Source organism: Pseudomonas sp. E45-MNA-CIBAN-0222 (genome assembly GCF_040310405.1).
Taxonomy (GTDB): domain Bacteria; phylum Pseudomonadota; class Gammaproteobacteria; order Pseudomonadales; family Pseudomonadaceae; genus Stutzerimonas; species Stutzerimonas stutzeri_AC.
In genome coordinates, this window is record NZ_JBEOPU010000010.1 from 112,785 (window position 1) to 170,325 (window position 57,541).

General features: G+C 59.7%; 55 protein-coding genes (1 of these 55 running past the window's edge). 12 read left to right on the plus strand and 43 right to left on the minus strand.

From position 1 onward, the window contains the following. Positions 1-616, minus strand: the 5' portion of a protein-coding gene (locus tag AAEZ08_RS15980; RefSeq protein WP_102819525.1) for an electron transfer flavoprotein subunit beta/FixA family protein. Its footprint begins 134 nt before the window's first position; 616 of the gene's 750 nt are visible here — the first part of the coding sequence; its start codon is at positions 614-616; the stop codon falls past the left edge of the window. A gap of 330 nt (positions 617-946) precedes the next feature. Here AAEZ08_RS15980 and AAEZ08_RS15985 point away from each other — a divergent pair, with 330 nt between their 5' ends. Further along, the gene (locus AAEZ08_RS15985; protein ID WP_102819524.1) at positions 947-2,602 is read left to right on the plus strand and encodes an electron transfer flavoprotein-ubiquinone oxidoreductase; all 1,656 of its coding nucleotides are present in this window, start codon (positions 947-949) and stop codon (positions 2,600-2,602) included. 63 nt (positions 2,603-2,665) lie between these two features. Here the strand turns inward: AAEZ08_RS15985 and AAEZ08_RS15990 are convergent, their stop codons facing one another. The 4 genes from AAEZ08_RS15990 to AAEZ08_RS16005 all read right to left on the minus strand — a co-directional run bounded on the left by AAEZ08_RS15990 (position 2,666) and on the right by AAEZ08_RS16005 (position 5,564). After that, positions 2,666-3,235: a DUF1285 domain-containing protein gene (locus AAEZ08_RS15990; protein WP_003283646.1), complete on the minus strand. Its 570-nt coding sequence runs from the start codon at positions 3,233-3,235 to the stop codon at positions 2,666-2,668. Positions 3,236-3,289: 54 nt separating this feature from the next. Further along, positions 3,290-3,901 carry a DUF4823 domain-containing protein gene (locus tag AAEZ08_RS15995; protein ID WP_003283647.1) on the minus strand — a complete coding sequence of 204 codons (612 nt, stop codon included), beginning with the start codon at positions 3,899-3,901 and terminating at the stop codon, positions 3,290-3,292. Between the two features lie 106 nt (positions 3,902-4,007). After that, a complete protein-coding gene (locus tag AAEZ08_RS16000; protein ID WP_003283648.1) occupies positions 4,008-4,904 on the minus strand; it encodes a radical SAM protein in 897 nt (298 codons plus the stop codon). A gap of 39 nt (positions 4,905-4,943) precedes the next feature. Next, positions 4,944-5,564: a TetR/AcrR family transcriptional regulator gene (locus AAEZ08_RS16005; RefSeq protein WP_003283650.1), complete on the minus strand. Its 621-nt coding sequence runs from the start codon at positions 5,562-5,564 to the stop codon at positions 4,944-4,946. Between the two features lie 74 nt (positions 5,565-5,638). Between AAEZ08_RS16005 and AAEZ08_RS16010 the strand changes: the two genes are divergently transcribed. Then, a complete protein-coding gene (locus AAEZ08_RS16010) occupies positions 5,639-6,772 on the plus strand; it encodes an aminotransferase class V-fold PLP-dependent enzyme (RefSeq protein ID WP_003283652.1) in 1,134 nt (377 codons plus the stop codon). 220 nt (positions 6,773-6,992) lie between these two features. Here the strand turns inward: AAEZ08_RS16010 and AAEZ08_RS16015 are convergent, their stop codons facing one another. The 14 genes from AAEZ08_RS16015 to AAEZ08_RS16080 form a co-directional block, all read right to left on the minus strand. Continuing rightward, positions 6,993-8,384, minus strand: coding sequence for an amino acid permease (locus tag AAEZ08_RS16015; protein ID WP_500124686.1), 1,392 nt, complete (start codon positions 8,382-8,384; stop codon positions 6,993-6,995). Positions 8,385-8,504: 120 nt separating this feature from the next. After that, entirely contained in the window at positions 8,505-9,290 is a 786-nt protein-coding gene (locus tag AAEZ08_RS16020; RefSeq protein ID WP_003283655.1) for a TatD family hydrolase, read from the minus strand. Positions 9,291-9,415: 125 nt separating this feature from the next. Further along, positions 9,416-9,772 (minus strand): PilZ domain-containing protein, encoded by a 357-nt coding sequence (locus AAEZ08_RS16025; RefSeq protein WP_003283656.1) that lies wholly within the window; start codon positions 9,770-9,772, stop codon positions 9,416-9,418. Between the two features lie 31 nt (positions 9,773-9,803). Then, the gene (locus AAEZ08_RS16030; RefSeq protein WP_003283658.1) at positions 9,804-10,790 is read right to left on the minus strand and encodes a DNA polymerase III subunit delta'; all 987 of its coding nucleotides are present in this window, start codon (positions 10,788-10,790) and stop codon (positions 9,804-9,806) included. Continuing rightward, positions 10,783-11,415 carry a dTMP kinase gene (gene tmk, locus AAEZ08_RS16035; RefSeq protein WP_500124687.1) on the minus strand — a complete coding sequence of 211 codons (633 nt, stop codon included), beginning with the start codon at positions 11,413-11,415 and terminating at the stop codon, positions 10,783-10,785. Before tmk ends, AAEZ08_RS16030 begins: the two co-directional genes overlap by 8 nt. Next, positions 11,412-12,482, minus strand: coding sequence for an endolytic transglycosylase MltG (gene mltG / locus AAEZ08_RS16040; RefSeq protein WP_058064800.1), 1,071 nt, complete (start codon positions 12,480-12,482; stop codon positions 11,412-11,414). Before mltG ends, tmk begins: the two co-directional genes overlap by 4 nt. After that, on the minus strand, positions 12,479-13,294 hold the full coding sequence (gene pabC / locus AAEZ08_RS16045; protein WP_102819521.1) for an aminodeoxychorismate lyase: 816 nt from the start codon (positions 13,292-13,294) through the stop codon (positions 12,479-12,481). Before pabC ends, mltG begins: the two co-directional genes overlap by 4 nt. Positions 13,295-13,296: 2 nt before the next feature. Next, the gene (fabF, locus tag AAEZ08_RS16050; RefSeq protein ID WP_003283664.1) at positions 13,297-14,541 is read right to left on the minus strand and encodes a beta-ketoacyl-ACP synthase II; all 1,245 of its coding nucleotides are present in this window, start codon (positions 14,539-14,541) and stop codon (positions 13,297-13,299) included. A gap of 172 nt (positions 14,542-14,713) precedes the next feature. Then, positions 14,714-14,950 carry an acyl carrier protein gene (gene acpP / locus AAEZ08_RS16055; RefSeq protein ID WP_003283670.1) on the minus strand — a complete coding sequence of 79 codons (237 nt, stop codon included), beginning with the start codon at positions 14,948-14,950 and terminating at the stop codon, positions 14,714-14,716. Positions 14,951-15,143: 193 nt separating this feature from the next. Further along, a complete protein-coding gene (gene fabG / locus AAEZ08_RS16060) occupies positions 15,144-15,887 on the minus strand; it encodes a 3-oxoacyl-ACP reductase FabG (protein ID WP_003283671.1) in 744 nt (247 codons plus the stop codon). A gap of 14 nt (positions 15,888-15,901) precedes the next feature. Then, positions 15,902-16,840, minus strand: a complete 939-nt coding sequence (gene fabD, locus AAEZ08_RS16065) for an ACP S-malonyltransferase (protein WP_036991684.1) — start codon at positions 16,838-16,840, stop codon at positions 15,902-15,904. 62 nt (positions 16,841-16,902) lie between these two features. Beyond that, positions 16,903-17,973, minus strand: a complete 1,071-nt coding sequence (plsX, locus tag AAEZ08_RS16070; RefSeq protein WP_003283673.1) for a phosphate acyltransferase PlsX — start codon at positions 17,971-17,973, stop codon at positions 16,903-16,905. Positions 17,974-17,976: 3 nt separating this feature from the next. Then, a complete protein-coding gene (rpmF, locus tag AAEZ08_RS16075) occupies positions 17,977-18,159 on the minus strand; it encodes a 50S ribosomal protein L32 (RefSeq protein WP_003283674.1) in 183 nt (60 codons plus the stop codon). Between the two features lie 12 nt (positions 18,160-18,171). Beyond that, complete coding sequence (locus tag AAEZ08_RS16080; RefSeq protein ID WP_003283675.1) at positions 18,172-18,699, minus strand: YceD family protein; 528 nt, start codon at positions 18,697-18,699, stop codon at positions 18,172-18,174. A 104-nt stretch (positions 18,700-18,803) separates the two neighbouring features. On the opposite strand from AAEZ08_RS16080, the gene AAEZ08_RS16085 reads away from it, so the two are divergent. After that, entirely contained in the window at positions 18,804-19,382 is a 579-nt protein-coding gene (locus AAEZ08_RS16085) for a Maf family protein (protein WP_500124688.1), read from the plus strand. Positions 19,383-19,406: 24 nt separating this feature from the next. On the opposite strand, the gene sppA is transcribed toward AAEZ08_RS16085, so the two are convergent. From sppA to rluC, 3 genes are read right to left on the minus strand one after another with little or no spacing between them, the layout of a single operon-like run. Beyond that, on the minus strand, positions 19,407-20,390 hold the full coding sequence (gene sppA, locus AAEZ08_RS16090) for a signal peptide peptidase SppA (RefSeq protein ID WP_500124689.1): 984 nt from the start codon (positions 20,388-20,390) through the stop codon (positions 19,407-19,409). Then, complete coding sequence (locus AAEZ08_RS16095; RefSeq protein WP_102819519.1) at positions 20,380-21,066, minus strand: HAD-IA family hydrolase; 687 nt, start codon at positions 21,064-21,066, stop codon at positions 20,380-20,382. Before AAEZ08_RS16095 ends, sppA begins: the two co-directional genes overlap by 11 nt. Further along, positions 21,059-22,012 carry a 23S rRNA pseudouridine(955/2504/2580) synthase RluC gene (gene rluC / locus AAEZ08_RS16100; protein WP_500124690.1) on the minus strand — a complete coding sequence of 318 codons (954 nt, stop codon included), beginning with the start codon at positions 22,010-22,012 and terminating at the stop codon, positions 21,059-21,061. The genes AAEZ08_RS16095 and rluC overlap by 8 nt, the downstream gene beginning before the upstream one ends. Positions 22,013-22,567: 555 nt before the next feature. On the opposite strand from rluC, the gene rne reads away from it, so the two are divergent. Continuing rightward, positions 22,568-25,702, plus strand: coding sequence for a ribonuclease E (rne, locus tag AAEZ08_RS16105; RefSeq protein ID WP_500124691.1), 3,135 nt, complete (start codon positions 22,568-22,570; stop codon positions 25,700-25,702). A gap of 334 nt (positions 25,703-26,036) precedes the next feature. On the opposite strand, the gene murB is transcribed toward rne, so the two are convergent. The 8 genes from murB to AAEZ08_RS16145 all read right to left on the minus strand — a co-directional run bounded on the left by murB (position 26,037) and on the right by AAEZ08_RS16145 (position 32,869). Next, positions 26,037-27,056 carry a UDP-N-acetylmuramate dehydrogenase gene (murB, locus tag AAEZ08_RS16110; RefSeq protein ID WP_500124692.1) on the minus strand — a complete coding sequence of 340 codons (1,020 nt, stop codon included), beginning with the start codon at positions 27,054-27,056 and terminating at the stop codon, positions 26,037-26,039. Beyond that, on the minus strand, positions 27,053-27,517 hold the full coding sequence (locus AAEZ08_RS16115; RefSeq protein ID WP_500124693.1) for a low molecular weight protein-tyrosine-phosphatase: 465 nt from the start codon (positions 27,515-27,517) through the stop codon (positions 27,053-27,055). The genes murB and AAEZ08_RS16115 overlap by 4 nt, the downstream gene beginning before the upstream one ends. A gap of 1 nt (position 27,518) precedes the next feature. After that, on the minus strand, positions 27,519-28,283 hold the full coding sequence (gene kdsB, locus AAEZ08_RS16120; protein WP_003283687.1) for a 3-deoxy-manno-octulosonate cytidylyltransferase: 765 nt from the start codon (positions 28,281-28,283) through the stop codon (positions 27,519-27,521). Further along, the gene (locus tag AAEZ08_RS16125) at positions 28,280-28,465 is read right to left on the minus strand and encodes a Trm112 family protein (RefSeq protein WP_003283689.1); all 186 of its coding nucleotides are present in this window, start codon (positions 28,463-28,465) and stop codon (positions 28,280-28,282) included. Before AAEZ08_RS16125 ends, kdsB begins: the two co-directional genes overlap by 4 nt. Positions 28,466-28,510: 45 nt before the next feature. Beyond that, positions 28,511-29,515, minus strand: coding sequence for a tetraacyldisaccharide 4'-kinase (gene lpxK / locus AAEZ08_RS16130; RefSeq protein WP_003283690.1), 1,005 nt, complete (start codon positions 29,513-29,515; stop codon positions 28,511-28,513). Continuing rightward, positions 29,515-29,943, minus strand: coding sequence for a flagellar polar localization protein PocB (gene pocB, locus AAEZ08_RS16135; RefSeq protein WP_058064809.1), 429 nt, complete (start codon positions 29,941-29,943; stop codon positions 29,515-29,517). Before pocB ends, lpxK begins: the two co-directional genes overlap by 1 nt. Further along, a complete protein-coding gene (gene pocA, locus AAEZ08_RS16140; protein WP_500124694.1) occupies positions 29,940-30,572 on the minus strand; it encodes a flagellar polar localization protein PocA in 633 nt (210 codons plus the stop codon). The genes pocB and pocA overlap by 4 nt, the downstream gene beginning before the upstream one ends. A gap of 71 nt (positions 30,573-30,643) precedes the next feature. Further along, a complete protein-coding gene (locus AAEZ08_RS16145) occupies positions 30,644-32,869 on the minus strand; it encodes a DNA internalization-related competence protein ComEC/Rec2 (RefSeq protein ID WP_500124695.1) in 2,226 nt (741 codons plus the stop codon). A 149-nt stretch (positions 32,870-33,018) separates the two neighbouring features. On the opposite strand from AAEZ08_RS16145, the gene AAEZ08_RS16150 reads away from it, so the two are divergent. Then, entirely contained in the window at positions 33,019-33,534 is a 516-nt protein-coding gene (locus tag AAEZ08_RS16150; RefSeq protein ID WP_003283695.1) for a DUF2062 domain-containing protein, read from the plus strand. A gap of 7 nt (positions 33,535-33,541) precedes the next feature. On the opposite strand, the gene AAEZ08_RS16155 is transcribed toward AAEZ08_RS16150, so the two are convergent. Genes AAEZ08_RS16155 through AAEZ08_RS16165 form a run of 3 tightly spaced genes read right to left on the minus strand, consistent with a single transcriptional unit; the run spans position 33,542 to position 36,739 of the window. Next, positions 33,542-34,786 (minus strand): lipoprotein-releasing ABC transporter permease subunit, encoded by a 1,245-nt coding sequence (locus AAEZ08_RS16155; protein ID WP_500124696.1) that lies wholly within the window; start codon positions 34,784-34,786, stop codon positions 33,542-33,544. Then, positions 34,786-35,484, minus strand: coding sequence for a lipoprotein-releasing ABC transporter ATP-binding protein LolD (gene lolD / locus AAEZ08_RS16160; RefSeq protein WP_003283698.1), 699 nt, complete (start codon positions 35,482-35,484; stop codon positions 34,786-34,788). Before lolD ends, AAEZ08_RS16155 begins: the two co-directional genes overlap by 1 nt. A gap of 7 nt (positions 35,485-35,491) precedes the next feature. Further along, on the minus strand, positions 35,492-36,739 hold the full coding sequence (locus AAEZ08_RS16165; RefSeq protein ID WP_058064810.1) for a lipoprotein-releasing ABC transporter permease subunit: 1,248 nt from the start codon (positions 36,737-36,739) through the stop codon (positions 35,492-35,494). Positions 36,740-36,836: 97 nt separating this feature from the next. On the opposite strand from AAEZ08_RS16165, the gene AAEZ08_RS16170 reads away from it, so the two are divergent. From AAEZ08_RS16170 to AAEZ08_RS16180, 3 genes are read left to right on the plus strand one after another with little or no spacing between them, the layout of a single operon-like run. After that, complete coding sequence (locus tag AAEZ08_RS16170; RefSeq protein WP_058064811.1) at positions 36,837-37,409, plus strand: PilZ domain-containing protein; 573 nt, start codon at positions 36,837-36,839, stop codon at positions 37,407-37,409. A 3-nt stretch (positions 37,410-37,412) separates the two neighbouring features. Beyond that, entirely contained in the window at positions 37,413-37,721 is a 309-nt protein-coding gene (locus tag AAEZ08_RS16175) for a hypothetical protein (protein WP_003283702.1), read from the plus strand. Beyond that, positions 37,718-38,443, plus strand: coding sequence for a glycerophosphodiester phosphodiesterase (locus tag AAEZ08_RS16180; protein ID WP_003283703.1), 726 nt, complete (start codon positions 37,718-37,720; stop codon positions 38,441-38,443). The genes AAEZ08_RS16175 and AAEZ08_RS16180 overlap by 4 nt, the downstream gene beginning before the upstream one ends. 147 nt (positions 38,444-38,590) lie before the next feature. Here the strand turns inward: AAEZ08_RS16180 and sthA are convergent, their stop codons facing one another. The 10 genes from sthA to AAEZ08_RS16230 all read right to left on the minus strand — a co-directional run bounded on the left by sthA (position 38,591) and on the right by AAEZ08_RS16230 (position 49,076). Then, positions 38,591-39,985, minus strand: coding sequence for a Si-specific NAD(P)(+) transhydrogenase (gene sthA, locus AAEZ08_RS16185; RefSeq protein WP_058064813.1), 1,395 nt, complete (start codon positions 39,983-39,985; stop codon positions 38,591-38,593). Positions 39,986-40,142: 157 nt separating this feature from the next. Next, positions 40,143-40,370 (minus strand): (Na+)-NQR maturation NqrM, encoded by a 228-nt coding sequence (gene nqrM / locus AAEZ08_RS16190; protein ID WP_003283705.1) that lies wholly within the window; start codon positions 40,368-40,370, stop codon positions 40,143-40,145. After that, positions 40,367-41,290 carry an FAD:protein FMN transferase gene (locus tag AAEZ08_RS16195; RefSeq protein ID WP_427702672.1) on the minus strand — a complete coding sequence of 308 codons (924 nt, stop codon included), beginning with the start codon at positions 41,288-41,290 and terminating at the stop codon, positions 40,367-40,369. The genes nqrM and AAEZ08_RS16195 overlap by 4 nt, the downstream gene beginning before the upstream one ends. Before the next feature lie 130 nt (positions 41,291-41,420). Further along, on the minus strand, positions 41,421-42,647 hold the full coding sequence (gene nqrF, locus AAEZ08_RS16200; protein WP_193384589.1) for an NADH:ubiquinone reductase (Na(+)-transporting) subunit F: 1,227 nt from the start codon (positions 42,645-42,647) through the stop codon (positions 41,421-41,423). 12 nt (positions 42,648-42,659) lie between these two features. Then, positions 42,660-43,268: an NADH:ubiquinone reductase (Na(+)-transporting) subunit E gene (gene nqrE / locus AAEZ08_RS16205; RefSeq protein WP_102823541.1), complete on the minus strand. Its 609-nt coding sequence runs from the start codon at positions 43,266-43,268 to the stop codon at positions 42,660-42,662. Next, the gene (locus tag AAEZ08_RS16210; RefSeq protein ID WP_181066827.1) at positions 43,268-43,942 is read right to left on the minus strand and encodes an NADH:ubiquinone reductase (Na(+)-transporting) subunit D; all 675 of its coding nucleotides are present in this window, start codon (positions 43,940-43,942) and stop codon (positions 43,268-43,270) included. Before AAEZ08_RS16210 ends, nqrE begins: the two co-directional genes overlap by 1 nt. Beyond that, positions 43,939-44,733 carry a Na(+)-translocating NADH-quinone reductase subunit C gene (locus tag AAEZ08_RS16215; protein WP_102819511.1) on the minus strand — a complete coding sequence of 265 codons (795 nt, stop codon included), beginning with the start codon at positions 44,731-44,733 and terminating at the stop codon, positions 43,939-43,941. Before AAEZ08_RS16215 ends, AAEZ08_RS16210 begins: the two co-directional genes overlap by 4 nt. Beyond that, positions 44,726-45,937 carry an NADH:ubiquinone reductase (Na(+)-transporting) subunit B gene (locus AAEZ08_RS16220; protein ID WP_181066829.1) on the minus strand — a complete coding sequence of 404 codons (1,212 nt, stop codon included), beginning with the start codon at positions 45,935-45,937 and terminating at the stop codon, positions 44,726-44,728. Before AAEZ08_RS16220 ends, AAEZ08_RS16215 begins: the two co-directional genes overlap by 8 nt. Before the next feature lie 4 nt (positions 45,938-45,941). Then, complete coding sequence (locus AAEZ08_RS16225; RefSeq protein WP_003283714.1) at positions 45,942-47,279, minus strand: Na(+)-translocating NADH-quinone reductase subunit A; 1,338 nt, start codon at positions 47,277-47,279, stop codon at positions 45,942-45,944. A gap of 345 nt (positions 47,280-47,624) precedes the next feature. Beyond that, positions 47,625-49,076 carry a glyceraldehyde-3-phosphate dehydrogenase gene (locus AAEZ08_RS16230; RefSeq protein ID WP_058064820.1) on the minus strand — a complete coding sequence of 484 codons (1,452 nt, stop codon included), beginning with the start codon at positions 49,074-49,076 and terminating at the stop codon, positions 47,625-47,627. Between the two features lie 158 nt (positions 49,077-49,234). On the opposite strand from AAEZ08_RS16230, the gene mfd reads away from it, so the two are divergent. The 4 genes from mfd to AAEZ08_RS16250 all read left to right on the plus strand — a co-directional run bounded on the left by mfd (position 49,235) and on the right by AAEZ08_RS16250 (position 57,488). Beyond that, the gene (mfd, locus tag AAEZ08_RS16235; RefSeq protein ID WP_500124697.1) at positions 49,235-52,672 is read left to right on the plus strand and encodes a transcription-repair coupling factor; all 3,438 of its coding nucleotides are present in this window, start codon (positions 49,235-49,237) and stop codon (positions 52,670-52,672) included. Positions 52,673-53,206: 534 nt separating this feature from the next. After that, on the plus strand, positions 53,207-55,540 hold the full coding sequence (locus tag AAEZ08_RS16240; protein ID WP_102819507.1) for a DEAD/DEAH box helicase: 2,334 nt from the start codon (positions 53,207-53,209) through the stop codon (positions 55,538-55,540). A gap of 140 nt (positions 55,541-55,680) precedes the next feature. Further along, a complete protein-coding gene (locus AAEZ08_RS16245; RefSeq protein WP_500124698.1) occupies positions 55,681-56,265 on the plus strand; it encodes a hypothetical protein in 585 nt (194 codons plus the stop codon). A 206-nt stretch (positions 56,266-56,471) separates the two neighbouring features. Continuing rightward, positions 56,472-57,488: a ligase-associated DNA damage response exonuclease gene (locus AAEZ08_RS16250; RefSeq protein ID WP_102819505.1), complete on the plus strand. Its 1,017-nt coding sequence runs from the start codon at positions 56,472-56,474 to the stop codon at positions 57,486-57,488. Positions 57,489-57,541: the final 53 nt, after the last annotated feature.

Here is a 57,541-nt window from a genome sequence, read left to right on the forward strand (position 1 = left end):
CATCGGGAGTCAGCACTTCCAGAGGCTTCTTCTTGGCCTTCATGATGTTCGGCAGCGACGCATAGCGCGGCTCGTTCAGACGCAGGTCTGTGGTGACGATCGCCGGCAGGTTCAGCGCAACAGTCTGCAGGCCGCCATCGATTTCGCGGGTCACGTTGACCTTGTCGCCAGCCACTTCCACCTTGGAGGCGAAGGTGCCCTGGGCGTAACCAGTCAATGCGCCGAGCATCTGCCCGGTCTGGTTGTTATCGCTGTCGATTGCCTGCTTGCCGAGGATGACCAGCTGCGGCTGCTCCTTGTCGACCACGGCCTTGAGCAGCTTGGCGACAGCCAGGGAGTTCAGCTCATCAGTGGACTCGACCAGCACGGCGCGATCGGCGCCCAGCGCCAGCGCGGTGCGCAGCTGCTCCTGGGCAGCGGTCGGGCCGATGGAGACGACAACGATTTCGCTCGCCACGCCTTTTTCTTTCAGGCGAACAGCTTCTTCCACGGCAATTTCGCAGAAGGGATTCATCGACATCTTGACGTTGGCGAGGTCAACGCCGGAGTTGTCCGCTTTGACGCGAACCTTGACGTTGTAATCGACCACTCGTTTGACAGCTACAAGAACCTTCATGGATTCCTCGTTACTCTCCGGTGAATAGAATTCCGCCGAGGCGAACCGAGCCTTGCTCGTGGCTTGGGTTTTGATAGCCGCTGCCCTGTTCGGCGAGTGCAAACCGTCCGTATCTTGACCGCAGGCCGAGGACGGGGTCAACAACGCATATGACCCGTCATAACGGCGCGGTTCGGCCGATTCTAACAGGCTTCCAGAAAATTCAAACAAACGTTTGTATTGGACCGATCCGAGCGTCTATATATAATGCGCCGGCCCGGCTCGGTCAGGGACCGATCACAGCCCTCCATCACTTATATAACAACCAAGCCCTGAGTAGGAGAAAGCCCAATGGAACGCGAATACATGGAATTCGACGTTGTCATCGTCGGCGCCGGCCCTGCAGGCCTATCCGCAGCCTGCCGATTGAAGCAGAGAGCCGCCGACGCTGGTCAGGAAATCAGTGTATGCGTCGTTGAGAAAGGCTCCGAAGTAGGTGCCCACATTCTATCTGGCGCAGTCTTCGAGCCGCGCGCGCTCAACGAGCTGTTCCCTGACTGGAAAGAGCTCGGCGCCCCGCTCAACACGCCGGTAAAGCGTGACGACATCTACCTGCTCAAGAGCGCCGAAGCGGCCAGCAAGTTGCCCAATGCACTGGTCCCCAAAACCATGCATAACGAAGGCAACTACATCATTTCACTTGGCAACCTGTGCCGCTGGCTGGCTCAGCAGGCCGAGAACCTGGGCGTCGAGATCTATCCGGGATTTGCCGCCCAAGAAGCACTGATCGACGAGAACGGCATCGTCCGCGGAATCCTGACCGGCGACCTTGGCGTTGATCGCGAAGGCAATCCGAAAGAAGGGATGTACACGCCGGGCATGGAATTGCGCGCCAAGTACACCCTGTTTGCCGAGGGCTGCCGCGGTCACATCGGCAAGCAGCTGATCAACCGCTTCCAGCTCAACGCCAATGTCGATCCGCAGCACTACGCTATCGGCATCAAGGAACTGTGGGACATCGACCCGGCCAAGCATGAGCAGGGCCTGGTGGTGCACACCGCCGGCTGGCCGCTGAACGACGAAAACACCGGAGGCTCCTTCCTCTATCACCTGGAAAACAACCAGGTGGTCGTCGGCCTGATCGTCGACCTGTCTTACAGCAATCCGTATCTGTCGCCGTTCGACGAGTTCCAGCGCTACAAGCACCATCCAGTCGTCAAGCAGTACCTGGAAGGCGGCAAGCGCGTTTCCTACGGTGCGCGCGCGATTGCCAAGGGCGGCATCAACTGCCTACCGAAGATGGTATTCAACGGCGGTGCGCTGATCGGCTGCGACGCCGGCACGCTGAACTTCGCCAAGATCAAAGGCAGCCACACTGCAATGAAGTCCGGCATGCTGGCTGCCGAAGCGGCGGCCGATGCGCTGCTGGCCGGGCGTGAAGGCGGCGAGGAACTGAGCGCTTACGAAGAAGGCTTCAAGTCCAGCTGGTTGTACGACGAGCTTTACAAGAGCCGCAACTTCGGCGCAGCCATTCACAAGTGGGGCACCATCAAAGGCGGCGCCTTCAACTTCATCGACCAGAACATCTTCGGCGGCAAGATTCCGTTCACGCTGCACGATACCAAACCGGACTATGCCTGCCTCAAGACAGCCGCCGAGTCGAAGAAGATCGAGTACCCCAAGCCGGACGGCAAGCTGAGCTTCGACAAGCTCTCCTCGGTATTCCTGTCCAACACCAACCACGAGGAAGAGCAACCGGTTCACCTGAAGCTGGCTGATCCGAGCATTCCGATCGAGAAAAACCTACCGATGTACGACGAACCGGCGCAGCGCTACTGCCCAGCTGGCGTCTACGAAGTCGTGAACAACGACGATGGCAGCAAGCGCTTCCAGATCAATGCGCAGAACTGCGTGCACTGCAAGACCTGTGACATCAAGGATCCTGCGCAGAACATCACCTGGGTGGCGCCGGAAGGTACCGGCGGGCCGAACTACCCCAACATGTAAGACCAGCAAAAAGGCTCCCGAGGGAGCCTTTTTTCGATCATAGGTAACGAAACAGCCGACGCGCTACTCAGCGGCTCCAATCGGGAAGAACTTTCCACCACTCCAGACGCCAAGCCAACTCTGGCCATCCACCTCGCCGGGCACCGCCAGCTCCACCAGCTGATAGAACACATTGCGATGGATCAGCGCCTCGAGATTCGCGCGCACATGAACATATGGCGCCGGCTCCTGAGTCTGTGGATCGGTGATGACGCGTAGTGGATGCTCCTCTCCGGCTTCGACCTCATCCTCGACGTTGGTGATAAAGCGCAAGAGCTGCCCCTCACCCTGCCCGCTTACCTCCATGCGTACCGCGACAAAGGGGGCGTCTTCCACCTGAATGCCGACCTTCTCGACCGGCGTTACCAGAAAGTAATCCTCGCCGTCGCGACGAATCACCGTGGAAAACAAACGCACCATCGCCGGCCGCCCGATCGGTGAGCCCTGATAGTGCCAGGTTCCGTCACGCGCGATGCGCATGTCCAGATCGCCACAGAATGGAGGATTCCACAGATGCACCGGCGGCAATCCTTTCTTCTTCTCGCCAGCTGAAAGCTGCGCCAGCAAATCTCCAGCCTTGCCTGTATCGGTCATTCGGTCCTCCTCAGATGGCAGCGGTACTCGCCTGCCCCGATACTGCCACATAGATCAGCGCGGCAGGCCCAACAACCGACGAGCATAATCTTGCAGCGGCGGGCGCAAGAGCTGCTCCGGCTTGGCGTCGTAAATGTTGAGCACCCCGCCGCGACTACGAATGCGAGCCGTATCAACCAGATAACGCGTGCCAGTTTCCACCAGCATTAGCTGCACCACGCCGCTATCCACACCCAGCCGGTCAAGCGCACGCTGATCGTTCAGCTCGTCGAAACTACCGATTCGGTCATCCGCCGCAGCGAAACGCAGATACAACAGGTAATGGGCGCCGAGCGCCGAAGCCTCTCCCATGGCCTCTTCCAGACCAAGCGGATCGCGAGCACGACGAACCATCGGGAAGTACTCGACGAAGCCGTTGAAAGCCTCTTCAGCCACAACGTTGGGCCGTGGGTACGCTTCACCAGGTGGCACGAAATGCCCCTGTGCGATGTAGATGAAAGAGTCCGGCTGCAGGCGCCAGGAGTTGGTGCGACGGGTTTCGCTGTGATCGAGAATGCCGGCATCGCGAAGGTGATAGCGAGTACCCTCGGCCATGTCGCTGACCTTCATGCAGCCGGCCAGCGCGAGTAGTGCCAGCAGGCATGGCATTGCTAACAGAAAACGCATGGGACTCACCTCCAGTGCCGGCGACGAAAAACCGGCGATTCGACAGCCAATGCAGCATCCACGCCAAATCAGGGCGCATCCACATCGCCGGCATCGATTTGGCTGGTCAAAGTCCTCGCTGCCATTCCTCGCGCAAGGGGGCGTTGCGCGGATCCTCGATGGCTTCTCGCAGACGACGCAAAAGGCCCTGTTTATCAGCACCCAACACGCCCTTGAGCACCAGATAGTTGGACGCGTGATCGCTACGAAAAACCGTGTCGGTCAAGTCAAGATCCTCCAGTAGCCATTCCAGCTCGCGAAACAGATCGGCTGGCACCAGCGGCTCAAAATCCGCATACCCTTGGCGAAAGCGCGCTTCGCCTTGCGGGAAGCTGACCACCAGCGTGGACAGGAACTCGGGCTGCGCCGCATTCATCAAGCGCGCGGAGTTGCGTGCATGCTGGCGGCTCAAGCGCCGGCCACCCAGCCCGTTGAGAATCATCACTGAACGGGTGATGCCCGCCTGCCCCAGCTTATCCAGTGCACTGAGAGTTGATTCGTAGGTCTCGCCCTTATTGACGAGCGCCAGCACCTCATCATCACCAGACTCTGCGCCGACATAGGCCATGCCGAGCCCGGCATCCGCCAGTTCCTGCAGCTCCGCGACGGACTTCTTGCGCAAATTGCGAGGCAGGCAGTAGCTCGAGACCCGTTGCACCTCCGGTAGGCACTGGCGAATCTGCTCAAGGATCGTCAACAGCCTTCGGGTCGGCAGCACCAAAGCATCGCCATCGGCAAGAAACACGCGCTGGACAATCATCTGCTCGCCGCAACGACGGATTTCTTCGAGCACCTCGGCCTCGTCGCGGGCTCGAAACTTCTTCTGCGGGGCTGTATACATTTCGCAAAAGGTACAGCTGTTCCATGAGCAGCCATTGGTGACCGGCAGGATCAGCGAATGAGCTTCGCTGGGCGGCCGGAACACCGGCTCTGTGTAACGGATTGGAAACTCGCTCGCGTTCATTGCTGCCATGCCTGTTCGTTCGTCATGCTGCCCGAGGCATCAGTCGCGTTTGCGCTTGTTGCCCATACGCACGCCAATGTCCATCAGGAATTGGAAGAAGCCGTCCTGGTCCTCCAGCACGTTGCTCCAGAAAGGCGAGTGGTACAGCGCCACGGCGCCGTGGACCAGGGCCCAGGCGGCGCAATAGTGGAAGTAAGGAGGTACATCCTCCAGCTTGCCTTCGGCGATACGGCCTTTGATCAATTGGGTCAGATGCTCGAAGTTGGAAGCACGGATGCTATGCAGCTGCTCGACCATCTCGGGCACCTGATTACCCTTGACCACTTTCTCTTCGAGGCGGTCGAACAAGCGATAACGTTGCGGATCGCCCATGCGGAACTCGAAGTACGCACGTGAAAGCGCTTCTTTGTCGCGGTCCAGATCAGGTGAGTGCAGAAGCTTGTTCAGGTCGCGCTCGTAGTCGAGCATCAGCCGCAGATAGACTTCGGCTTTGGACTTGAAGTGCTTGTAGATGGTGCCTTTGCCGATGCCGACCGCATCGGCAATCATCTCGACGGTAACGCTGTCCTCTCCTTGATCGAGAAAGAGCTGCAACGCGGTATCGAGGATTTCCTGTTCGCGGCGGCGAAATTCGCGGACCTTACGAGGTTCATTCTGCATAGGAAGGCTGCTTGAGGTGAAATCGAGGCAGCCATTATGCCTAACCGGTCATGAAATGCACGGAACATCCAGCAATGATTCAAATCAATGACGAATTTCCACAAATAGTCGGTTTACGATATCTGAACCACGCCGCCGTCGCCCCTTGGCCACGACGGGCCGCTAGTGCGGTCAGCGCCTTCGCGGAACAGAACGCGACTCTTGGCGCACGTGACTATCCACAGTGGCTCAAGGTGGAGAACAGTTTGCGCCAACGCCTGACGCAACTACTAAATGCGCAATCCAGCGCCGACGTGGCACTGGTAAAGAACACCTCCGAAGCCCTTTCATTTGTCGCGTTCGGACTGGACTGGAAAAGTGGAGACCAGATCGTCATCAGCAATGAGGAGTTCCCGTCCAATCGCGTCGTTTGGGAGGCGTTGCGGCCACTCGGCGTCGAGGTCATTCAGGTCAATCTCAAGGGAGCGGACCCCGAGGCCGACCTTCTCGCAGCCTGTGGCCCTCGAGTACGGCTGATGGCGATCAGCGCTGTACAGTACGCCAGCGGCATGCGGTTGGATCTTCAGCGCCTGGGCGAAGGCTGTGAGCAACGCGGCGTGCTTCTGTGCATCGACGCAATCCAGCAATTGGGCGCCCTGCCCTTCGATGTTCAGCAGAATCGCTGCGCTTTCGCCATGGCGGACGGCCACAAATGGATGCTCGGCCCGGAAGGGCTCGGTGTTTTCTATTGCCGCAGTGACCTGCGCGAGCAACTGAAACTGCACGAGTATGGCTGGCACATGCTCGAACACGCTGGCGACTATGACCGCACGGACTGGGAGCCCGCGCGAAGCGCCAGACGCTTCGAATGCGGTAGCCCGAACTTGTTGGGTGCGATGGCACTAGAAGCCAGTCTGTCGCTGCTTCAAGAGGTGGGAATGGAACAAGTCGCCAAGGCGCTGGACGAGAGAATCCAATGGCTGACTCGCGGACTGAGCCGCATGAACGGAATCGAAGTCCTGTCGCCGGTCCAAGCGGAACGCCGCTCCGGCATCATAACATTCCGCCTCGAGGGCAGGACGAATGCCGAGTTGTTCGAGCATCTCAAGGCCGGACAGGTCGTCTGCGCGTTACGCGGCGGAGGTATCCGCTTCTCGCCGCATTTTTACACGCCAGAACAGGTGATCGAAGAAACGCTTGCCCTGTTACGTGACATAGCTACGCACTGACGGCGATCAACCAGCGAGACATGTATTCCAAATGCGTTTAAAAATCGCGCAAATCGGTCTGCAGAGCGGAGTTACAGCGCTAATACTTGAGTAACTGGCCGGGCAATCCCCCCACTGCCCAGCCAGATGAGGTCGCTAGGATTGCGATTTCATACTCCTAATGGTCTTGGCCCGGCTTCTCACGAAACCGGGTTTTTTTTGCCTGATCGCTAGTAAAGCGCTAGGCCTTCGCAAGCACATGTGCCCGAAGCTGGTAGCACAGCCAGAGAAAGCCAACCCATACGGGAATCGCGAATACCGACATACGAATACCCGGCAGCCACAGCATGATGACCAATATCCCTGCAACGAAGGCCAGGCACAGGTAGTTGCTCAGCGGAAACCAGAATGCCTTGAAGCTTGGCTCGATACCTTGGCGCCGCATTGCACGTCGGAACTTGAGATGCGCAAGGCTGATCATCGCCCAGTTGATCACCAGGGCAGCCACAGCAAGAGACATAAGCACTTCGAGAGCCCCCTGCGGGAACAGGTAGTTCACCGCCACGCAGAGGAGCGTCACCAACGCCGACACACCAACAGCGAGGACTGGCACCCCGCGGGCATTGATCTTCATCAAGCCGCGCGGCGCGTCGCCCTGCTCTGCCAGGCCGTATAGCATACGACTGTTGCAATACACGCCGCTGTTATAGACCGATAGCGCCGCAGTGAGCACTACGAAGTTCAGCAGGTGTGCCGCCGTATCACTGCCGATCAGCGAAAAGATCTGTACGAAGGGGCTGCCGCTATAAGGGTCGCCCGCCGCACCCAACGTCAGCAGCAACGCATCCCAGGGGTAAAGCGCCAATAGCACCGTCAACGCGCCTATATAGAAGATCAGGATGCGATAGACGACCTGATTGATCGCTTTGGGAATGACGGTTTTAGGATCTGCTGCTTCCGCCGCGGTGATGCCAACCAACTCCAGGCCGCCGAAGGAAAACATGATGATAGCCAACGCCAGCAACATTCCGCTGAAGCCATTAGGGAAGAAACCACCGTGCGTCCAAAGATTGCTGATGCTCGCCTGCTCGCCGCCCTTACCACTGGCCAGCAGGAACAGCCCGAGCAGAATCATGCCAACGATCGCGGCGACCTTGACGATTGCGAACCAGAACTCGGCTTCACCAAAGGCTTTGACGTTACCGAGGTTGATCAGATTGATCAGTACGAAGAATGCAGTGGCCGTGGCCCAAGTTGGAATCTCGGGCCACCAGAACTGCACGTACTTGCCCACCGCCGTCAGCTCGGCCATGCCAACCAGGACGTACAGCACCAAGTAGTTCCACCCTGAGAGAAAGCCCGCATAGCCACCACCGTACTTGTGCGCGAAATGGCTGAAGGAACCAGCAACCGGCTCCTCGACGATCATCTCACCGAGCTGGCGCATGATCAGAAAAGCGATGAAGCCACCGATCGCGTAGCCAAGAATCATCGATGGCCCTGCGCTTCGCAGCACCCCTGCCGAGCCCAGAAATAATCCGGTGCCAATTGCCCCGCCCAAGGCGATCAACTGGATATGGCGATTCTTCAGACCGCGCTGAAGCGATCCGGTATGTAGCATCTCAGCGGTCATGCGCCACCTTGGGGTCAATAGAGCGGTACAGCGCCATGCGCAAAGCACCTGATGGGTAGGCAAATGGGCAACGTTCGGTACACGCTCAAAGAGGCAGTCTGCGGTTACGCAACGGCTACGTCAGCCGCGAACTCTTGCCAGCGGGAACAGCGTTCTGAAATTCGTAGTGGTCTGCTCGGCCAGCGTTTCAAATGACACGCCACGCAGCTCGGCGAGAAACTCCGCCACCTCCCGCACGTATTGCGGCAAGTTCGATTTTCCTCGGTACGGTACAGGCGCCAGGTAAGGTGCGTCTGTTTCGACGAGCAGACGGTCTGCTGGAACCTGCCGTGCGACGTCGCGCAGCGCATCGGCGTTGCGGAAGGTGACGATTCCGGAGAGCGAGATATAGAACCCGAGATCAAGCGCGGCCTTGGCCATTTCCCAATCTTCGGTGAAGCAATGCAGCACACCTGCCCGGGGTAGCGCCGCCTCACGCAGCAAGGCCAGGGTATCGGCACGCGCTTCACGGGTATGAACGATCACCGGTTTGTCCGTGAGCCGAGCAGCTTCGAGATGCAGGCGAAACGACTGCTGCTGCATTTGCGCGGCTTCAGGCTGATAGTGATAGTCCAGACCCGTTTCACCGATAGCGACGGCGTGCGGATGCTGCAACTCGCTAAGCAACCAGTCCAGCATCGGCTGATTCGTCGGTTCGAGATCCAGCGGGTGTACACCGATGGAACAATCGACATCAGCATATTGATCGGTCAACGCTTTGACCGCTGCGGCGTTATCCGCGCTGACTCCAATACAGAGGAAATGCCCTACCCCGCGTGATCTAGCAGCGTCGAGCGCTGCATCGAGTGAACCGCCATGGGCGGCCAGGTCGAGTCGGTCAAGATGACAGTGGGAATCTACCAGCATGGAAGGCACTACTTGCTATCGCGAAAAAGGGGCGATTGTAGAGCAAATAGCCGACGATCAGGAAAGCCCAGCGGATTAGAGCGCGGTTGGCCACAGGACTGAGATCAACGCTGATCCCTCAGGCGTTACATCGTGTGAGTCGGACGATCCGATTTGAGCGCACCGGCCAGATAGGTTTCGATCTTGTTGCGCGCCGTGCTGTCACCCTCATTGAACTGCACACCGATGCCTGCTGCACGGCTACCCTGGGCACCTTTTGGCGTAATCCAGACCACCTTCCCAGCAACTGGAATTTTCTCCGGCTCATCCATCAGATTCAGAAGCATGAACACCTCATCACCAAGCTTGTAGCTCTTGTTGGTCGGAATGAACAATCCACCATGCTTGATGAAGGGCATGAACGCAGCGTAGAGCACCGATTTGTCCTTGATGGTCAAGGACAGGATGCCGTTACGCGGACCGAGATTTGCTGGCAGGCTCATGCGGTGTTCCTAACGAAAATTCTAGTCGATTCTAGCCCGCACCGGGCAGCGTTGCCCACTGCACCAGTAGCGCTTCGAGAAGCAACACACGGTTGAGGTTGGCTTTGCCCAGCACTTTCTGTCGATGTTCAAGTAGCCAGTCCTGCAGCGCCATCACTTTGTGCTGCGGGGATTTCTGCGCGAGGTACTGCAACACCTTCTGCATATCGGCAGCACCGAGCTCCGCTTCATCACCGGCCATCTGATAACGCAGGATCAGATGCACCCACTCGCAGAACCAATCGAACAGCAGAATCAGCGGCAACGCATTCCAGCCCTCGGCTAGCTGAGTAGGCGACTGCTGTTGCTTAAGAAGCTTTTTCACCCCATCGACGACCAAGGCTCGCAGCTCTAGCACCTTCTGGTCATGCAGTTTCAGCGCGGCCAAAGGCGAGCCTGCTGCCAGCATCAGCAGCTGCTCACGAAGATCCGACGGCAGCTCCGGTAACTGTCCTGCAAGCCAGTCCAGACTTTGCTGGCGTCCCGGCAAAGGGCAGGCCTGCTGCACGCAGCGGCTTTTGATGGTCGGCAGCAGACGGCTGGGCTGATGGCTGATGAGCAGCAACACCGTATCGCCGGAGGGCTCCTCGAGGCTTTTCAACAATGCGTTGGCCGCATTCAGGTTCATCGCTTCAGCCGGCTCCAGCAATATCACCTTGCGTCCACCCAACTGCGCCGTCTGGGTGACGAAGCCAACCAGGTCGCGTACCTGATCGACCCGGATGGCCTTATCGACCTCTTCCGGCTCGAGAATGTAATGGTCTGGATGCGTATGTGCTGCCAGTAACTGACAAGCCTTGCACTCACCGCAGGCACTCGCACCGACGGGACGCTGACAAAGCAACAGCGCCATCAACTGCTCGGCCAGCAAGCGTTTACCTATGCCGCCGGGGCCATGCAGCAGGTAGGCATGAGCATGCTGTGTGCGCCCTGCCAGTTGCCGCCAGAGTTCAGCCTGCCACGGAAGAACGTCAGTCACCGAGACGCCCCATCAAGTCAGGAATCAATTTCTCGACATCCTGCTGCACAGCAGTAAGGGACTGGCCAGCGTCGATAATCCGGTAACGCGATGGTGCAGCTCCGGCACGTTCCAGATAGGTACGTCGCACCGACTCGAAAAAGCGGATGCCCTCCTGCTCGAAGCGATCAAGGCGCCCCCGCGCTGCTGCGCGAGCGAGCCCCACCTCGATCGGGAGATCGAAAATCAACGTCAGATCAGGACGCAGATCACCCTGCACGAATGTTTCCAATTGCTCTATTCGCTCGCCCGAAAGCCCGCGGCCGCCCCCCTGGTAGGCGTAGGTGGCATCAGTGAAGCGATCGCACAACACCACTGCACCTCGCTCCAAAGCGGGCCGTATGACCTGAGCCACGTGCTGCGCACGCGCAGCAAACACCAAAAGCAACTCGGTGTCGGCTGCCATTGGCTCGTCTGCCGGAGCCAGCAACAGCTCACGGATACGCTCTGCCAACGGCGTGCCTCCGGGCTCACGAGTCAGTACTACATCCACGCCACGAGCCCGCAAGCATTCGGCAAGATATTCGCGGTTGGTGCTTTTCCCAGCCCCTTCCGGGCCTTCAAGGGTGACGAAGAGTCCGTTCATTGGGCGCTTTCACTATTAGCTGGCGCCTGTCGTGGCGGCGGGCTGGAACGGTAGTCGGCGCGTCGCTTGAGTTGATACTCGCGCACCGCGCGGTTGTGCTGATCGAGTGTATCGCTGAAGACATGACTGCCATCGCCGCGGGCTACGAAGAAGAGACTTGTGCCATCGAGCGGATGCAATGCCGCGTGAATCGCCTCGCGCCCAACCATAGCGATCGGCGTCGGCGGCAATCCGGGGTTGGTGTACGTATTGTAGGGAGTCGGTGTGCGCAGATCATTTCGCGTTATACGGCCCCGGTAAGTCTCGCCCATGCCGTAGATCACAGTCGGGTCGGTCTGTAGGAGCATGCCTCGCGCTAAACGACGCACAAAGACCCCTGAAATCTCACCACGCTCGTGCGGTACGCCGGTTTCCTTCTCAATGATCGAGGCCATGATCAGCGCCTGGTAAGCATCTTTGTAAGGCAGACCCTCTGAGCGCTGCTGCCACTCCTCTTCAAGCACCTGCTCCAGCCTGGTATAGGCCCGCCGCAGCAGCTCGAGATCGGAAGTGCCGCGGGTAAAACGGTAGGTATCAGGAAAGAAACGACCTTCTGGATGCAGGCCAGCCGCGCCGATGCGCTCCATGATGTCCGCATCCGACAGACCATCCAGTGTTTGCTCAAGCTTGGACTGATTCTGCAGAGCACTACGCAGTTGCCTGAAATTCCACCCTTCCACAAGCGTCAGGCTGTACTGCACGACTTCGCCGCGCTTCCAGAGCCCGATCATGTCTCGTGCGGTCATGCCAGGCATCAGACGGTATTCACCACTGTGCAGGCTCTGTCCGGCCAAGTTCAAGCGCCAGTACAGCCGTAGCCAAAACGCATCTTCCAACACGCCTTCGGCCTCAAGCCTTAGAAATACGCCACTAGGCGTATCGCCCGGCCGCACATCAAGCAGATGGGCGTCGTCGCTCACGGACAATGTCTGCTCCAAAGCAGAATGCTGCTTCCAGGCAAACAGCCCGAGCGCAATCACTGCCAACAGCACCACGGCCAGCAGCAGAACAAGAAATTTACGGATCACGAATCACTCAATAGGTCGGCAACAACGGACTGCAGTTTACGGGTCAGCGGGCCGACGGGCCAGACGCGCTCGGCCAAACCTGTCACGGGCCAGAGACCATAGAGGCTGTTACAAAGGAAAACCTCATCGGCCCGCAGCAGCTCGGCATAGCTGATATCGCGTTCGACGACCGAAAGCCCCAGCTGCGATGCGCGCGCCATGATTTCCGCCCGCATGACACCTGCCACGCCGCAGCGTGTGAGCGACGCAGTATGTAGCCGGCCGTCTGCGACCAGAAACAGATTGCTGAAAACACCCTCGATCACCCGGCCGGACATGTCGCACATTAACCCTTCCGCAAAGCCAGGATCGTGCCATTCGGCACGCGCCAACACCTGCTCAAGACGGTTTAGATGTTTGACTCCGGCAAGCAAGGGCTGCTCGGCAAGACGAGTGGCACAGGGGAAAAGTCGCACACCGACTTCGGCGTGCTGTGGAGGATAAGAAGGAAGCGGCGAGCCTAACAGCAAGCGTTGTGGCTGACAGGGCTGTGGTGGTGCATACCCACGCAGCCCGGCACCACGAGTGATGATCAGCTTGGCAACCCCCTGCCCCAGCACCTGGCAGAACTGCGTCAGTTCATCGCGCAGCGCATCGAGCTCAATGGGGATAGCGAGGCGTTGGCAGCCACCACTCAGCCGCTGCAGGTGCCGGTCGAGCAACTGCGCCCGACCGCCTACGACGCGGATCGTCTCGAACAGCCCATCACCGTAAGCCAGTCCGCGATCATGAACGGGCAGGCCATCACAGCGCTGCCCGTTCAGCCAGCTCAATGTCACTCGGCAAACCGGCGGAACACCAGCGAACCGTTGGTGCCACCGAAGCCGAAGGAGTTGGACACCGCAACATCGATCGGCCGTGGCTTGGCCTGATGCGGTACGAAGTCGAGGTCGCAGCCTTCATCAGGCTCGTGCAGATTGATGGTCGGCGGCGCTACCTGATCACGAATTGCCAAGACGCTGAAGATCGCCTCCACGGCGCCGGCTGCGCCGAGCAGATGGCCAACCATGGACTTGGTGGAGCTCACCGACAGCTCGTAGGCGTGATCACCGAATACACTGCGAATCGCAGCAGCCTCGGCTTTATCACCAGCAGGGGTCGAGGTGCCGTGCGCATTGATGTACTGCACCTGATCGCCGTTCAGCTGTGCGTCCTTCAGCGCATTGCCGATACAGCGCGCTGCACCAGCGCCATCGTCTGGCGGTGAGGTCATGTGAAACGCATCAGCGCTCATACCGAAACCAATCAACTCGGCATAGATGTGTGCACCGCGGGCCTTGGCATGCTCCAACTCCTCGAGCACTAGGGCGCCAGCGCCATCGGACAGTACAAAGCCATCGCGCTCTTTGTCCCACGGACGGCTTGCCGCAGCCGGATCATCGTTACGCGTGGACAATGCCCGAGCTGCGGCAAAGCCGCCGATGCCGAGACCACTGGCAGCCATTTCAGAACCGCCGGCCACCATCACATCGGCCTCGCCATATGCGATGTTGCGGGCAGCCATCCCGATGCAATGTGTGCCGGTGGTGCAGGCTGTGGCGATCGCATAGTTGGGGCCCTGCAATCCAAGGTGGATCGACAGAAAGCCGGACACCATATTGATAATGGAGCCAGGCACAAAGAATGGCGAAATACGCCGCGGACCTTGCTCGATCAGCGCCTTGCAGCTGTTTTCGATATTGGTGAGCCCACCGATACCGGACCCCATCGCGACACCAATGCGCTCCCGATTGGCGTCCGTAACCTCCAGACCGGAATCACGCACGGCCTGAAAGCTAGCCGCTAGTCCGTACTGGATGAACAAGTCGAGTTTGCGAGCTTCTTTCGCCGGCAGGTATTGCTCGACATCGAAGTTCTTGATTGAACCGCCAAAACGAGTGGAGTAGGCAGACAGATCCATATGCTCGATCAGGCCGATGCCACTGCGGCCGGCGAGAATTCCCTGCCAGCTGCTCGGCACATCGTTACCCAGTGGCGATAGCATGCCCATCCCAGTGACTACGACGCGTCTACGCGACACAGCAATTACTCCTATACCTAAACGAACTTGGCTCAACTCCCGCCAAGACAGGAACGATCCCCGGTCCGGGTGCAAGATTGCGCCCGTGATCTGGATGAATCCCTCTCAAAGAAAAGCCGCACTACCTCGATCAAGGCAGTGCGGCTTTCCTGGTTCCGAAGCGGATTACAACTTACTGCGCGTGCGCGTTGATGTAATCGATAGCTTCCTGAACAGTGGTGATCTTCTCAGCCTGCTCGTCCGGGATTTCGGTCTCGAATTCCTCTTCCAGAGCCATCACCAGCTCAACGGTGTCAAGAGAGTCGGCACCCAGGTCTTCGACGAAGGAAGCGCTGTTGGTTACTTCCTCTTCTTTAACGCCAAGTTGCTCGGCAACGATTTTCTTGACGCGTTCTTCGATGGTGCTCATACCTTGTTTTCACTCCTATGGAAAAATCAGGCAGCTGGTCTGCGCGGTAGTGTATAGAAAGCGTTTTCCGCATTTCAAGCTGGAAGCAGGCAAGCATGACGCCGCCTTCAACCATCTGTCTATAACGCAGCTGCAGTTTATAGCTAATTTAAAGACAGCCCTTATGACTGTCATCCTGCGTTGGACGTCACACTCAGCTCATGTACATGCCGCCATTCACTGGCACAGTGGCACCAGTAACATAGGCAGCGCCGTCAGAAGCGAGAAACGCGACGACCTTGGCAATTTCTTCGGCCTGACCGAGACGTCCCAGGGGAATCTGCCCCAGGAGCGCATCGCGCTGGGCTTCCGGCAACTCGCGAGTCATATCGGTATCGATGAAACCAGGCGCCACGGAATTCACCGTGATACCACGCGACCCAACCTCACGAGCCAATGCACGACTGAAACCCTCCAGACCGGCTTTGGCTGCCGCGTAGTTTACCTGTCCGGCGTTGCCCATGGCACCAACCACCGAACCGATATTGATGATTCGTCCCCAGCGAGCTTTCGTCATGCCCCGCAGCACGGCCTTGGTGAGCCGATACAAGCTGCTCAAATTGGTATTGATGACGTCATGCCATTCGTCATCTTTCATGCGCAGCATAAGGTTATCGCGGGTAATACCGGCATTGTTGATCAGGATTGCTGGCTGCCCAAGATGCTGCTGGATGTGCTCCAGCGTGGTACTGACCGACTCATCATTGCCAACATCAAGCACCAGCCCGGCCCCTTCGATGCCATTGCTCTTCAGTGTTTCGGCAATGCGCTCGGCACCAGATGGCGTGGTTGCAGTGCCGATGACGATTGCACCCTGGCGACCCAACTCAAGGGCAATGGCCTGGCCAATGCCACGGCTCGCGCCAGTTACCAATGCCACCTTACCTTGCAGACTCATAGCGTTCTCCTTGTTCAAGCCAATGCGACACGAGTGGCCGCGAAGGCCTCGGGGGTATCCAGATTGTAGGTGCTGACGCCCTTCACACAGCGCTTGTTGAGGCCTGACAGAACCTTGCCGGGGCCGCACTCGACCAGCGACGTCACGCCCCGCTCACCCAGCGCCACCATCGACTCGACCCAGCGTACCGGGCTGTATAGCTGAGCCAGCAGGTCGCGCTTGAGCGAATCTAGATCTGCAACGACTGCTGCGCTGACGTTCTGCACCAGCGGAATCTGTGGTGCCTGCCATTCGATCGCCTCTACCGACGCAGCAAAGCGCTCTGCCGCAGGACGCATCAGCTCGCAATGGGACGGCACGCTTACCGGCAAGCTCATCGCACGCTTGGCGCCCCTGGCCTTGCAGGCTTCGATAGCGCGCTCCACAGCCGCGGCATTGCCGGCAATCACCACCTGACCGGGCGCATTGAAGTTGACGGCGCTGACCACCTCACCCTGCGCAGCTTCCGCACAGGCAGCCAATACATCGGCATCTTCCAACCCGAGAATGGCCGCCATGCCACCCTGCCCGGCCGGCACCGCCTGCTGCATTAATTGGCCACGCAACTGGACCAGCTTGACTGCATCGGCAAACGCAAGACTGCCAGCAGCCACGAGAGCGGAATATTCACCAAGACTGTGGCCTGCAACGAAAGCAGGCTGCGCGCCGTTTTCAGCCTGCCAAAGACGCCAGATCGCAATGGAAGCAGTGAGAATGGCCGGCTGCGTCTTGTCGGTCTGGTTCAAATGTTCTTCCGGGCCGTTCTGGGTCAGCGCCCAGAGGTCATAACCCAACGCTGAAGAAGCCTCGGCAAAGGTATCGAGAATCACACTCTGCTGAGCACCAAGCTCGGCCAGCATGCCAAGAGACTGAGACCCCTGACCGGGAAAGACGAAAGCAAGTGATGCGGACATGAAACGACTCTCTTGTGGTTCTGTTCGTCTGAAGGATACGCCAGTGACCGGCGTCGCGAATTTCAGTTGGATGGCTTGCCGTTCTCTGCAGTCACATCATCCACCCCATCGGGCAGGTGAGCGGCACCCAGAAGAATTCCCAATCTGCGCCCCAGAAGCTCGGGAAGGTCATGCTCGACGTCCTGCGCGGCGCGCTGTATGGCCGCCTTGAAGCCTTCGGCACCTGCGCTGCCGTGACTCTTTACAACAATACCCTGCAGCCCCAGAAAACTGGCACCGTTGTACTGCGCAGGATTCAGCTCAGCACGCAATCTACGCAGGAGAGGCAACGCCGCAACACCCAGAATCCGCGCACCAAGCGAACGCTTGAATAGCGCCTCGACCCGGACGCCCAACATCCCGGCCAGTCCTTCGCTGGACTTGAGCAGCACATTACCGACGAAGCCATCACACACGACCACATCGGCCTCACCGCGATAGAGCCCATCCCCCTCGATAAAGCCCTGGTAGTTGAGCCCAGCAGCCTGTTGCAACAGCAAAGCAGCTTGCTTCACCTGCTGGTTGCCCTTGATATCCTCAGTGCCAACATTCAGCAGCGCAACCTTGGGCTGATGTCGCCCAATGGACTCGGCCGCCACCGCCCCCATGACCGCGAACTGGAAAAGCTGCTCGGGCGGGCAGTCAACGTTTGCGCCAAGGTCCAGCAACAGACACGGATCACCCTGTGTAGGGAGCGCTGTCACCATAGCCGGCCGGTCGATACCTGGCAGAGTTTTTAGGACCTGGCGCGCCAGCGCCATCAGCGCGCCAGTATTACCAGCACTCACACAGGCTTTCGCACCGCCGTCGCGAACTTGCTCAAGTGCAACACGCATGGAGGATCGGGGCTTGCCACGCAGAGCCTGAGCAGGCCGCTCGTCCATCCCGATCATCTCAGGTGCATCGACAATTCTCAGGCGCGCGCGATCAACCCCTGGATGCTGGGCAACGATTTTTTCAATCAAGGAAGATTGGCCGACTAGGACCAGGTGCAGCGAGGGGCTTTCAGCCAGACAGGAAAGACTGGCCGGAACAATGCAGTGGGGACCGAAGTCCCCACCCATTGCATCGATCGCGATGACCGGAGCAGACAAGGATTACTCGTCAGCGCCCTTGTCGATCACTTTGCGACCACGGTAGAAACCATCCGGGGACACGTGGTGACGCAGGTGAACTTCACCGGTGCTCTTTTCCACGGACAGAGCGTTCGGCACGAGAGCGTCATGCGAACGACGCATGTCACGGGCGGAACGGGATTTTTTGTTCTGCTGAACAGCCATTTGGATCAACTCCTAAACGTTTGGGTCACGCTTTAACTGCGCCAGTACGCTGAACGGGTTGGACCGCGTTACCTCGTCCTCACTCGGTTCAGGCTCATCTGGCCCAACCGGCGGCTGGCAAATTTCAGGGTCATGGAGTGGAACAATCGGCAGAGCAAGCAACAGCTCGTCTTCGACCAGAGCCAGCAGATCCAAAGGATCCTCTCCCACTTCCAGCACGTCATACCCTTTGGGTAGGTGCTGGCTGCTCGCCCCTTCATTCACAACCGCATAATCGCACTCGCTGTGAATCGGCAGAACAACCGGCTCCAGACAACGCTGGCAAATCAGTTTGACCTCAACGTCGAGCTGACTGTGAACAACCACAGTACGTTGCTCGTCGCGCCCAAAAGAAAAACTAGCGCGCACCACACCCTGATCATCTTCAAGAGGATCTGCGAGCCGCTTCAGCTGCGACAATTGCAGCTCACCGGTTAAGGTGGCCGCTCGGTCAGCAAGCTTGCGCGGATCAACGTGCGGAGGTATCGGTCCTTTCAACATAAGCGCGGCATTCTAGGGATGCGCCCTCGCCCTGTCAAAGGAATTTCCGCATGGTTTTACGATGCAGGGCATACAATTTAGCACCTGTATATAAAGGAGGAATTATGCGCCCCCTGCTGCTTGCTTCCAGCTCACGTTATCGCCAGCAACTGCTCTCTCGCCTGCGACTGTCGTTCGACAGCTGCGCACCGGAAATCGACGAAACAAGCCTGCCCGGGGAAGCTGCCGAGCAGCTCGTACGCAGACTCGCCGAGACCAAGACCAGAGCGCTCGCCGACCAATACCCGAACCACCTGATTATCGGCTCCGATCAGGTTGCAGTGCTGGATCAAGAGATTCTCGGAAAGCCTCACACGTTCGAGCGGGCGAAGCAGCAACTGCAATTTGCCAGCGGCAACAGCGTCAGATTCCTAACCGGACTGGCTCTAATTGACAGCAGCAGCGGCCGCATTCAAGTGGACTGCGTACCCTTTACCGTGCACTTTCGAGAGCTGAACGAAACGCAAATCGAGCGCTACCTGAAAGCCGAGCAACCCTTCGACTGCGCGGGCAGCTTCAAGGCCGAAGCACTCGGCATCTGCCTTTTCCGCTCCACCGAGGGAGAGGACGTCACCAGCCTCGTAGGCCTGCCACTGATTCGCCTAGTGGACATGCTGCGCAACGAAGGCATCGAGCTACCCTGACCGTGACCGAGCAGGACCTACCCGCTAACGCAGCGCCGGCCCCTGCAGACCGACCAATATCGCCAGACGCTCGGCTACTCCAGCGCCGAGCTTCTTGGTGAAACGATCGAGCGGTGACTCCTTGACCGTGAAATCGACGAGCTCCGGCTCACCAATCACAACACGCGCGACATGAGCCGTACTACCCAGCCCATCGATCAATCCCAACTCCAGTGCCTGTTCACCCGACCATACCAATCCCGAGAAGAGCTCGGGATGTTGCGCGTCCTGAAGGCGATCGCCGCGACCGCGCTTTACGCTATCGATAAACTGCTTATGGGTCGTCGCAAGAACGCTGCGCCAGAACTGACTCTCCTCGGGCTTTTCCGGCTGGAACGGATCAAGGAACGCCTTGTGCTCACCGGAAGTATAAACACGCCGCTCAACACCAAGCTTCTCCATGGTATCGACAAAGCCGAAGGTGGCGGCGGTCACACCAATTGATCCGACCAGACTGGATTTGTCCGCATATATCTCGTCCGCGGCGCTGGCGATATAGTACGCACCCGACGCACCGAGATCAGTAATCACCGCGTACACCTTGATCGCGGGATACTCACCCCGCAGACGCCGGATTTCGTCGTAGATGTAACCCGACTGGACCGGACTTCCACCCGGACTGTTGATGCGCAAAACGATCCCCTTGGTGTTCGCATCCTCGAAGGCGGCTCGCAAAGCACCCACAATGTTATCGGCACTAGCGGACTCCTCATCGGCGATCATTCCGCGCACATTTATCACGGCCGTGTGGCTTTCCTGGGCACTCTTGCCCTTGCCAAACTGCAATGCTGGCGAAAACAAGGCCAGCGCGCCGAACAGATACACGAAGGTCAGCAGCTTGAAGAATATGCCCCAGCGCCTAGCGCGGCGCTGCTCCTGAACGCCAGCAAGCAGCGTTTTCTCCAGAAGCTTCCAGCTGTTTCGATCTTCCTTGGCTTCCCCTACCGGAGCCTTCCATTCATCCGACATAGTCATTCACCTCAGAACCAGCCACGGAGCGCAACCAGGTGCCAAGCTCCGAAAAATGATTGATCGCAGCGCGCGGCTCACACCGCTGCAGGACCTCCACAGGCTGCGCACCATAAGCGACAGCCACACTGTCCACTCCGGCACGATGAGCCATCTGCAGATCGAACACAGAATCGCCAACCATCAGCGCCTGCGCCGGGGGCACACCGCAATGAGCGAGTATCTGACGAATCATCAGCGGATCAGGCTTGCTCGCCGTCTCATCCGCGCAGCGCGTGATATCGAAGAACCTTTCCAACCCTTGCCCCGCCAGCACGCGATCAAGACCGCGCCGCCCCTTGCCAGTGGCGACAGCAAGCAGATACCCAGCCTCACGAAACCTCGACAGAGATTCCGCAACACCCGGGTACAGCGGAGAAGGCTGAGCTTCCAACGCCAAATAATGCTCACTGTAGCGATGGCGAAATTCCTGAATCAGCGCATCATCAGCGTGATCCGGGTAAAGCACGCCGATAGCTTCAGGCAGTGCCAAACCGATGATGCCTTTTACAGCGGCATCATCGAGCCGTGACAAACCGCAACCGTGTGCGGCTATATGTATCGACTCGACGATACGGCCGATCGAATCGGCTAGCGTGCCGTCCCAGTCGAATATCAGAACTTGGTAGCTACTCACCCAGACGCTCCAACGTCCGCGCCCACATCTCATCGACAGGCGCCTCCAGCGACAACTCCCCACCATCAGGCAGCGGCACCTTCAAGGCGTAGGCATGCAGAAACAAACGCTTGCCGCCCAGCTCACGAATCTCACGAGTGAACTCCTCATCACCGTACTTGCTATCTCCCGCGATGCTATGCCCGGCATGGCGCGCGTGAACACGAATCTGATGGGTACGCCCGGTAACCGGTTTCGCCTCCACCAATGTCGCGAACTCGCCGAATCGGCGAAGCACACGAAACAGCGTCAATGCCTCTTTACCATCCTCGGTTACTTCAACCATTCGCTCGCCAGAGCGCAGCGTATTCTTCAATAGCGGCGCATTGACCTGCTTCTTCGAAGTTTCCCAGCGGCCACGCACCAAGGCCATATAGCGCTTGTCGACGCCGTCGCCACGGAGCGCCTGATGCAGATGACGCAACATACTGCGCTTCTTGGCTATCATCAGCAGGCCAGAAGTATCCCGATCAAGGCGATGCACCAGTTCGAGCTCTTTGACGTCCGGACGCAGCTGTCGCATCGCTTCGATCACGCCGTAGCTAAGCCCACTACCGCCATGCACTGCTATGCCGGCAGGCTTATTCAGCACGATGAGCGCTTTGTCTTCATGGACGATGGCCTTCTCAAGCCGCTCCAGTAATCCTTGAGCAAGCGGTTCTGGCTCGTCACGCTCCGCCAGGCGCAGCGGCGGGACGCGCACCACATCTCCAGCCTGCAGCTTGTATTCGGGCTTGATCCGCCCCTTGTTTACCCGCACCTCGCCTTTACGCAAGATGCGGTAAATCAACGTCTTGGGAACGCCCTTGAGCTGATTACGAAGGAAGTTGTCGATGCGCTGGCCGGCAAGTTCCGGCGCGACCTCAAGCATTTGCACACCGGAGGTCTGGGAAGGGGTATTGGTCATCGCGGCATCATATCAATTTTCATGGAATTGAAGCACTTAAACATTGCTGTTATAGTCCCGAACGCCGCCAAAAGCGGCCAGGTCCAGGGATGCCAGCGTTATCGCCAACCCTGACCGGCAAAAATGTTCTAGGACGTGAGGCCGTCCGACGGAGCTTCCCTCGATAGTGGTGAAGTTGCGAAACAAGCCTTGAAGACATGATGCGTGCCCCCTTTGGGGAATCGCGATAATCGATAACCCGCTCTCTGGATTCTGCGAGCGGCACCCGATTTTCAAAGTATGCGTGTTGGGTGGAGATGCACAGCATCGGATTGCGTAGCAAAGGCTTTCACAGACGCTTCATTCCGTCCGCTACCGATGCCTGATTCCTCCTCCCGAACCATTGCTTCTGTTCCGACAGTAAGCAGGAGATGTCGTCGCGACGCCGGCCCATTTGGCCGCACATCGCTGGACACTGGAGTGCCTTACAACCATTCCTGACTCACCTGACACCGACCGCGAGAGTCGTGTGTGCCGAACGCCGTTTCCGGATGCCTCGGAAACCGACGGTACTACATGAAAAGAATGCTAATTAACGCGACTCAGCCTGAAGAGTTGCGTGTCGCACTGGTCGACGGCCAACGCTTGTTCGATCTCGACATCGAATCAGGTGCCCGCGAGCAGAAAAAAGCCAACATCTACAAGGGCAAGATCACCCGCGTAGAACCCAGCCTTGAAGCCGCTTTCGTCGACTTCGGCGCCGAGCGTCATGGCTTCCTCCCTCTCAAAGAAATCTCCCGTGAGTACTTCAGCAAGTCGCCTGAAGGCCGCGTAAACATCAAGGACGTCCTGCGCGAAGGCCAGGAAGTAATCGTTCAGGTTGAGAAGGAAGAACGCGGCAACAAGGGCGCAGCGCTGACCACCTTTATCAGTCTCGCCGGCCGCTACTTGGTGCTGATGCCAAACAACCCGCGCGCGGGCGGCATCTCTCGCCGCATCGAAGGCGAAGAACGCAATGAGCTGCGCGAAGCACTGAATGGCCTGGACGTGCCTGCCGACATGGGCCTCATTGTCCGAACCGCTGGCCTGGGCCGCTCAAGCGAAGAACTGCAATGCGACCTGGACTACCTGCTGCAGCTCTGGACCGCGGTCAAGGATGCTTCGCAGGATCGCGTCGCTCCGTTCCTGATCTATCAGGAATCCAACGTAATCATCCGCGCCATTCGCGACTATCTGCGTCAGGACATTGGCGAAGTGCTCATCGACAGCGTCGAAGCACAGGATGAGGCGCTGAGCTTCATTCAGCAGGTGATGCCGCAGTACGCCAGCAAGATCAAGCTATACGAAGATTCGGTACCACTGTTCAACCGCTTCCAGATCGAAAGCCAGATCGAGACCGCGTTCCAGCGCGAAGTTAAACTGCCCTCGGGCGGCTCCATCGTCATCGATCCAACCGAGGCGCTGGTTTCCATCGACATCAACTCGGCCCGCGCCACCAAAGGCGGCGACATCGAAGAAACCGCGCTACAGACCAATCTGGAAGCGGCCGAAGAAATCGCTCGTCAGCTACGCCTGCGCGACATCGGCGGTCTGATTGTCATCGACTTCATCGACATGACGCCGGCCAAAAACCAACGTGCCGTCGAAGAAAAAATGCGCGAAGCGCTGGAAGCCGATCGTGCACGCATCCAGGTCGGTCGCATTTCTCGCTTCGGCCTTCTGGAAATGTCTCGTCAGCGTTTGCGCCCGTCCCTCGGCGAAACCAGCGGCATCGTCTGCCCGCGCTGTAACGGCCAAGGCATCATCCGCGACGTCGAATCACTATCGCTGGCGATCCTTCGCCTGATCGAGGAAGAGGCCCTCAAGGACCGCACCGCCGAAGTTCGCGCCCGCGTGCCATTCCAGGTCGCCGCGTTCCTGCTCAACGAGAAGCGCAACGCGATCACCAAGATCGAGCTGCGCACCCGTGCTCGCATCTTCATTCTGCCGGACGATCATCTAGAGACGCCGCACTTCGAAGTTCAGCGCCTGCGCGACGACAGCCCTGAGATCATGGTTGGCCAAGCCAGCTACGAGATGAGCCAAACCGAAGCAGAAGAGGCTCAGCCTGTCAGCTCCACGCGCACCCTGGTTCGCCAGGAGGCGGCGGTCAAGACCGCACCGCAGCGCACTGCACCAGCCCCTGCCGCCGCGACACCGGCTGAAGCACCGGCAGCCGCTCCGGCACAGGAGCCGAGCCTGTTCAAAGGCCTGATCAAATCCCTGGTCGGCCTGTTCGCAGGCGAGACTAAAGAGCCGCAAGCCACCGTGGAAGTCGAGAAAAAGCCCTCATCGCCGCGCCCCCAGCGCAACGACGAGCGTCGCAGCGGACGTCAGCAGAACCGCCGCCGCGATTCGCGTGCAGGCCGCGACGAAGAGCGCAAGCCGCGTGAGGAGCGCCAACCTCGAGAGGAACGTCAACCCCGCGAAGAGCGCCAGCCACGCGAGGAGCGTCAGCCACGCCCGCAGCGCGAAGAGCGCAAGCCTCGTGAGCAGACTGAAACTGCAGAGGCGCAGCCACGTCGCGAGCGAGCACCCCGCGAGGAACGCAAGCCGCGCGAAGAGCGTAAACGCGAGCTGCGCGCTCCAATCGACGAAGCGCCTGTGGTCGCCGATGAACAGCAGGTAGAGCGCCAGCCCCGTGCGCCGCGTGAGGAGCGCAAGCCACGAGCCGACCAACAGACTCCTGTCACCGATGAGATGTTGCAGCAAGCCGAGGACGTGGCCGAGGCTGAAGAGTCCCAGGACGCCAACGACAGTACTGAAGGCAACGAAAGCGACCGTCCGCGTCGTCGCTCACGTGGGCAGCGTCGCCGAAGCAACCGCCGCGAGCGTCAGCGCGATGCCAACGGCAATGAGATCGAGGAAGTTGACGAAAGCAATGCCCCGGTAAAAACCGAGGAAATAGCTATCGCTGCAACGGCTGCTGCGTTGGCTGCGAACACCGCTGATACCGAAGCTAGTGCGCAGACAAAGCTCGCCGATGACGCTGTCATTCAGACCGGCACTGAAGGCGTCGCAACCATCGTCGAACACGCACCGGTTGCCCCGGACGCAAGCGAGCCCGCAGCTGCCGAGCAGCCGGCGATTGTCGAGGCCGTAGCTGAGAAAGACTTGGCGCAGCCGACGGAAGCGGCACAGGAAGAGGCACCGCAGGTCCAGGCCGAGGTAATCCCACAGCCAGCTCCCGAGCCGGTGGTCGAAAAAACCGAAGCTGCACCAGCCGTCGCCGCAGCACCGACCATTAGCGGCCGGGCACCCAACGATCCGCGCGAGGTCCGACGCCGTCAACGCGAAGCCGAACGCTTGGCCAAGGAAGCGGCGGAAGCCGAAGCCAAGGCTGCTGCTGAGCAACCCCTGGCCAGCCCTGAGATCGTTGCCAGCGCGCCAGAGGTCGAGGTGAAGCCTGAGCAGGCTGCCTCGCAAACCACTCTGCAAACGCAGTCAGAGCCAGTTGTTGAGCCCGTGGTTGCCCAACAGCAACCTACAGCTGAGCAGTCGACTTTAGCTGTCGAGCCTACTCAACAAACGCAGGAGCCTGCCGTTGAACACGGCGAGCAACCGGCAGAGGCGCCAGTCGTAAACGAGGAGGCCTCTCAGCCGGCACCTCAGGCACCGGAGAAACCCGCAGAAGGCGAAGAGCCAGAAAACCGTGAGAAGCCTCAAGGCTAAACACACGCCGCTGACAAAAAAGGGATGCTTCGGCATCCCTTTTTTTACCTTTTGTGTCCCGCCCTGAATAGGATTTACACCTTCGACCGCGAGATATGGAGGCGTCGACGGAGCAAGGCGTTACGCGAACCGAGCGCAAATACTTGCCGGCCATTAATGGCCACGGTCGATAGCCCCGAAACAGGCGCCCTACGTGTAAAGGTTCTATTCTGCGAATGGACTCGCCGCATTCGCAGAAATGGAATGCCTGTCCGTTTGTCTCGGCAACAGAAATCCCGTCAGCACCGCTACGCCATCGTGACTAGCGCATTGATGCCCGAGTCAGAGGCTAGCCTCAGAGAACGTTCGGCTCAATCTCAAGTACGACATCGAAACGCGCAAGTACGTCAGCCTGGATTCGCCGCGCCAACCCTAGCAGCTGCGCGCCTTTTGCCCGGCCATAATTGACCAGCACCAGCGCCTGCAGGCGATGTACGCCAGCATCACCGTCACGAAAGCCTTTCCAGCCAGCCTTCTCGATCAGCCAGCCTGCCGCCAGTTTTACCTGACCGTCGGCCTGCGGGTAGGCAACAAGATCAGAATGGCTCTCACGCAGCGCCTGAGCAACGGCGGCGGGAACCAGGGGGTTCTTGAAGAAGCTGCCAGCGTTACCTAGTTGTTGTGGGTCGGGAAGTTTTTCACTACGGATAGCACAAACTGCTCGACTCACGTCCTGCGCACTTGGCGTAGCGATCCCCTGCTCCGCCAGGCGCTGACGGATCGGGCCGTACTCAAGATGCAGCCCCGCCTGCCGACGTAGCTGGAAGCGCACGCGCAGAATCAGATAACGTCCCTGCTGCTGCTTGAACAAACTGTCGCGGTAATCAAAGGCACAGTCCTCCAAGGTGAACTCACGGATCACCCCGCTTTGGCTATCCATCGCCGTGAGCCCAGCGAACACATCCTTGATCTCGACGCCATAGGCGCCGATATTCTGAATTGGCGAGGCACCAACCGTCCCGGGTATCAGACTCAGGTTCTCTAGCCCTACCAAACCCTGCTCCAGTGTCCAGAGCACAAACGGGTGCCATGGCTCCCCTGCCTCTGCCTCCACCAGCACCCGCTCGACAGACTCATCAATGATGCGTATTCCACGACTGGCCATATGCAGGACCAGCGCCGAAACGTCGCGAGTCAGTAGCAGGTTGCTGCCGCCGCCAATTGGTAGCAGCGGAACGTCGAGTTGTCGCGCCTGAGCGAGCGCATCGCGTACATCCTCATCACTCTTTGCAGAGGCGAAGAAACGTGCACGCTGGTCGACTGCAAAGGTGTTGTATGACTTGAGCGACTGGTTCGATGCGAGGATCAGGCTCACTGTCGCCCCTTTATTTCCGCGAGCAGCCCGTCACAGGCTTTTTCGATGAGATCCAAGACCTCCTCGAACCCATCAGGTCCACCGTAGTAAGGATCAGGCACCACATCAGCTCCCAGGCCATAGCGGCGCAGCATCAGGTCGAGATCAGCTCGGCCATGAGCCGGTCGCATTGCACGCAGATAAGCCAGATTGTCGTGATCCATCGCCAGAATCAGATCGAAACGCTCGAAATCCTCAGGCTGCACCTGACGAGCGCGCAAGGCTGCGAGCTGATAGCCCCGCCGCCCCGCTGCCTCGCAAGTGCGCGAATCCGGCGCCTTGCCAACATGCCAGTCGCCAGTCCCGGCCGAGTCGATCTCGATCCTATGATCGAGCCCGGCTTGCTCGACGCGCTGGCGAAACACGCCTTCCGCTGTAGGCGAACGACAGATGTTACCCATGCAAACGAACAGCACTTTCATCTTAACCACCCAGTAGAGCGCGAACCCGCTCCAGGTCCTCCACCGTATCGACCCCAGCAGGGGGCGCTTCTACCGCGTCCGCGACGTGAATACGCTGACCGTGCCAGAGCGCACGCAGTTGCTCGAGGCACTCGGTATCTTCCAACCAGCAAGGGCCCCAAGAAACGAAATTAGCGAGGAAGCCGGCCCGATAAGCGTAGATCCCGATATGTCGACGATATGGCACCCTGGCAGGGAGCTGACTACGATCAGCAGCAAACGAATCGCGTGCCCAAGGCAGCGGCGCGCGACTGAAAGTCAGCGCCAGGCCATTGATATCTGAAAGAACCTTTACCACGTTGGGATTGAACAGGGCCTGCACGTCTGCCAGCGGCTCAGCGAGCGTCGCCATCGCAGCCTCGGGATGTGCGGCCAGATTCGCCGCAACCTGATCGATCACTGCCGGAGGAATCAGCGGCTCGTCACCCTGTACGTTGACCACGATGGCATCGTCTGACAGCCCAAGCTGCTCGGCCACCTCGGCGAGGCGGTCTGTGCCGGAGTTGTGGTCGGCCCGCGTCAGAACGACTTGCGCACCGAATGCCTTACAAGCCTCCACGATACGCGGGTCATCGGTGGCGACAACGACGCGCTGGGCCGCGCTTTTGCTCGCCTGCTCCCACACATGTTGAATCATCGGCTTGCCCGCGATATCCCGTAGCGGCTTACCAGGCAGGCGAGTCGACGCATAGCGGGCGGGGATCACCACAGTGTAGACGTTGCTCATTTGTCCAGGCGCTCGTCCACGTCCAGGGTACGGGCTTCGCTTTCAAGCATCACCGGAATGCCATCTCGCACAGGAAAGGCCAGTGCGTCAGCCTTGCAGATCAACTCCGATTTGTCGTCGGCAAGCTTCAGCGGCCCCTTGCATAGTGGGCACGCCAGAATATCGAGTAGTTTGGTATCCATGCGCAGTCCTTGGAAGCGGCCGACTGCGATGGCAGATCGAGCAGCTTAAGTGTGATCGGGCAGCAATCGCGTCAACTGGCCGTCGAACCAGGTAACGAAGGCCCCTGAAGGCACAGCCTGCACCTGCAGATACGACCAACCTGGCGGCGCGAATGGCCGGCATTTAACCGCATCCTTTTCTGTCATCACCAGCGGCAAGTCGGGGCTGAACTTCAGCTGCTCCGAACTGTAGGCGGCGTGATCGGCGAAGGCATGCGGAATCGGTCGCCAGTGTAGCGTTTCGAGCGTGGTGAAGAAACGTTGCGGGTTGCCGATGCCCGCCACGGCATGCAGCTGTTGCCCGGATGGAAAGTGATCAAGCGGCCAGCGCTCGCCAGAGCACAGCTCGACCAGCGCCACGGGTTTGAGGGCGAACGCATAACCGTTAGCGGAATCCGCCTCGGCGCCGTTGAGCAGTACCGCATCGACGCTTTCTAGGCGCTCGGCCGGCTCACGCAATGGGCCGGCCGGCAAGCAGCGGCCATTGCCCAGCCCACGGACTGCGTCGATCAATACCAGCTCGAGATCTCGCGCCAACCGATAGTGCTGCAGGCCATCGTCGGAAAGAATCAGGTCGAGGGGCTCCGTCTCCAGTAGTTGGCGAACCGCGCGCGACCGATCGGGATCGATCATCAACGGCACGCCGGTACGCTGAACGATCAATAGAGGTTCGTCGCCAGATTGCTCAGCCGGCTGCTCCGGAAGAACGCGCCAGGGCAACGTTGGTGGCTTTGCACCGTAGCCGCGACTAACAACCCCGACGCGCAGCCCGCGGTTGCGACAATGCTCGATCAGCCAGAGAATTAGGGGGGTCTTACCGGTTCCGCCGACAGTGATATTGCCGACCACGATGATCGGCACTGCAGCCCGATAGGCAGCGCTGCGGCCGTCGAGAAAACGCCCCCGTTTGGCCTTGACGACGCGCCGATACAGCAACTCCAGCGGCATCAGCAAGCGTAAAGCCGGATGCCCCTGATACCAGGCGTGCTGCAGGCGGTCGGCAAATGACATCAGGGCGACGCCTGCGCCTCGACGGTGGTGATCCGCAACTGAGCGAAGCCCAGCTTGCCAGCGGCATCCATCGCGGTAATTACCGCCTGATGCGGCGTCTTACCGTCGGCGCTGATGATCATCGGCAGCCGATTATCGCCACCGGACTCCTTGCTCAGCGCTGCCATCAGCGAGTTGAGATCGTTCTTCAACAGAACCTTGCCGTTGAGAGAGTAATTGCCGGACACGTCGATCAGCACTTCCAGCTGACGCGTCTCGGCAGACTCGGGCGGCATGCCGCTAGCCGCTTCCGGCAAATCGACCTTGAGCTGCGTTTCACGGGTGAACGTGGTGGTGACCACGAAGAACAACAACAGGATAAACACCACATCGATCAGTGGTGCCAGCCCTATCTCGACATTCTCCCGGGGTTTGCGACGGAATTTCACGCCTTTTCCTCACCGAGATCGACGTCACGGTCGCCCTGCACCACTTCCACCAGCTTGATCGCTTCCTGCTCCATGCCTACAACAAGCTCATCGACGCGGCGCTCCAGGAAACGATGGAAGAACAGCGCAGGGATGCCGACCATCAGGCCCGCAGCGGTGGTGATCAGCGCCTTGGCGATACCGCCGGCCAGCAGCGGCGCGTTGGCCATGCCCGAATCCATGAAGGCGCTGAATATCTGAATCATGCCCAGCACGGTCCCCAACAGGCCCAGCAAAGGCGCGATACCGGCAATGGTACCCAGCGCATTGAGGTAGCGCTCGAGGTCGTGGACCACCCTGGCCGCGGCTTCTTCGATGCACTCCTTCATGATCTCGCGACCACGCTTGGAGTTGCTCAGGCCGGCGGCAAGAATCTCACCCAAGGGGGAGTCCGCGCGCAGCTCTTTGAGCTTCTGGTTGCTGAGTTTCTTGTCCTTGATCCACTTCCATACCTGGCCCAGCAGATGCGGAGGTGTAACGCGGCTGGGACGCAGCGTCCACAGGCGTTCAGCGACGATGCCAGCAGCCGCGATGGAACACAGGATGATTGGCAGCATTATCCAGCCGCCTGCTTTGACCAGCTCCCACACGAGATGAATCCCCCTCGAAAAAGTGGCGCCACTCTAGCATAGGGTCGATGGGTCGCCGACGGCCGCCGTTCTCATTTTTCCCGCCAGAATCGACGTTCTGCGCGCTGCACCTGTGCAGGAGAGAAGCGGCCAAGATCGATCCGGACGGCACCATGCAGGGCGGTGTCATACGACTCGATACCAAGAGCCTCCAGACGGGCGATGACATTCGGGTGTGGATGCCCGAACGCATTGTGCAGGCTGCGGGAGATCAGCGCAGCTGTAGGCCCAACAGCGCGTAAAAACGGCTCCGACGAGGAGCTTCGGCTGCCGTGATGCGGCAGCAACAGCCACTGCGCCTGCACCGCCGGCCCGCTCAGCAGCAATGCCCGCTCCGCCGCCTGATCGATATCGCCGGTAAGCAGAACCCTTTCTCCGTTCGCCTCCACGAGCAGAACGCATGACCTCTGGTTGCTATCGCCTGCCGCCTGCCAATGCCACAACCTGAAGCGCACGTTATCCCACTGCCACTCGGCACCGTTTTCGCACATCTCCGCGTTGAGGCCGGCGGGATGTCGTTGCGGCTCGCCACTGACGACACTATGAACCGGCATCAAACGCTGAATAGCCTGCGCACCACCAGCGTGGTCGTTGTCGGCATGGCTGAGCAGCAGCATGTTCAGCCCATCTACCCCGAGTGCTCGCAGTGAAGGAAAGACCACGCGCTCACCCATGTCGAAGTCGCCTTGGCTCGGCCCGGCATCGTAGAGCAGCGCATGCTTTCGGGTTCGCACCAATACCGAAAGCCCCTGCCCCACGTCCAGCATCCATACCTGTGCCTGCCCGTCAGATACTGATGCCGACGGAGGAAATGCCAGCGGCAGCAGCACTATCAGCCCAAGCGCACGCAACGGCAGTCCGGAGGGCATCAACAGCAGAAGAACACCTAGCGCGATCAAGGCCCATGCCCAGAATGAAAGACCGCCAGCCAGCCATGCGGGCTGCCAACCCGAAATAATCGTCAACAGCTCAAACAGCAGCGCCAGGCACCAGCCGACCGCCAACAGCAACGTCTCACCAACTCCCCCTAACGGCAGCAACACAGTGCCCAGCAAGGCAAAGGGCACGGTCAAACTCACCCAGGGTACGGCAATGAGATTGGCCAACGGACCGCTGGCACTCACCGGCAGCCCCAGGGCCAATAGAAGTGGCAGCAAGCCGATGGCGGCCGCCCACTGCGCACGTACCAACGCTTTCCACCAGGCCCATTGACCCAGACGTCCAGAAAACACAAGCGCCAGCACCGCCACTGCACCAAAGGACAGCCAAAAGCCCGGCTGCAGCGTAACCAGCGGGTCGATCAGCAGGACGCCGTTGAGCGCCAACAACAGGGGCTGCCAGACTCCCAGATGGCGAAAGCGCAAGCGCCAGAGCAGGACCACAGCGACCATGAGACAGGCACGCCGTACCGGAACATCGAACCCGGCCAGCCAGCCGTATGCCAGCGCACCGGTAAGCGCGAGACCGCACGCCCAGGGTAGCCATGGCACCCGTCGCGGCCAAAGACCTGAGCGCGCCAACAGCGCGATCAGCCCATACAGCATCCCGGCCAGGATGCCGATGTGCTGCCCGGAAATGACCATCAGGTGCACCGTGCCGGTGTTCTGCAACACCTGCCAATCGCTTCGACTCAAACCGGAATCATCGCCTACCACCAGTGCAGCGATCGCACCCTGCCGCCCAGAGGCAGGAATGGCCATCAAGCGGGCTCTCAACCGGTCGCGCCAACCTTCGGTCGCCGCCGGCATCAAGAGGCGCTCGCCGGCCTTGACGGTGCCAGTTGCGCCTATTCGCCGCGCCAACAGCCAGGCTTCGTAATCGAACGACTGCGGATTGACCAGACCGCGTGGACGCTTCAGTCTCGCGGCAAGCCGCCAGCGCTCCCCAGCTTGCAGTGTCGGGCCGCCATACCAGGACAGTCGTACTTTGGACGGCAGCCCGTCATGCCGTGAGTCGATGTCCTCCAGCTCGAACCGGACCACGTTATCGGCGCTGACGGGCAAGCCGACCACTGTCCCTTCGATCCAGAACGTCCGGCCGTCCTTCGATACGGGCAGGCGATCGTCCATGGCGCTCTGGCTCTGAAAGCATGCCCAGGAGAAACCGAGAAGAAAAAGCCCCAGCGCCGCCCATCGCCTTCTTACAAGGAGCGCACAGCCTAGGGCAGCAAGCGCCAACCAGCCCCAGGCGGCAGGTAGTGCTGGCAAGAAACGTGGCAGGACGAGACCAGCGGCGAGCGCCAGCATCCATGTGCGCATACTTTCTGACTCCAGGAATCCGTTCCGGGACCGCAGTTCGCGGATGGTCAATTTGTCGCGGGCGTAGACGTAATGTCACAAAACTACTGTCAGCGTCGCCCCCCGATTCAAGGCATAATCGCCGGGCTGCAGCCTGCCAGAGAACCTTCATGCCGCGTCGTTTTTTCAAACGCTACATGCCGCACCCCGATCGCATCAAGACTAACAAGTCGCTGCGTTTTCTTGGCGCGCTGATTCACGATCCGAATCTCTGGCATCTCAATCGACATTCGGTAGCCCGCGCGATGGCGACTGGCTTGTTCTGGGCAATGATACCCATACCGATGCAGATGGCCGCAGCAGCTCTCTGCGCCCTACCCTCGCGGGCAAACCTGCCAATCGCAGTAGGCCTTGTCTGGCTGACCAATCCGCTCACCATGCCGCCTGTGTTCTATTGCAACTACAAGATTGGCACCTGGCTGCTGGATACTCCGGCGTCCAGCATGCCCGCAGAGCTGAGCCTGGCCTGGGTGCGGTACATGCTGCAGCACAACTGGCAACCGCTGTACCTGGGCTCACTGGTCAGCGGAGTGGTTCTTGCGATACTCGGTTACGTACTCACACAGGCCTACTGGCGCTGGTGGGTCGGGCGCAGCTGGCGCAAGCGCCAGAATGACCGCCGCTAAGCGTAAATCACTCGTAGCGCAGCGCCTCGGCGGGCTGAGTCTGCGCGGCACGCCAAGCCGGATAGAGCGTCGCCAGAAAGCTCAGGCTCAACGCAGCGACAGAAACCAGTACAACATCCTCCAGACGTAGCTCCGATGGCAGCGTGCTGATGAAGTAAACGTCAGAACTGAAGATATGCTGGCCTGATACTTTCTCCAGCCAAGTGACCAGCGCGCTCACGTTCAGCGCTCCAAGCACGCCCAGAACCACACCGATCACCGTACCGCTGAAGCCAATGATGCTGCCCTGGACCATGAAGATCGCCATCACCTGCCGGGGCGTAGCACCCAAGGTGCGCAGGATGGCGATGTCGGCACGTTTGTCGGCAACAACCATGATGAGGGTCGCGATGATATTGAACGCCGCCACAGCGACGATGAGCATCAACAGCAGACCTATCATGGTCTTTTCCATCTTCATCGCGCTGAACAGACTGCCCTGCGTGTACGACCAGTCCTCGACGCGAAAACCATCCCCCAGCGAGGCACTGACCTGCGCGGCCACTTCCGGTGCTCGATAAAGATCGCTCAATTTGAGCCGCACGCCCTGCACCTGCTCTGGTGCCCAGCGATGAATTTGCGCGGCATCAGCGCGGTGAATCATGCCCAGACTGCCATCCAGATCGGCGCCAACCTTGAACACTCCAACCACATTCAAGCGCTGCATGCGGGGCGTGACGCCACCAGGCGAAGAGCTGACCTCCGGCACGATCAACGTCAATTTGTCACCCAGCTTCAGCCCGAACCGCCTGGCGGTCATCAGCCCGATAATGACGCCAAACTCGCCGGGCTTAAGGTCGCCCAGACTTCCGCCGACCAAACGCGAACCGACGATGGACACATCTGCTTCGGCCTGCGGATCGATACCGCTGATCTGGATCGGCTGCATGCTGCCCTTGAACGACAGCATGCCCTCGAGCTGCGTCACCGGCGCCATGCCGACAACTTGCGGATGCGCGGCTAGACGCGCCGCGACGACCTGCCAATCATCGAGCGGCTGATCACCGATAACCGTCGCATGCGGCACCATGCCAAGAATCCGCGAACTCATCTCGCGCTGGAAACCGTTCATTACCGACAGCACCATGATCATCGCCAGCACTCCGAGCGCCAGGCCGATCAATGAAGTCAGGGAAATGAACGAGATGAAGTGATTGCGTCGCTTTGCACGGGTATAGCGACTGCCAATGAAAACACTCAGGGGCCTGAACATTATTCGACCACCAAACGCCCGTCTTCCAGCCGCAGGATCTGATCCATCTGCGCGGCGAGTTGACGATCATGGGTAACCACCAGGAAGGCAGTCTGCAATGATGTACTTAGCTCGAGCATCAGATCCTGAATGCCCTGGGCTGTGTGGTGATCGAGGTTGCCAGTGGGCTCATCGAGCAATACCAAGGCGGGCTCGTTCACCAATGCTCGGGCGATGGCAACGCGCTGCCGCTCGCCACCCGAGAGCTCTGCCGGCTTGTGCTCGAGGCGATGTCCGAGCCCAACCCGTTGGAGCAGCGCTGCAGCCCGCTGGCGCGCTTCCGGGATGGGAGCCCGGCCTATCAGCAGCGGCATGCAGACGTTTTCCAGTGCGGTGAACTCGGCAAGCAAATGATGGAACTGGTAAACGAAGCCAAGCGCCCGATTGCGCAATAGCCCACGATCCTTTTCGTTGAGGGCCGATAGCTCTTCACCGGCCAGCCAGACGCTGCCCTCGCTCGGGGTATCCAGGCCACCTAGCAGATTGAGCAACGTGCTCTTGCCCGAGCCGGAGCTACCGACAATGGCAACGCGCTGCCCCGGGAAAAGCTCCAGCTGCAACCCAGCCAGCACCTCGACCGATTCAGGACCCTGCTCGTACCGCTTGCCCAGATTGCGGCAGCTCAGTACCGCCTGCGTTTGCGAAGACTGCTCGTTCATAACCCGCTCACTCATAACGAAGCGCCTCTGCCGGCTGTGTGCGTGCGGCACGCCAAGCCGGATACAGGGTCGCGAGAAAACTCAGGACCAACGCCGCGACACAGACCTGGATGACATCCGCAGCCATCAGCCGTGAAGGCAAGTAGTCGATGAAATAGACATCGGCGCTCAGAAACTTATGTCCGATCAGGCGCTCCAGGCCGGCAATCCAGCTGCTCACGTTGACCGCTGCGAACATGCCAAGCAACGCGCCGACCAGCGTACCGACGACACCGATCACCGTACCCTGCACCATGAAGATCGCCATAATCTGCTTCGGCGTCGCGCCAAGGGTGCGCAGGATGGCGATATCCCCGCGCTTGTCGGTTACGACCATGACTAAGGTCGAAATAATGTTGAACGCCGCAACCGCAACGATCAGCAGCAGAAGTAGGCCGATCATCGCCTTCTCCATACGGATCGCCTGATAAAGGTTGCCGTGAGTACGCGTCCAGTCGCGAGAATAGAAATCGTCGCCGAGCTGGCCAGCGAGCTCCCAGGCAATGCGCGGTGCCTGGAACAAATCGTCGAACCGCAGACGCAACCCTTGCACCTGACCCGGCTGCCAGCGCTGCAAACGGGCAATGTCAGCGATGTTGGCCAAGGCAACGTAACCGTCGATCTCCCCCGCTCCCACGTGGAAGATACCGGTCACCGTAAAGCGCTTCATGCGCGGGAACATCCCCGCCGGAGTCACGGTTACCTCGGGCGCCACGAAGGTGATCTTGTCGCCGACACCGACACCTAGCTTGGCGGCAGCCTTGTCACCGATGATGATGCCGAAATTACCGGGGGTCAGATCGTCCAGCGAACCTTCACGGAAGAACTGATCGATGATCGACACCTGCCGCTCGGCCTGGGGATCCACCGCGTTGATCAGAATCTTGGTGACCTGTCCCTGATGAGTCAGGAGCCCCTGACTCTGGATGAACGGCGCTGTGGCAGTAACCTGGGCATGCTGCTCGAGACGCGAGCCCAGTGTCTGCCAGTCGCTGATCGGCGTCGGGCTCTCAATGGTCGCGTGCGGCACCATGCCAAGCACGCGGGTACGCATCTCGTGGTCAAAACCGTTCATCACCGATAGCACGACAATCATCACCAGGACGCCGAGGGCTAGCCCGATCATCGAGGTCAGGGAAATGAAGGAAACGAAGAGACTACGGCGTCTGGCGCGTGTGTAACGCGCTCCGATAAAAACGGACAGCGGTCTGAACATAAATCGACGGGTTCGCTGGCGGGAAGAAACTAACATGCAGCTGACGCAACCGCGGGGCCTGATACACTCTGGCCATTGCTGCTAACCGGGTATTGTCATGCCGACACAAGACACTGAAGAGCGCCGCGAATACTACCGTATCGAGGATCGTGTGGCACTGGAAATCATCCCGGGGAATCAGGACCAAGACTCATGCGCAGAGCCTCTGCCCCCGCTGTTCTGCCTGCTCGGGGAGCTACACCAGCTCGATTTCGAAGCCCAGCATTTGTTGCGCCAGATTGCTGAAAGCAACCGTACGCTAGCGAACTACCTGAAGGTCCAGAACAAGCGGATCGAACTTTTAGGCCAAGCATTGGCGCAGGATCTGCTGAAGGATCAGGGCGCGCCACAGCCCGTGGTGCTCTCCGAGGGCGGCATCAGTTTCGCAAGTGACAAACCGTTGAACAACGGCGAAGTACTGACATTGAAGCTGGTATTGCTACCGCAAGGGCTAGGACTGCTTTTGGCAGCCCGCGTCATCTACTGCACCCCCATGGAAGACGGGCAATTCGACATCGGCACCGAGTTCGAAGCGTTGACTGATGCACAGCGACAGCTGCTCGCACGGCATATCCTGCAGAAACAGGCGCTGGAGCGGCGTCTGGCCCTGGAAAGCCTGCAAGGAGATTGACCAATGCGCCACCTGGCGACCCTGTTCGTAGCACTGACATTCAGCCCTGGCCTGTTTGCCGAAGACATTCGCATACCCGTTGGTCAGCAAGGCCTGCCGGAAATGACAATGCCATCGCGTGGCGATACAAAAACCGAGGTACTGGATAGCTTCGGGCTCGCCGATGAAGAGCGCCCTACCGTGGGTCAGCCACCTATCACTCGCTGGGACTACCGAGAGTTCTCGGTATATTTCGAAGGCGACCGCGTCATCAACAGCGTACGTCACCACCAGCGCCCTCAGTTAACGCCGAAGGAAGACCTATACCCGTGACCCTCATCTACGGCCACCGCGGCGCAAAAGGCGAAGCGCCGGAAAATACCCTGGTGAGCTTCGTACAATGCCTGCAGCATGGCGTGCGTCGCTGCGAGCTGGATCTGCACCTGTCCCGCGATGGTGAGCTGATGGTCATCCACGACCCGACGCTCAAGCGCACTACAGGTCGACGCGGAAAGGTCACGCAACATGATGCCGACGATCTGTCCGGTTATGACGCGCGCCAGGGTGGCCCCGGATGGAAAGAGCCCTGCCCTATCCCGCGCCTGAGCGAGCTATTCGAAAAATGCGATTTCGAACATTGGCAGCTTGAAGTGAAAAGCGCCTCGCGGGTTCGGGCTGCGCGTACGGTAATGGCGATCAGGGAGCTCGCCGAGCGACATCAGATGCTCGATCGCATCACCGTAACATCCAGCTCAAGAGAGGTGCTTCGCGCCCTGAACCGACTGGCACCGGAGATCTCGCGGGGACTCGTTGCCGAATACAACTGGCTGGATCCGCTGAAAGTGGCCCGTCAGTATGGCTGTGAGTTACTCGCGCTGAAGTGGACTTTATGCTCGCCGGAACGGCTGGAAAAAGCGCGCAAACAAGGTTTGCATGTATCGGTATGGACGGTTAACGAGCCTGCGCTGATGCGCCGCCTTGCCGATTTCGGGGTCGACAGCCTGATCACGGATTATCCGGGCCTGGCAGTTACCACCCTTGCCCAAGCCCGATAAGATTTAAAGTCAACTGCAGTGCGGGTCCGACAGCACAAATCGCTGTCGGACCACCCTCACCTGATCAGAAGCTCTCCCGGTTTGGCCAGTGCCAATCGCGAGAATCGCCCTCCTCTCCAGCCGATTCAGGCCACCGACTGGAGCCGCTCAAAAAAGCCGGTTGAGCCCATCGAACGCAGCGACCCGATAAGCTTCCGCCATCGTCGGGTAGTTGAACGTGGTGTTGACGAAGTACTTGATGCTGTTTGCCTCGCCCTTCTGATTCATGATCGCCTGGCCGATATGCACGATCTCCGACGCCTGATAACCGAAGCAGTGAACGCCAAGCACCTCCAGCGTTTCTCGGTGAAAGAGGATCTTCAACATGCCAACGGGTTCGAAGGAAATCTGCGCCCGCGCCATGCTCTTGAAGAACGCCTTGCCTACTTCGTAAGGGATCTTGGCCTGGGTCAGCTCGCGTTCGTTCTTACCGATAGAGCTGATCTCGGGAATGGTGTAGATGCCTGTCGGCACGTCGTCGACGAAACGCCAAGAGTCGTTGTTGACGATACTGCCGGCCGCCGAACGACCCTGGTCGTAGGCCGCACTGGCCAGCGATGGCCAGCCAATCACGTCGCCAGCAGCATAGATGTTGCCGATTTCAGTGCGGTAGTGCTCGTCGACCTGAACCTGACCTCGGCCGTTTGCTTTGAGCCCGATGTTCTCCAGCCCAAGCTTGTCAGTGTTGCCGGTGCGCCCGTTGCTCCATAGGAAAGCATCGGCCTTGATCTTCTTGCCCGACTTGAGGTGCAGGATCACGCCGTTTTCCAGCCCTTCGACCCGCTCGTACTCTTCGTTGTGACGAATCAGCACGTTGTTGTTGCGCAGGTGATACCCCAACGCATCGGAAATCTCGTCATCCAGAAAACTGAGCAGTTGTTCGCGGTTGTCGATCAAGTCGACCAGCACGCCGAGCCCACTGAAAATCGATGCATATTCACAACCGATAACACCGGCTCCGTAGATGATCATCCGGCGCGGTGTGTGGCTCAGGGTGAGAATGGTGTCACTGTCGTAGATACGCGGATGACTGAAGTCGACGTCTGCAGGACGGTATGGACGTGAACCGGTGGCAATCACGAACTGGTTCGCAACGAGCTTTTCAACCATGCCATTGAGGCATACGACTTCCACGCTCTGCTCATCGGAAAAGCTGGCGGTGCCAAAGAAGGTGTCGATACGGTTGCGCGCGTAGTAGGAAGTGCGGGAGGTGACCTGCTTGCTGATAACCTTCTCGGCGCTTTTCAGCACGTCAGGGAAGGAGAACCAGCGCGGCTCGCCGATCTGGCGGAATAGCGGATTGGTGTTGTACTGCATGATCTGCCGCACCGAGTGACGCAGGGCCTTGGACGGAATGGTACCCAAGTGCGTGCAGTTACCCCCAACCAGCGGACGGTTGTCTACCACGGCGACCTTGCGCCCGGCCTTGACGGCGTTGATCGCCGCACCCTCCCCGGCCGGACCGGAACCCAGTACCACTACATCGTAGTTATAGACCGCCATATACACTCCTGAAAACGCAACGGCATACGCCGCTGCTGTCAACGAATTCGCCGATACTCAAGGCCACCATCCGACGTAACCCCTCAAGCGCCGCGCTCCACGTCTTTACCGTGGCACGCGACCGTCAGCCTTCTGGCTGAAGGCGTGACGCGGCGCATCAACGCTTGGTGGCATCGTAGGCAAGATCGGCATTACCCGCGTTCTTCGCCTCGTTCACTTCCTCGCACTTCTCACGGCTTCCGCCGCAGATTGAACATTCCTTTTCGATACCAAGATTAGCGATACCACCGCAGGACCCCGCGATAGGCTTGCGCCCCATGATTACGCCGATGGCCATTCCAAAGACGACGAGCAGCATCACCAAGAAAACCAGTAACCAAGTCATTGCTCTACTCCCGCACCGAACAGCTCATCGAAGGCCTTGGTGCTAGTTGTGACGAAACCCTGCCCTTCACGGACGACGAAGAACGCGGCAATCCCATTGCGTTCGGCAAGCGCTAGCCCCTTCTCGGGACCAAGCACCATCAACGCGGTGGACAACCCATCGGCACGCAAAGTCGATTTATCTATCACCGTAACCGCAGCTAGATGATGTTCGATCGGCTGGCCGCTCTGCGGATCGAGCGTATGCGAATAACGCCGACCATCGCGCTCGAAGTAATTGCGATAGTCGCCCGAGGTGGATACGCCCATGCCATCGAGCTCGACAATTTTCTGCGCTACGCGCTGATCATCTCGAGGCGCCTCGATCGCGATACGCCAAGGCGAGCCGTCCGGCTTACGCCCCTCAGCTTTCAGCTCCCCAGTGATTTCCACCAGATAACTCTGTACGCCAAGAGCCTTCAAACGATCGATTACTAAGTCCACAGCATACCCGGCAGCAATGCTGTTGAAGTCCAACTGCAGCGCAACCGCCTTGCAAAGCCGATCACCATCGATGCTCAAGTGTTGCTGACCGGTTAGCGCTCGAGCTGCGCTGATATCCTCTGCCGAGGGAACACGTTCGCCCCGACCCTGTGGCCCGAAGCCCCAAAGGTTGAGCAACGGCTCGAGTGTAAGGTCGAATGCGCCATCACTGTCGGCCGAGAGCTGGCTGCCAGCTGCGACCAATTCGCGCACCATATCCGGCATCGGTTCACAGCTGCCTGCTGGCAGCGCATTGAATCGCTCGACATCCGAATCGCTACGATAGGTGGACAGTTGCTTATCGAGCTCGCCGAGCAAGGCCTCGACCTCGCTGTGTAGCATTTCCTTCGAGGGGCCATCGCCGCTACGTACGTACTTGACCGTATAGGTACTGCCCATCGTGGGGCCAGCGAAAGCTTCCACATTGTCCTGAAACAGACAGCCCGTCAGGGCTGCCGCGAGAGCGACAGCGATGACGGGCTGGAGGTACACGACAGCGAAAACAGGCCGCAGTGACGCTCGGATCATGCTAGCCGCCGAAGTCGTCGAGCAGAATGTTTTCTGGCTCGACGCCTAGGTCGGTGAGCATCTTGATCACGGAAGCGTTCATCATCGGCGGGCCGCACATATAGAACTCGCAATCTTCCGGAGCCGGATGATCTTTCAGGTAGTTCTCGTACAGCACGTTGTGGATGAACCCGGTCGGGCCTTCCCAGTTATCTTCCGGCAGCGGATCGGACAGCGCCAAGTGCCACTTGAAGTTGGGATTCTCGGCCTGCAGCTGGTCGTACTCTTCCACGTAGAACGCTTCACGCATGGAGCGTGCGCCGTACCAGAAACTCATCTTACGCGTGGATTTCAGGCGCTTGAGCTGGTCGAAGATGTGCGAGCGCATCGGCGCCATACCGGCACCGCCACCGATGAAGACCATTTCAGCGTCGGTATCCTTGGCAAAGAACTCACCGAACGGTCCGTAAACGGTGATCTTGTCGCCCGGCTTGAGGCTGAACACGTAGGACGACATCTTGCCTGGCGGCAAATCATCCTTACCTGGCGGCGGCGAGGCGATACGGATATTGAACTTCACCAGACCGCGCTCTTCGGGGTAGTTGGCCATGGAGTAGGCACGAATGACGGTCTCATCGCACTTCGACACATACTTCCACTGATCGAACTTGTCCCAGTCACCGCGATACTCTTCCTGGATATCGAAGTCCTTGTAACGTACCTCATGCGGCGGACATTCCAGCTGCACGTAACCACCGGCACGGAAATCGACGTTCTCGCCTTCCGGCAGCTTGAGCGTCAGCTCCTTGATGAAGGTTGCAACGTTGGGATTGGAAACGACAGTGCATTCCCACTTCTTCACGCCGAACACTTCTTCCGGCACTTCGATCTTCATGTCCGCCTTGACCGGGGTCTGGCAGGACAGGCGCCAGCCCTCGCCCGCTTCGCGGCGGGTGAAGTGCGACTCCTCGGTAGGCAGCATCTCGCCGCCACCGCTCTCGACGATGCACTTGCACTGCGCGCAGGTGCCGCCGCCGCCACAGGCGGATGAGAGGAAGATGTTGTTGGAAGCGAGCGTCTGCAGCAGCTTGCCACCAGCGGGGACGGTAATGGTCCGCTCGCCGTTGATTTCGATGGACACGTCGCCGCTGGAAACCAGCTTGGCCCGTGCAGCCAGGATGATCACCACCAGCGCAAGCACGATGGCGGTGAACATACCGATGGCGAGGAAAATTTCGTAACTCATCAGTTCGTTCCGTCCTTACAGCTGTACGCCAGAGAAAGACATGAAGCCCAGCGACATCAGTCCGATGGTGATGAAGGTGATGCCCAACCCCTGCAGCCCATCCGGCACGTCGCTGTACTTCAGCTTTTCGCGAATACCGGCCAGCAAAGCGATAGCCAGCGCCCAGGACAAACCGGAGCCCATGCCATACACCACGCTTTCGCTCAGGTTGTAATCACGCTCGACCATGAACAGCGTGCCACCCATGATGGCGCAGTTCACCGTGATCAGCGGCAGGAACACACCCAGCGCGTTGTAGAGGCTCGGTACGTACTTGTCGAGGGTCATCTCGAGGATCTGCACGATCGCCGCGATCACACCGATGTAGCTCAGCAGACCGAGGAAGCTCAGATCCACCTCTGGCAGACCGGCCCAGGCCAGTGCCCCGCTTTTGAGCAGGTAGGTGTAGATCAGGTTGTTGGCCGGTACGGTGATGGTCTGCACCACGATGACCGCGATACCCAGACCAATCGCGGTTTCCACCTTCTTGGAGATCGCGATGAACGTACACATGCCCAGGAAGAACGCCAGTGCCATGTTCTCGATGAACACGGCGCGGACGAACAGGCTGATGTAGTGCTCCATTAGTAAGCCTCCTTGTTCGAGACCTGAGGCGCCATCTTGAAGGCAGGCTTCTCGACCTGCTCCTTCTTCCAGGCGCGGATGCCCCAGATGAACAGACCGATCAGGAAGAACGCCGAAGGCGGAAGCAGCATCATGCCGTTGGGCAGATACCAGCCGCCGTCATTGACGGTTGGCAGAATGGTGTAACCCATCAGCTTGCCGGCACCGGTCAGCTCACGTATGAAGCCGAGCGCGATCAGCATGGCGCTGTAACCGAGGCCGTTGCCGATACCGTCGAAGAACGACAACACCGGCGGGTTTTGCATGGCAAAGGCTTCAGCGCGGCCCATCACGATACAGTTGGTGATGATCAGCCCGACGAACACCGACAGCTGCTTGGACAGCGAGAATGCATAGGCCTTGAGTACCTGATCGACCAGAATTACCAGCGAGGCGATGATCACCATTTGCACGATCATGCGGATAGAGTTGGGGATCTGGCTGCGGATCATCGAAATGAACAGGTTGGAGAACGCGCAGACCAAGGTCAGCGCCACCGACATCACCAACGCTGTGTTCAGGTTGGATGTAACAGCCAGGGCCGAGCAGATCCCGAGAATCTGCAGGCCGATGGGGTTGTTATTGAAGATCGGGTTGAGCAGTACTTCTTTCACAGTGGGTTGCGACATGATCAAGCCTCCCCAGCGCGCAGATTAGCGATAAATGGACCGAAGCCGTTCTCGCCCAGCCAGAACTGCAACAGCGCATTGACGCCGTTGCTGGTCAGGGTAGCGCCGGCCAGGCCATCGACCTGGTGAGTGGCGCGCGGGCTTTGCGGATCGACGCCACCCTTGACGACCTGAACAGCCAGCTTGCCGTTGTCGTCGAAAAGCTCTTTGCCAGGCCACTGGCCACGCCATTTCGGGTTGTCCACTTCGCCGCCCAGACCAGGGGTTTCCCCATGCTGGTAGAAGCCGAAGCCGGCCACGGTATCCAGGTCGCCCTGTACTGCCATGAAGCCGTATAGAGTGGACCACAGGCCATACCCACGAACCGGCAGGATCAGCGTGTCGATATCGCCTTCACCCTGGCCTTCGACGATATAAATGGTGCTGTAGCGCTCACGTCGCTTGATCGAGGCAATGTCCTGATCAGCAGGTAGGCGCTTGGACAGCTCCGGGTCCTTCGCCGCTGCCAGCGGATCGAAGGTCTTCGCGTCGAATTCATCGCTGAACTTGCCGGTTTCCAGATCGACAAGACGGGCCACGATGCGGTCGTTGAACAGCTGCTTGACCTGATTGCCGGACATGCCAGCCTCACCCAGGCCTGCAATGGCCAGGATGCTGCGCTGCTTGTCCAGCAGGCGATTTTCCTGCTGAGTCGGGCGAAGCGCGACTGCGGCGCCAGCCACGAAGATGGAGCACACCAGGCAGACCAACAGGGCTACCGTCAGCGTGCGAACGGTGGATTCTTTCTGACTAGACATTACGTGCCAGCCTCCGCTTGATATTGGCCTGAATGACGAAATGGTCAATCAGCGGCGCACACAGGTTGGCGAACAGGATCGCCAGCATCATGCCTTCCGGGAAGGCAGGGTTGACCACACGGATCAGCACGACCATCACACCGATCAGGATGCCGAACACCCACTTGCCGGTATTGGTCATCGACGCCGAAACCGGATCAGTGGCCATGAAGATCATGCCGAAGGCAAAACCACCGACGACCATATGCCAGTACCAAGGCATACCGAACAGCGGATTGGTATCTGAACCGATCAGGTTGAACAGGAAGCTCAGAGCGATCATGCCGATCATCACGCCGGAGACGATGCGCCAGGAAGCGATCTTGCTGCCAACCAGAATGGCGCCACCGATGAAGATCGCCAGCGTGCTGGTTTCACCAATCGAGCCATGAATGGTGCCGACGAAGGCGTCCATCCAGGTGATGCCGTTATCGATGACGTTTTCGATGCCGCCGGCAAAGCCCAGGCTCAGTGCGGTCGCACCGGCGTAGCCATCAACAGCAGTCCAAACCGCGTCGCCAGACATCTGCGCCGGGTAAGCGAAGAACAGGAACGCCCGTGCGGTAAGCGCCGGGTTCAGGAAGTTCTTGCCCGTGCCGCCGAAGATCTCCTTGCCGATTACCACGCCGAAGCTGATACCCAGCGCTACCTGCCACAGCGGGATGCTCGGCGGCAGAATCAGGGCGAACAGTACGGAGGTAACGAAGAAGCCTTCGTTGACCTCATGCTTGCGGATGGAAGCGAACAGTACTTCCCAGAAGCCGCCGACAATGAAGGTCACTGCGTAGATAGGCAGGAAATAGGCTGCGCCCTGGATGAAGTTATCCCAGAGACTGTTCGGGTCGAAGCCGGCAAGTGCACCGATCAGACCAAAACGCCAGCCTTCCTGAGCGGCGAGCAGATCAGGGCTCTGCGCGAAGATCAGGTTGGCCTGGTAGCCAGTGTTCCACATGCCGAAGAACATCGCCGGAAAGGTACACATCCAGACGGTGATCATCATGCGCTTGAGGTCGATGCCGTCGCGCACGTGAGCGGTGGTCTTGGTGACGCTACCGGGACGATATAGGAAGGTGTCGGCCGCTTCGTAAAGTGCATACCACTTTTCGTACTTGCCGCCTTTTTCGAAATGATGCTCGATCTTGTCGAGGAATGCGCGAATGCCCATGCCCTTAACCCTCCTTCTCGATGCGGGTCAGATTGTCCCGCAGGATCGGGCCGTATTCGTATTTCCCGGCACAGACATAGCTGCACAGCGCCAGATCTTCCTCATCCAGCTCCAGGCACCCGAGCTTCTGCGCCACTTCTGTATCGCCCACGATCAACGCACGCAGCAACTGGGTCGGCAGAATGTCCAGCGGCATTACCTTCTCGTAGTTGCCAACCGGAACCATCGCGCGGGGACTGCCATTGGTGGAGGTGGAGAAGGCGAACTTTTTGCCCGCCATCAGCTTGGAGATATAGATATTGAGGATCGAGTGCTTCTCGACGCCTGGACGCATGTAATGAAGCATCTCGCGCTCTTTACCCTCACGCAAACAGGAAACCTGCTGGTGGTAGCGACCGAGGTAGGCGAACGCACCATGGGCGGTACGACCACCCAGCAGTGAGCCGGAAACGACGCGATTGGCGCCGGGCTGCAGTTCACCGGCAGTCAGCTCGTCCAGATTGGCGCCAAGGCGGGCACGAACCAGACGCGGCTGCTCGACCACAGGACCGGCCAGGGAAACGATGCGTTCAACCGAGAGACGACCGCTGGTGAACAGCTTGCCTACGGCGATCACGTCCTGATAACCGATGGTCCAGACACTCTTGCTGGCGCTCACCGGGTCGAGAAAATGGATATGGGTGCCAGCCAGACCCGCAGGGTGCGGACCGTCGAAGGTTTCGACCTGCACCTTGGCCAGGGCCTCGCCTGGTAGCGAAGCAGTCGGGGCCTTGCAAACGAACACCTTGGCCAGGTTGCCGAGCACTTTCAGGCCGGCTTCAAAAGCTTCGGGCTGCTCAGCAATGATGACCGCCGGATCGGCAGCCAACGGATGGGTATCGATCGCGGTCACGAAAATCGAGTTAGGCACCGCGTCGACTGCAGGAACCTTGCTGAACGGCCGCGTACGAAACGCGGTCCACAGCCCGGATTCCTGGAGGTTTTCACGAACCTGTTCGTTGCTCAAACCATCCAGCTGAGCGGGCGAATAGGTTGCGAAGGTAATTTCTTCGTCGCCATCGAGGTCGATGACCACCGACTGCAGCACGCGCTTTTCACCGCGATGCACCGCACTGACGACGCCCGCACCGGGCGCGGTGTAATGCACGCCAGGTGACTTCTTGTCGGAAAAAAGGATCTGCCCCAGCTTAACCCGATCACCGACCTGAACAGCCATGGTGGGCTTCATGGTCGGATAGTCGAAGCCAACCACGGCGACGCTGCGTACGGGCCTTCCGGCCTCGATACGCTGCGCCGGCGCACCGGCTATGGGCAAATCAAGCCCTCGTTTTATATTGATCATCGGTTTGCCTAACCACTGATTTTAGAAAGCTTTTTGTGCAGGCCCAGCGGCATGGCGCAAAGTAGGATTGCGCTGCGCGCGTCGATAGGTTAACGACGCGACACCATGTCGCGGACCCAGGTAAAAAATCCGCCCGATTATAGAGGTCGTAGCCCGTGACTGACCACCCAAGCATTGCGGATTTTTGACTCGAAACAAGAGAGACGAAATTAGCACCAGGGGATGATGTCTTCCTTTTTCATCTGCTCGGCGGATTCAGTCCTGCCCCGATTCAAGGCTAACCAAAACACCAAAACGAGAAACGGGAGCCTAGGCTCCCGTTTCTGCATTACGGCCCGCTGACGCTTAGCGCGGGAAGGCTGGCGGGTTAACCCCTGCCATATCTTCCATCACGCGCACCACCTGACAGCTGTAGCCGAACTCGTTGTCATACCAGACGTAAAGCACAACACGATTGTCGTTGCAGATGGTCGCTTCCGCGTCCACCACGCCGGCATGACGAGACCCTACGAAATCAGTGGATACAACTTCCTGCGAGTTGACGAAGTCGATCTGCTTCTGCAGATCCGAATGCATCGCCATCTGACGCAGGTACTCGTTGATTTCCTCACGGCCTGTCGCTTTCTCCAGATTCAGATTGAGAATGGCCATGGATACGTTCGGCGTCGGCACGCGAATCGCGTTACCGGTCAGCTTGCCTTTGAGCACTGGCAGCGCCTTGGCGGCAGCAGTAGCGGCACCCGTCTCGGTGATGACCATGTTCAGCGCCGCACTGCGACCACGACGACTGCCCTTGTGGAAGTTGTCGATCAGGTTCTGGTCGTTGGTGTACGAGTGAACGGTTTCAACGTGACCGTTTACGATGCCGTACTGATCGTTGACTGCCTTGAGTACAGGCACGATGGCGTTGGTGGTACAGGATGCGGCGGAGATGATCTTGTCATCTGCAGTGATGTCGCCATGGTTGATGCCATGCACGATATTCTTCAGCTCGCCCTTGCCCGGAGCGGTCAGAACAACACGAGCAACACCCGGGCACTTGAGGTGTTGCCCCAGGCCTTCGGCATCACGCCACTTACCGGTGTTATCGACCAGCAACGCGTTCTCGATGCCGTACTGGGTGTAGTCCACCGAGGCCGGATCGTTGGAGTAGATCACCTGGATCAGGTTGCCGTTGGCGGTAATGGTGTTGTTCTCTTCGTCGATGGTGATGGTGCCATCGAAAGGACCATGCACCGAATCACGACGCAGCAGGCTGGCGCGCTTGACCAGATCATTGTCGGCGCCCTTGCGCACGACGATTGCACGTAGGCGCAGGCCATCGCCGCCACCGGTTTTCTCGACCAGGATGCGCGCCAGCAGACGACCAATGCGGCCGAAACCGTACAGCACCACGTCGGTGCCCTTGTGGCCGGACGCGGCGAGACGCTTGTCAGCCACTTCGGCCAACTCTTCCCTTACGAACTGCTCCAGGTTGCGACCGTTGCCCGCTTCCTTATATTTGGCCACCAGCTTGCCCAGATCCACCGAAGCGGCACCTAGGTTCATTTCGCTCATGGTCTTGAGAATCTGGAAGGTGTCATGCACAGACAGTTCGGTTTCGTCGGCAATACGGTGACGCGCGAAACGATGTGCCTTTAGGATGGCGATCACCGAACGATTGATCAGGCCACGGCCGTAGATCGAAGTCACCACGTTGTTGTTGCGATAAAGCTGACCAATCAGCGGAATCATCGCTTCGGCGAGGGCTTCGCGGTCAATCCATTCACCAAGACACTGGTCGGGCTTCTGAGTCACGGGCAGTTCCTTCCAACATGTAGGGGCTGAGAAAAGGGGCTACATTATGACGGCGCACCCTAGCGCCGGCAATCTGCAGCGGACGAAACACTGACAGCCAAGCGCCTCGATAGTTACAATCCCGGCGGCCTATTTTTCCATCGGAGCCACGCCCACTCGTGTCCGTCTTGCGCCTTCCCCCTTTGCCTGCCGCCAGCGGCAAGCAACACTGGGGCAATCTTCCAGGAGCCGCGCTGAGCCTGGCGATTGCCGAAGCAGCCAGCAACGCCAAACGCTTCACGCTCCTCGTCACTGCCGACAGCCAGAGCGCCGAACGCCTTCAGGAAGAACTCGCCTTCTTTGCACCCGAGCTACCGGTGCTGCATTTCCCCGACTGGGAAACGCTGCCCTACGACCTGTTCTCGCCGCATCAGGACATCGTCTCTCAGCGCATCTCCGCCCTCTACCAGCTCCCGGAGCTGAGCCATGGCGTGCTGGTAGTGCCGATCACCACAGCCCTACACAGACTGGCGCCGAAGCGCTTTCTGCTCGGCTCGAGCCTGGTTCTGGATGTCGGTCAGAAGCTCGACGTGGAGCAGATGCGCCTACGCCTGGAGGCTGCGGGCTACCGCTGCGTGGATACGGTGTACGAGCACGGCGAGTTCGCCGTACGCGGCGCGCTGATCGACCTCTTCCCCATGGGCAGCCCCCTGCCCTATCGCATCGACCTGTTCGATGACGAAATCGAAACGCTGCGCACCTTCGATCCGGAGAACCAGCGTTCGATCGACAAGGTCGAGTCGATCCGCCTGCTGCCCGCGCGCGAGTTCCCACTCAAGAAGGAAGCGGTTACCGGCTTCCGTGCGCGCTTTCGCGAGCGCTTCGATGTCGACTTCCGCCGCTGCCCGATCTACCAGGATCTTTCCACCGGCATCACCCCCGCAGGTATCGAGTACTACCTGCCGCTGTTCTATGAAGAAACGGCGACGCTGTTCGATTATTTGCCAGAAGACACGCAAGTGTTCTCGCTGCCCGGCATTGAACAGGCCGCCGAACAATTCTGGAGCGACGTGCGCAACCGCTACGAGGAACGACGCGTCGATCCCGAACGGCCGCTGCTGCCTCCAGCTGAGCTGTTCATGCCGGTCGAGGACTGCTTTGCCCGGCTCAAGCTATGGCCGCGCGTGGTCGCCAGCCAGCAGGACGTCGAGCCCGGAATTGGCCGCGAGCGGTTCAACGCACAAACGCTGCCGGAGCTGGCCATCGAGTCCAAGGCCAGCGAGCCGTTGGGCAAGCTGCGTCAGTTCCTTGATAGCTACTCAGGGCGCGTGCTGTTCACAGCTGAGTCTGCCGGCCGCCGCGAGGTGCTGCTGGAGCTGCTCGCACGCCTGAAGCTGCGCCCGCAAGAGGTCGAAGGCTGGGGAGGATTCCTCGCCAGCAAGGAACGCCTGGCGATCACCATCGCCCCGCTCGACGAAGGCCTGCAACTGGACAATGTCGCGCTCATCGCCGAAAGCCCGTTATTCGGCCAGCGTGTCATGCAGCGCCGTCGACGGGAGAAAACCCGTGACGGCGGCGAGAACGTCATCAAGAACCTCACCGAGCTGCGAGAAGGCGCGCCGGTGGTGCACATCGACCACGGTGTCGGCCGCTATCAGGGCCTGGTCACCCTGGAGATCGAAGGCCAGGCGCAGGAATTCCTGCTGCTGCAGTACGCCGAGGACGCCAAGCTGTACGTGCCGGTCGCCAGCCTGCACCTGATCGCCCGCTATACCGGCAGCGATGACGCGCTGGCACCCTTGCATCGACTCGGCTCCGAAACCTGGCAGAAAGCCAAGCGCAAGGCTGCCGAGCAGGTGCGCGACGTCGCGGCCGAACTGCTGGATATCTATGCCCGACGCGCCGCGCGCGAGGGTTATGCCTTCAAAGACCCGCAGGTCGATTACGAGACCTTCGCCAGCGGCTTCCCGTTCGAAGAGACACCGGACCAACAGGCCGCCATCGACGCGGTACGGGAGGACCTGCTCTCGGCCAAGCCCATGGACCGCCTGGTCTGCGGCGACGTCGGCTTCGGCAAGACCGAAGTCGCCATGCGTGCCGCGTTCATCGCTGTACATGGCGGCCGGCAGGTGGGAGTGCTTGTCCCCACTACCCTGCTCGCCCAGCAGCACTACAACAGCTTCCGCGACCGTTTTGCCGACTGGCCGGTGCGAGTGGAAGTGATGAGCCGCTTCAAGTCTGCAAAGGAAGTACAGAGTGCCATCGCCGAGCTGGCCGAAGGCAAGATCGACATCCTCATCGGCACCCACAAGCTGCTGCAGGATGACGTCAAGTTCAGCAACCTGGGCCTGGTCATCATCGACGAAGAGCACCGTTTCGGCGTACGCCAGAAGGAGCAGCTCAAGGCGCTACGCAGCGAGGTGGATATCCTCACACTCACCGCCACGCCGATTCCGCGCACATTGAATATGTCCATCGCCGGCATGCGCGACCTGTCGATCATCGCCACGCCGCCGGCACGCCGACTTTCGGTCCGCACCTTCGTCATGGAGCAGCAGAACACCGTGATCAAGGAAGCGCTGCTGCGCGAGTTACTGCGTGGCGGCCAGGTCTATTACCTGCACAACGACGTCAAGACCATCGAGAAATGCGCCGCCGACCTGCAGGCGCTGGTACCGGAGGCGCGCATCGCCGTCGGCCACGGGCAGATGCGCGAACGCGATCTCGAGCAAGTCATGAGCGACTTCTACCACAAGCGCTTCAACGTGCTGGTGGCGTCGACCATTATCGAGACAGGCATCGACGTACCCAGCGCCAACACCATTATCATCGAGCGCGCCGACAAGTTCGGTCTGGCTCAGCTGCACCAGCTGCGTGGCCGCGTCGGACGCAGCCACCACCAGGCCTACGCGTACCTGCTCACCCCGACGCGCAAGGCCATGACCGACGATGCGCAGAAGCGCCTGGAAGCTATCGCCAACGCCCAGGACCTCGGTGCCGGCTTCGTCCTGGCTACCCACGACCTGGAAATCCGCGGCGCCGGCGAGTTGCTCGGCGACGGCCAGAGCGGGCAGATCCAGGCAGTCGGCTTCACGCTCTACATGGAAATGCTCGAGCGCGCGGTCAAGGCCATCCGCAAGGGCGAGCAGCCGAATCTGGAGCAACCACTCGGCGGTGGCCCGGAGATCAATCTGCGCCTGCCAGCACTGATACCCGAGGACTATCTGCCGGATGTGCATGCTCGCCTGATCCTCTACAAGCGCATCGCCAATGCCGCCGATGAGGACGGCCTGAAAGAGCTGCAGGTAGAAATGATCGACCGCTTCGGCCTACTGCCTGAACCGACCAAGAACCTGATACGCCTGACGCTGCTAAAGCTGCAGTCGGAAAAGCTTGGCATCACCAAGATCGACGCCGGACCGCAGGGCGGGCGCATCGAGTTCTCGGCCGACACTTCGGTCGATCCGATGGTGTTGATCAAGCTGATCCAAAGCCAGCCGAACCGCTACAAGTTCGAAGGCGCCACCCTGTTCAAATTCCAGGTTCCGATGGAGCGGCCGGAGGAGCGTTTCAATACCCTCGAAGCATTACTTGAACGGCTCGCGCCAAGCGAATAAGGATCTTAGATGCGGCTTCGCTGCATGGCTCTTTTGCCAGCGCACTGCGCGCCACCGGCATTTACCGGGGCGCTACAGGCCGCCCAGCACGCGTCCTACGACCGAGCGCATAGCGCTCGCGAGGTGGGGCGTAGCGCCCAGCGGCAGCTATCACAGGAGCACCTGGCAGCTAAATTCCGAGCGGCGCAGGGTTATCAGGTGCTGAACCTGCCTCGGCTGCAACCGAACATCAACAACGAAGAGGCATTTACCATCTACTCAGGCGAGCGCCAGTTCGAGCACTACTCCATTGAGCAGGCGTTGAAGCGGCGCCCTGCGCTGGGGAACGACGTTTTGGCCAAACAGGTTCAGCGACTACGGCCAGCGCCCGACACGGCGGGCTCGTCTGATGCCTGGCAGGCTGACCTATCTCGACCACGACAGCCTCTGGCTGTAGATCGAGCCGAAGCCACCATGAGCTTGTTGCCCCGACCTGCACCCGATACTCAAGCCGGCCGGCTGCCGTGTGCTCCCTATGCAGCGAGGATCTGAGCGATGGCTCCTCCGCTGGTTCCACGCAACGAGCGACTGATCGAAAACCTGCCACCCGTGCCGCTGCTCAGCCTGGGCAGCCATATGGCGATCAGCTACCAGCCCGGCAACCGGCGTATGGTCAGCGAGTATCAGCATCGGGCCGGTCTGTCGTTTATCTACGGCGAGGCGCGCGTTCACGGCAAGCGCGACAGCGAACGCATTCGCCATCCACAAGGCGACGAGCTCTATCTGATCACCCGCGATTCCCAGGCAGAACAGGCGCTACGCAAACAGCTGGAGCAACTGGGCTTCCGGCCCGCTTTGCGTCAGAGCCAGGCGCTGCCGAAGGACTCGGCCGAGATGTTCCAGCTATCCGGCGAAGAAGCCTGGCTGAGATTCGTTCAGGAGCAGCTGCCCGAGCTGCGTCGCCAGGGCTGGCAGATCGATATTCATCCCGGCTTCGCGTATGCGCTGACGAGCATCGACAGCTGGTACGCCCAGATCGACGAATCCGCAGCAGACGACTGGTTCGACCTCGATCTGGGTATCGTCGTCGAGGGCCAGCGCATCGGCATCCTGCCGGTTCTGTTGCGACTGGTTCGCCAGAACCCACAGTTTCTCAGCCCACGTGCTGTGGCCCAACGCAACGATGCAGATCAGCTGCGCGTGCAGCTTGACCGGTTGAGCCAGCACGACGGACAGCCACTGCAGATCGCGCTGCCCTTCGCGCGCCTCAAGCCAATTCTGGCGACGCTTGGTGAGCTCTATTTACAAGAGCCGATGGACGGGCCCTCCCTGCGTCTGAGCAAAGCAGATGGTGCTCGCCTGGCAGGGCTCGATAGCCTGGCACCGCAATGGAAAGGGGGTGAGCAGCTGCGCAACTTTGCCGCACGCTTACAAAACCCCAACGCTGCGGCAAGCCCGGCACCGGTTGGACTGAATGGCAAGCTTCGCCCTTATCAGCTGCACGGGCTGGCCTGGATGCAGACACTGCGTGAACTAGGCGCTGGCGGCATCCTCGGCGACGACATGGGGCTCGGCAAGACGCTGCAGAGCCTTGCCCATATCCTTGTCGAGAAACAGGCCGGACGTCTCGACCGCCCGGCGCTGGTGGTAATGCCGACCAGCCTGATTCCCAACTGGCAGGACGAGGCCAGCCGTTTCGCCCCACAGTTACGCGTGCTAACGCTCAAGGGCACCAGCCGGCAAAAGCACTTTGGCGAACTCGGCGAATATGACCTGCTGCTGACCAGCTATGCGCTGCTGACCCGAGATATCGCTGTGTTGCGTGAGCAACCGTTGCATGTGCTGATTCTCGATGAAGCCCAGCACATCAAGAACCCATCCGGCAAAGCGGCTCAGGCGGTGCGTGACCTCAATACCCGACAGCGGCTATGCCTGACCGGCACGCCGTTGGAAAATCACCTCGGGGAGCTATGGTCGCTATTCCACTTCCTCATGCCAGGCTGGCTCGGCGACGCCAAGCGCTTCACCCAGGACTACCGCACCCCCATCGAGAAGCACGGCGACGACGCTCGGCTTAGCCACCTGCGTGCCCGCATTCGCCCCTTCCTATTGCGTCGAACCAAGGAACAGGTGGCCACCGAACTGCCGGCCAAAAACGAGTTCGTCCATTGGGTCGAGCTGAACGATGCCCAGCGTGAGCTCTACGAGACACTGCGCCAGGCGATGGATCGCAAGGTACGCGAGGAAATCGAGCGCAAAGGGCTCGCGCGCAGCCAGATGGTCGTCCTCGAAGCCCTGCTCAAACTGCGCCAGGTCTGCTGTGACCTACGTCTGGTCAAAGGTGCGCCCGCTGGAGGCGGCGCCCGCCGGAGCACCTCGGGCAAGCTGGACAGTTTGCTGGACATGCTCGACGAGCTGATGAGCGAAGGGCGTCGGGTCCTGCTGTTTTCCCAATTCACCTCGATGCTGGCGCTTATCGAACAAGCGTTGCACAAGCGCGGCATTGCCTACGTCAAACTAACCGGCGCCACCGATGACAGACGCACGCCCGTCGAACGCTTCCAGGCCGGAGAGGTGCCGCTGTTTCTTATCAGCCTGAAGGCAGGCGGAACAGGACTCAATCTGACCGCTGCCGATACGGTGATTCACTATGACCCCTGGTGGAACCCTGCCGCGGAGAATCAGGCGACCGATCGGGCTTATCGTATCGGGCAGGACAAGCCCGTTTTCGTCTATCGTCTAATTACCCGCGGCACCGTCGAGGAGCGCATCCGCGAGCTGCAGTCGCGCAAGGCCGAACTGGCTGCTGGCGTGCTAGAAGGGGCCGGTGATGGTGGCTGGCAATTGGGCGAGCAGGATATCGACGCGCTGTTCGCTCCTTTGCCTTGACGGATACGGCAGTACGCAAACTTGTGACACCGGCAAGTGCAGCACTTGGCGCTTTGCCAGATCATCGCCACCTCGATTGAGTTTCCACCCAGCAGCCGTCTCCACGATCACTGGCAGCCGGCACACAAGGAGCAGCACCCATGAGCCTCTACGAGATCGCCTTTTCCGGCCAACTGCTCCCCGGCGCCCGGCTCGAGCAGGTAGAAGCCAACCTCACCAGACTCTTCCAGGCCGACGCCCAGCGCATCGCGCTGCTGTTTTCTGGAAGGCGCATCGTCATCAAGCAGAACCTCGACTACGACGCTGTGGAGAAATACCGCCAGGCGATGGAGCGCGCCGGCGCACAGGTCGAAGTCAAGCCGATGCCGGTCGATGTCGAAGAAATCGAACTCGCCCCCCCACCATCAGCACCGGCACCGGCACCGGCACCGGCACCGGCATCTTCTAGTACAGCAACCGCGCCGCGCGGCTTGAATGCTGCCCCAGCAGCGCTCAAGGTGATTCCCCGCGACGAGTACATGGCAGCCTTCGCCGATGTCCAAGCGCCGGACTTCGGCATCGCACCCGTCGGCGTTGACCTCCAGGATGCTCACCCCGAGCCTGAGGCCCCGCGTGTGGACCTCTCCCAGTTCAGCCTCGCCCCGGTGGGCAGCGACATGGGCGAAGTCCCGCGCGACACTGCCGCAGTGGTACCGGACACCTCGCATCTCAAACTGCAGGACTGACAGGCCGCGCTCGACGAGCTGAAGCCCACCCTACCCACGCCTCGGAAAGCCTAAGGTGGGCTTCAGCCCACCAATAGCGCGCTCCCTACAACCACCTCTGGCCAAACCCGCTCTGAGCACCAAACCCGCCTGCCGAAGCTCGACAGGCGAACTCGAAGCGCCTCGCTGGGCTCCAACCCTACAAGCCCCTCGAGCCGCCCGTATCAATGGACCTAGTCGTTGCCCGCCCCGAAGGCCTGTATTGCCCGCCTGGGGATTTCTACATCGATCCCTGGCGCCCGGTGGATCGAGCCGTAATCACCCACGCCCATGGCGACCACGCGCGTTGGGGCATGGGCCATTACCTGGCGTCCAGCGACAGCGAGGGCATCTTGCGTTCGCGAATCGCCGCCGACATGCCGCTACAGACGCTGGCCTATGGCGAATCCATCCGGCACCACGGCGTGAAGCTCAGCTTTCACCCTGCAGGTCACGTGCTCGGCTCGGCCCAGGTTCGGCTGGAATACAAGGGCGATATCTGGGTTGCCTCCGGTGATTACAAAGTCGAACCAGACGGCACCTGCGCACCTTTCGAGCCGGTGCGTTGCCACACCTTTATCACTGAATCGACCTTCGGGCTGCCGATCTACAAATGGCCGTCGCAAGCCGAAGTGTTTCGCGACATCAATGACTGGTGGCGCGCGAATGCCGCGGTTGGCCGTGCCAGCGTGCTGTTCTGCTACGCGTTCGGCAAGGCACAGCGAATTCTGCATGGTCTGGATGAAAGCATCGGCACCATCGTGGTCCACGGTGCCGTCGAGCCACTGAACAAGGTCTATCGCGAAGGCGGTGTCTATCTGCCACCCACCGTCTATGCCGGCGACCTGAAGAAAGGCGATCCACGCTTGAAAAGCGCCATCATTCTCGCCCCGCCTTCCGCCGGCGGCAGTACCTGGATGCGTCGTTTCGGTGATTACGCCGATGCATTCGCCAGCGGCTGGATGATGTTGCGCGGCACCCGCCGACGGCGGGGTGTCGACCGCGGCTTCGTGCTTTCCGATCATGCCGACTGGCCGGGCCTGCTCTGGGCCATCGAGCAGACCGGCGCCGAGCGAGTGATGGTCACCCACGGTTCCGTTCCAATCCTGGTGCGCTACCTGCGTGAAATGCGTGGGCTCGATGCCCAGGCCTTCGAGACCGAATACGGCGACGAAGATGACGCTGTGGCGCAGGGGGCCGAATGAGCCGCAGTCATGCCTTGCGCCTCCTGCCATCTAACACCGACGCAGAAATTTCA

Coding starts and splice junctions, on each gene's coding strand:
- sppA (WP_500124689.1), bottom strand. CDS start 20,390: ATGTCGGATGAATGGAAGGCTCCGGTAGGGGAAGCCAAGGAAGATCGA.
- AAEZ08_RS16240 (WP_102819507.1), top strand. CDS start 53,207: ATGGCTCCTCCGCTGGTTCCACGCAACGAGCGACTGATCGAAAACCTG.
- acpP (WP_003283670.1), bottom strand. CDS start 14,950: ATGAGCACCATCGAAGAACGCGTCAAGAAAATCGTTGCCGAGCAACTT.
- AAEZ08_RS16085 (WP_500124688.1), top strand. CDS start 18,804: ATGCGCCCCCTGCTGCTTGCTTCCAGCTCACGTTATCGCCAGCAACTG.
- rluC (WP_500124690.1), bottom strand. CDS start 22,012: ATGACCAATACCCCTTCCCAGACCTCCGGTGTGCAAATGCTTGAGGTC.
- fabG (WP_003283671.1), bottom strand. CDS start 15,887: ATGAGTCTGCAAGGTAAGGTGGCATTGGTAACTGGCGCGAGCCGTGGC.
- AAEZ08_RS16225 (WP_003283714.1), bottom strand. CDS start 47,279: ATGATCAATATAAAACGAGGGCTTGATTTGCCCATAGCCGGTGCGCCG.
- AAEZ08_RS16000 (WP_003283648.1), bottom strand. CDS start 4,904: ATGAACGCGAGCGAGTTTCCAATCCGTTACACAGAGCCGGTGTTCCGG.
- AAEZ08_RS16010 (WP_003283652.1), top strand. CDS start 5,639: ATGATTCAAATCAATGACGAATTTCCACAAATAGTCGGTTTACGATAT.
- AAEZ08_RS16165 (WP_058064810.1), bottom strand. CDS start 36,739: ATGTTCAGACCGCTGTCCGTTTTTATCGGAGCGCGTTACACACGCGCC.
- AAEZ08_RS16025 (WP_003283656.1), bottom strand. CDS start 9,772: ATGAGCCTGCCAGCAAATCTCGGTCCGCGTAACGGCATCCTGTCCTTG.
- kdsB (WP_003283687.1), bottom strand. CDS start 28,283: ATGAGCAACGTCTACACTGTGGTGATCCCCGCCCGCTATGCGTCGACT.
- AAEZ08_RS16215 (WP_102819511.1), bottom strand. CDS start 44,733: ATGTCTAGTCAGAAAGAATCCACCGTTCGCACGCTGACGGTAGCCCTG.
- AAEZ08_RS16150 (WP_003283695.1), top strand. CDS start 33,019: ATGCCGCGTCGTTTTTTCAAACGCTACATGCCGCACCCCGATCGCATC.
- AAEZ08_RS15985 (WP_102819524.1), top strand. CDS start 947: ATGGAACGCGAATACATGGAATTCGACGTTGTCATCGTCGGCGCCGGC.
- AAEZ08_RS16080 (WP_003283675.1), bottom strand. CDS start 18,699: ATGTTGAAAGGACCGATACCTCCGCACGTTGATCCGCGCAAGCTTGCT.
- AAEZ08_RS16015 (WP_500124686.1), bottom strand. CDS start 8,384: ATGACCGCTGAGATGCTACATACCGGATCGCTTCAGCGCGGTCTGAAG.
- sthA (WP_058064813.1), bottom strand. CDS start 39,985: ATGGCGGTCTATAACTACGATGTAGTGGTACTGGGTTCCGGTCCGGCC.
- AAEZ08_RS16250 (WP_102819505.1), top strand. CDS start 56,472: ATGGACCTAGTCGTTGCCCGCCCCGAAGGCCTGTATTGCCCGCCTGGG.
- AAEZ08_RS16145 (WP_500124695.1), bottom strand. CDS start 32,869: ATGCGCACATGGATGCTGGCGCTCGCCGCTGGTCTCGTCCTGCCACGT.
- AAEZ08_RS16170 (WP_058064811.1), top strand. CDS start 36,837: ATGCCGACACAAGACACTGAAGAGCGCCGCGAATACTACCGTATCGAG.
- AAEZ08_RS15995 (WP_003283647.1), bottom strand. CDS start 3,901: ATGCGTTTTCTGTTAGCAATGCCATGCCTGCTGGCACTACTCGCGCTG.
- AAEZ08_RS16005 (WP_003283650.1), bottom strand. CDS start 5,564: ATGCAGAATGAACCTCGTAAGGTCCGCGAATTTCGCCGCCGCGAACAG.
- rne (WP_500124691.1), top strand. CDS start 22,568: ATGAAAAGAATGCTAATTAACGCGACTCAGCCTGAAGAGTTGCGTGTC.
- nqrM (WP_003283705.1), bottom strand. CDS start 40,370: ATGACTTGGTTACTGGTTTTCTTGGTGATGCTGCTCGTCGTCTTTGGA.
- lolD (WP_003283698.1), bottom strand. CDS start 35,484: ATGAACGAGCAGTCTTCGCAAACGCAGGCGGTACTGAGCTGCCGCAAT.
- lpxK (WP_003283690.1), bottom strand. CDS start 29,515: ATGTCATTTGCCGACCGCCTGCAGCACGCCTGGTATCAGGGGCATCCG.
- AAEZ08_RS16020 (WP_003283655.1), bottom strand. CDS start 9,290: ATGCTGGTAGATTCCCACTGTCATCTTGACCGACTCGACCTGGCCGCC.
- rpmF (WP_003283674.1), bottom strand. CDS start 18,159: ATGGCTGTTCAGCAGAACAAAAAATCCCGTTCCGCCCGTGACATGCGT.
- AAEZ08_RS16155 (WP_500124696.1), bottom strand. CDS start 34,786: ATGTTCAGGCCCCTGAGTGTTTTCATTGGCAGTCGCTATACCCGTGCA.
- AAEZ08_RS16245 (WP_500124698.1), top strand. CDS start 55,681: ATGAGCCTCTACGAGATCGCCTTTTCCGGCCAACTGCTCCCCGGCGCC.
- AAEZ08_RS16115 (WP_500124693.1), bottom strand. CDS start 27,517: ATGAAAGTGCTGTTCGTTTGCATGGGTAACATCTGTCGTTCGCCTACA.
- fabD (WP_036991684.1), bottom strand. CDS start 16,840: ATGTCCGCATCACTTGCTTTCGTCTTTCCCGGTCAGGGGTCTCAGTCT.
- tmk (WP_500124687.1), bottom strand. CDS start 11,415: ATGAACGGACTCTTCGTCACCCTTGAAGGCCCGGAAGGGGCTGGGAAA.
- AAEZ08_RS16220 (WP_181066829.1), bottom strand. CDS start 45,937: ATGGGCATTCGCGCATTCCTCGACAAGATCGAGCATCATTTCGAAAAA.
- AAEZ08_RS16125 (WP_003283689.1), bottom strand. CDS start 28,465: ATGGATACCAAACTACTCGATATTCTGGCGTGCCCACTATGCAAGGGG.
- nqrE (WP_102823541.1), bottom strand. CDS start 43,268: ATGGAGCACTACATCAGCCTGTTCGTCCGCGCCGTGTTCATCGAGAAC.
- AAEZ08_RS16195 (WP_427702672.1), bottom strand. CDS start 41,290: ATGGGCAGTACCTATACGGTCAAGTACGTACGTAGCGGCGATGGCCCC.
- AAEZ08_RS16175 (WP_003283702.1), top strand. CDS start 37,413: ATGCGCCACCTGGCGACCCTGTTCGTAGCACTGACATTCAGCCCTGGC.
- AAEZ08_RS15990 (WP_003283646.1), bottom strand. CDS start 3,235: ATGACCGATACAGGCAAGGCTGGAGATTTGCTGGCGCAGCTTTCAGCT.